The sequence below is a fragment of the Billgrantia sulfidoxydans genome (genome assembly GCF_017868775.1).
Taxonomy (GTDB): domain Bacteria; phylum Pseudomonadota; class Gammaproteobacteria; order Pseudomonadales; family Halomonadaceae; genus Halomonas; species Halomonas sulfidoxydans.
Window position 1 is genome coordinate 3,674,632 of record NZ_CP053381.1, and the last position, 53,880, is coordinate 3,728,511.

Sequence of the window (53,880 nt, forward strand, 5' to 3'; positions counted from 1 at the left end):
CGCCTGGTGGAGCTGCGGCGCTGGCCGCGCCTGCTGGGCATTCCGCTCAACGTGGAGCCGAAGTACTTTCCCGCCGACGATCGCCCCGCGGCGCGCCTGGCGCTGACCGCCAAGGCTCGGGGCCACGACATCGCCGCGCTGTCGCTGGCCGTCCTGCGGGCCTGCTGGGCCGAGGAGCGAGACATTGCCGATCTCGACACACTGGAGGCGATTGCCGACGCCTGCGGCCTGGATGGCCGGGCGCTGCTCGAGGAGTCGGAAACGGAGCCTGGCCAGCAGCGCCTCGACGAGGCCTGCGAGCAGGCCATCGCCGCCGGCTGCTTCGGTGTCCCGTGGTACGACGTCGAGGGAGAGCCGTTCTGGGGCCAGGACAGGCTCGAACTGGTGGAGAAAAAGCTCACCGGCGAACTGTGATCCCGTCCACCGAGGGGGAGGCTCAGGCGCTCAGGGCCGCGCCGCCCTCATCGCACAGCAGAAACGTGCAAAGCACCGCACGCCCGGGCAAGCCTGGCCGTGGGCGACATCCCATCATGGATACGACGAGTTGGCCCTGGCTCGTTCCCCATCAACCATGACAGGAGGTCGCCCCCATGAGGCTTCGCACTCTAGCGCTACTGTTCACCCTGTCCCTCGTCCCCGGTACGGCGCTCGCCGATCGCCCGTCCCCCGAGGATGAGCCCATGATGACGCGTAGCGGCAGCATGCAGGCTCCCTTGATCAAGCGTCACTTCGACCAGCTCGACACCGACCGCGACGGGCGGCTGAATCAAGCCGAAACCGTTGGAGTCTCGTTGTCAGACGCGTTCTGGGAGCTCGACCGCAACCGCGACGGCTTTCTCAGCCGCCAGGAGTATGACTACCATCCCAACTGATCGCGCTATCTCTGCCCTGCCGACGCGAGTGCCTGGGCACTCGCGTCTGTGCTTGGGGAGGTAATTCAGCTGAACCGTAGGCTCGAATGGGAATGGTCGACGGTAGGGCTGGCCTATACTTCTTATCGGCCCGTTCAACGGAACCAGACCCTCTGAGCGATCAAGCCCCAGCTTCGCCCAGGAAGTCCGAATTTTCGGGGGCGATGCCATGGCGCCGTTACCGGTCAGTTCGCCGCGAGTACCCAGCACCATCTATGAAATGCGGGAGAGAGTGATTCAGCTGCTCGATGAGGCCGCGGCGACCCTGGCCCGGGATCAGGAAGCGGCACGCAACAGCCTGGCCGAGGCCCGACTGTTGCTGGCACAGGCTCCCTTGGCAACCGCACCGGAGCCGGCGCTTCATGGCGGGCTCGTCGGCTGGCAGATTCGCCGCGTGATCGCCTTCGTCGACACGCACCTGGATGCGACGATCCACGTCAAGGAGATGGCCGCCGAAGCACGCCTCAGCCTCAGCCACTTCTCGCATGCCTTCAAGCTGACCTTCGGCGAACCGCCCCTGGCCTACGTGACCCGCCGACGACTGGCCCGTGCCTGCGAGATGATGCTCGCCGGCAACGCGCCGCTCTCACGGATCGCCCACGATTGCGGCTTCTACGACCAGTCACACTTCACCCGACACTTCCACCGCCGGCTAGGCATGACGCCACAGCGCTGGCGCCGCCTGCATGCAGAAGGACCAGGTGACTGACGCATCGCGCGAGTTTAGCCCGGCGTCGCGCCTGCCGCTGATCGACAACGCTCCCCGTCCCACAGCTAGGAAGCGACAAACGGGTCGACTGGCGTGCTGGCACCGAATGCCGCCTCGATGACCTCGCCAGCCTCGAGCACCAGGTCGTCGCGAAAGCGGTCGGCATACAGCTGGACGGTCATCGGTGCGTTGTCGATCGGCCGGGTCGGCAATACTACAGCGGGGAAGCCGAGCAGATTACCGGGGGTCACGAACCACTGCATGCCCAGCATCAGCTCACTGCCGGCGGGCGACGCCACATCGGCGTCGTGCACGAACGGCGCCGAAGGCCAGACAGGCCCCAGCACGATCGGATACTCCGCAAAGAACGCCGCCCAGGCCCTGCCGAGGCGCGAACGCTCCTGATGCAGCGCGGCATGAGTCACCGTCGGGTCGACCTTGGCGATCAGGGCATCCATGAGTATGGCTGCCTCCGCGCTGAGCACCGGGCGCATCGCTTCGGCCGTAAGGCTCAGGTCGGACATCTGGAATTGTGTCCACAGGTGATTGATCAGCTCGATCTCCGGCGGTACCGCCTCCTCCACCTGATAACCCGCGGCGGCAAGCGCCTCGCCGGCCGACCGCACACCGGCGACAATGGCCGGATCGACAACAGTGCCGGGCAGTGTTGTCACCATGGCAACACGTCGCGGAACTGGTGCGCCTTCCAATGCCACCGTGACCGAACGAGGGTCACGCAGATGCTGCCCGTGGACCTGCTCCAGCATCAGCCTGAGATCCTCAACGCGGCGGGCGATGGGTCCATCGGTCAGCATCACCTGGGCACTCAGGAAACCGTCACCGGCACCACCGAAGGGAACGCGCCCCTGGGTCGGCTTCAAGGCGGCAACACCGCAGCAAAACGCCGGGTTTCTCAAGGATCCGCCGATGTCGTTGCCGATACCAAGCGGCGACATGCCGGATGCCACCGCCGAGCCTTCTCCTCCGCTGCTGCCTCCCGCGGTCAACAGGGCATTCCACGGGTTGCGCGTCAGCCCCCTGAAGGGGTTGCTGGTGGAGACCCGCAGGCCCATTTCCGGCATATTGGTGCGCCCGATGGGAATGGCGCCGGCGGCGCGCAAGCGCTCGACCACCGGCGCATCCTGCTGGGGCAATGCATTGGCGTTCGCTGCCAGGCCGAAGGTCGTCGGGCTGCCGAGGCAATCGATATTCTCCTTCACCGTGATCGGCACCCCGTACAGAGGCGGCAGATCGCGTTCCCCCGTCTTCTTACGATGGGCATCCGCCGCGTCAGCCGCCTTGCGGGCCGACTGGTGCAGCGTGACGGTGACGGCATTCAGCGTGGGATTCACGGCCTCGATCCGTGCCAGATGCGCATCGACGACTTCGCGGCTCGAGACCTCGCCGGTCTTGATCAGGGTCGCCAACGCCGAGGCGGAGTGCCGCCAGAGATCCTGCCAATGGCGAGGAGGCTGGGGCGAAGAACGCTTCTTCATATTCACTTCCTCTGTGGCGTGACACCCGGAGCTGTGGCGGCACGAGATGCGATCCTGCATCGTCATGAAGGGTTGGCACCGGTGCGGGCAATCGTCCCGCAGGACAGCCGATAGATGTCCCGCTGCTCAGCAGTACCTCTTCCAGCAGGATAGCCGCTCATGGGGAATTTCCTGCCGGTGGTGAATGAACATGCCGGACCGGCTCCCCGCCGACAACGATGCCCGGATCGAGCTTCCAAACGGCGCCCTAGCGCGTCACCATCAGCAGGCCGGCCAGCAGCGCAATGCCGCCGGCGATGAAGCTCAGTGTCAGCGGTTCGCCGAGCAAAGCGGCGCCGAACAGTACGCCGAATACCGGCGACAGGAACGAGAAGATGCCCAGCTGCGAGGCGAAATAGCGCCTCAGCAGCGAGAACCACAACAGCAACGCGGCAAAGGAGATCACCAGCGTCTGGAAGGCGAGGCTGGCGATGACCGCACCGGTCGCATGGATGCGGCCGAGATCTCCCAGTAGCGTGGCAACGGGTATCAGCAGTAGACCGGCGATGACGAGCTGACAGCACAAGGTCTGGACCGGCGGCGCTTCGGACAGCGACGAGCGCCGAATCACCAGCGTGGTCGCGGCCCAGGAGAAGCCCGCCAACAGCCCCAGGGCATCGCCCAGCAGGATGGCTCCGGCGTTCTCGACAGCGGTCGTCGGCGCCAGCGCCACGGCCATACCGGCGAAGGCCAGCCCGACGCCCGCCCACTGCCGCCGCGTCAGTTGCTCGCCTGGCACCCACAGGTGCAATCCCAGCGCGGCGAACACCGGCGCGGTGTACAGAAAGACCGACATATGCGATGCCAGCGTGTGGTTCAGCCCCCACGCCACGAACACGAATTCCGAGGTAAATCCCAACCCCACCAATAGCCCCGGCCCGAGGTGAGCGCGGAAGTCGGGCAGCCGCAAGCCATGCCGGTAGGCCAAGGCCGCCACCAGCAGGCCCGCGATGGCGGAACGCAGGGCGACCTGCGCCAACGGCGAGATATCGGCGGCGACCGCCTTGATCGCGACCTGCTGAAGCCCGAGCGCCAGGCAGAATAGCACCATCAGGCCACTCGCCTGCAAATCGAGATGACGGCGTGCGGTGGTGCTCGCCACAGCCTCAGTTCGAGTCAATCGCCTGGTGTGCTCCATACCGCCTCCTTGGCCGTTAATGCCGCCAGTCAAGCAGTTGTCAGCACTTGCTCCAAACGATTACTCTGCTGCCCTAGACTCAGGAAAAATCACCCTATGAAGATTGAGCGCCTGCCCCTGAACGCGCTTCGGGCGTTTGCTGAAGCGGCACGCGAGGGAAGCTTCAAGACCGCCGCCGGCCGCCTGGGCGTCACCCCCGGTGCGGTCAGCCGACAGGTCAAACAGCTCGAGGAGCGACTGGGGATGCCCCTCTTCGAGCGGCACGCCAACGGTGTACGCCTGAACGAGGCTGGGCGCCACCTGGCCGCCGACATCGACAGCGGCCTGGAACGCATCGCAGCGGGAGTCACGGCCGCAAGGGCACGGGCACGCAGCGCCGCGACCCTGTCGCTGAGCGCCCCACCTTCCTTCCTGCAATTGTGGTTACTACCGCGTCTAGCGGATTTCGAAGCCTCGGCACAGGGGTTCAGCATCTCCCTCGACGCCAACCAATCGCTTACCATACCCGCCTGGCAAGGCGACGGCGCACGCCTGGCGATTCGCTATGGCCGTGGCCCCTGGCCGGGCGTGACGAACCATCGCCTGTTCGCCGATGAACTGTTTCCCGTCTGCGCCCCGTCGTTGCTGCAACAGGGCCGGCCTCTGCGAGAACCCGCCGACCTGGCCGACCACACCCTGCTCGACGTCGGTTGGGAATCGCGACAGGGGATCGCCTTTCCTGGCTGGAGAGAATGGCTCGAGGCCGCCGGTGTTGGGGACCGCGTCGCCCCGCCGCAACGCCGCTACTCGCTGTTCGGCCTGGCGCTGGACCAGGTCATCGCCGGGCACGGCGTCATGCTCGCCAACCACCCCATCGCGATGGATCGCTTGAAGAGCGGCATCCTCGTGCGCCCTTTCGGCGAACGCCATGCGCTCGCCTCCCCCATGACCTACGATCTGCTGGTGCCCGCCACCGGCGAGGCACCGCCCGCGGTCGGCCGCTTCATCGATTGGCTGCTGGCCGAAGCCGCCGCCTTCGACCGGGAGACGCTGAGCGGCAAAGTAGGCTAGACAAGGTGCCGTCAGGCGGGCCGCTCCAGACCGAACAGGTCGCTGGTGCGGGCGTAGTCGCTGCCCGCCATGCGGCCGATGGGCTTGAGCGCCTCGACGCTCACGTGACGGCCGTTCCAAATCGCGTCGTCGATGTGGATCGACACCACCTCCGCCAGCACCAGGCAGCCCGCCATGGGCTGATCGCCGAAGCGCACGATCTCGCGCAGCCGGCAACCGAAGGCCACCGGAGCCGCCGCCACCCGTGGCACCGTCAGCCCCGGCATGGAGACCTTCTCCAGCCCCGCCAGGGCGAACTCGTCCTCGCCCGCCGGCAGGCTGGCGCTGGTGGCGTTCATCGCCTCCACCAACGCTTCGCCGCTGATGTGCACCACGCACTCCGGCACCTGCTCCAGGTTGCGGATGGTGTCCTTGGGCTGGCTTTCGCCGTTGAGCAGCGGCGAGAAGCCCAGCACCGGCGGCGCCACGCTCACCACGTTGAAGAAGGAAAACGGCGCCAGGTTGGTATTGCCGTCGCGATCCTGGGTCGAGACCCAGGCGATGGGGCGCGGGCAGATGGTGCCGCAGAACAGGCGATAGATGGCCCCGCTGCTCAGCGATGCCTCTTCCAGCAGATAGTCGCTCATGGCCAGCCCTTGTTGCAGTCGGTGAAGGCCTTCCATCCTACACCCGCCGAGGCATCGCTCAATGCGCCATCGCCAGCCCCGCCGCCTGAGCCGGCGGCAGCAACGCCAGCGTGGCTTTCATTTCACGCACCTCCTCGCCGGGCGGCCGGCCGAAGAAGCGCTTGAACTCGCGGCTGAACTGCGAAGGGCTCTCGTAGCCCACCCTGGCGGCGGCCGCCGCGGCGGGCAGGCCATCACGGATCATCAGCAGCCGGGCCTGGTGCAGCCGCGTCGACTTGATGTACTGCAGTGGCGATGTCTGCGTTACCGCCTTGAAATGCACGTGGAACACCGCCGTACTCATGCCGACTTCACTGGCCAAGCGCCCCACCTCCAGGGGCTCGGCGTAATCCGTATGAATACGCTGCAGCGCCTTGGCGATCCTGCCGAACTGCCCTTGATGCGCCAGCGCCGCGCGCACGCTTCCGCCCTGTTCGCCGACCAGTACGCGGTAGTAGATCTCCCGCATGATTGCGGGCGCCAGTACCTGGGCTTCGAGAGGTGAAGCCAACGCCTCGAGCAACCTGAGCGTGGCATTCGCCATGGGCGCACCGAGCGGCGTGGAGAGCATGCCCCGTGGAGGTGCTGTCGAACGTGAATCCGCCTGGTCCAGCAGGAAGACCAGCTCCGCCACCACGGTCATGTCCAATCGAATCGAAATGGCCAGCAGCGGCTCCTCGGGGCTTGCCTCGGTCTCCGATGCGAAAGGCAGCGGCACCGACAGCACGAGGTAGTGCAGGGCATCGTAGAGATACACCTCGTCGCCCAGATAGCCTCGCTTGCGCCCCTGGCACACGATCACGATGCTCGGCTCGTACAGCACCGGTGTGAGCTTCAGCGGACGATTCGAACGCAGGAAGCGCACCCCATCCAGCAAGGATTGGGTGTAGCCCTCATGCGGGGCGAGCCGATACAGCTGCTCGACCATCCGCTCATGGGGAAGGCTGACAGGCGGCCTTGATGTCATCGCGCAAGCCCCTTTTCTACTTCCTGATGAATTAATTTTTAGGCAACAATATCCAACATATCACTTCTCAAGGAAAGCCCACCCAATAGGATTAGGCAATATATCGATAGGAATGGATCTGTTGGCATTCCCGCCGCCTCCGTAGGCTTGTCACAACGACGCTCTTGTTCATTGGCTCGCTCATCCGAGCCCTGCGAGAGGTCGTCACAAGCCACCCCATACGGAGCCTATCCCATGAGCAAAGTGATTCTTCTCACCGGCGCCAGCAGTGGTATTGGCGAGGCTACCGCCCGCCTGCTGGCAAGCCATGGGCATCGACTGGTCATCGGCGCACGCCGCACCGAGCGGCTGGAAGCGCTGGCCCAGGCCATTCGCAACGAAGGCGGCAGCGTGGAGTATCGCGCGCTGGACGTCACCCGGCGCGAAGACGTGCAGGCCTTCGCCGATGCCGCACTGAAGCTTCATGGCCGCATCGACGTGATCGTCAATAACGCCGGCGTCATGCCGCTTTCGCCCCTGGCCTCGCTCAAGGTCGACGAGTGGTATCGCATGATCGACGTCAACATCCGCGGCGTGCTGCACGGCATCGCTGCCGTGTTGCCCACGATGCAGGCCCAGGGCAGCGGACAGGTGATCAACATCTCCTCCATCGGCGGGCTCTACGTGGTGCCCACTGCCGCCGTCTACTGCGCGACCAAGTATGCCGTGCGCGCCATTTCCGATGGGCTGCGCCAGGAGCACGACAAGCTTCGCGTCACCTGCGTCTATCCCGGCGTGGTGGAGTCGGAGCTTGCCGACACCATCACCGATCCCGGCGCCGCCGAGGCGATGAAGAGTTACCGCCAGATCGCACTCAAGCCTGACGCCATTGCCGCGGCCATCGCGCATGTGATCGCCCAGCCCGACGAGGTGGACACCAGCGAGATCGTGGTCCGCCCCACCGCAAGCCCGGCATAAGCCCGGCCGCAGCCGAGGAAACCCGATGCCCCTACCTACCAAGCGACTCAAATCCGCCCCTGTGGCTCTAGCCACCGTCGCAGCACTCTCCCTCCTGGGGATGGCTGCCACCGCAACCGGAGACGACACCATGGCAGACCATCCCTATGTCGGCATGTGGGTCACCGACGATGGCCACACATACGCCACGAACTGCTGCCGAACAATCGCTACGACGAGGCCCGCGGCGAGCGCGAGAGCGCCTATCAGGGCCGCTACCGCGTCACCGGCAACACCATCGAGTACTGGGACGACACCGGCTTCACCGCCGACGGCGAGTTCATCGACGGCGTGCTCTATCACGCCGGCATGGTGCTACGGCGGAAGAGTAGCACTCGCTGACCGGGAAAATTCCACACCTGTTATTTGAAGGAAACGACACGATGAAAATTCGGAAATTCGCACTTTCCCTTGCGCTTACTCTTGCCTCAGGTTTCGCCCTTGCCGAAAGGGGCGCAGAGGAGCCGATTCCACCGCTCCTCGGATCCTCTAGCGCAACAGGCCAGAACAGCTTCGACCGACTGGATCTGGACGGCGATGGCCACATCTCCCGGCAGGAAGCCCAGGCAGGTTCGCTACCGGAAATCTTCCTGTTTCTGGATCGCAACCATGATGGGCTGATCTCACGGCAGGAGTTCCACTACCGTCCGCGTTGATAGCTCGTCATGGCGTAAAGCATGTGCAGGCACAGCAGATCCAGTCTGCACACGGAGAAGGGGGCCCAGCGCCCCCTTCGTCGTTGTGGCGAGAGGGGGCTAATTTCAAGGCGAATTCTCTTCAGGTAGAGAGTGGCCAGGTCGGGTCGCCTCTTTCTCACCGGAAACGAGGCCCTGGTTGAGCTGCCCGAACGGCACATGCACCGACGGCAGGATATCGCTGGTTGCCGAAAGGTGAGACGCCTGGTCGTCGAAGAAGATATGCGGCTTGATGATGCCGAGGACATGCTCCTTGGCGATGCCGCCGAGGAAGTAGGCCTCGTTGACGGTCACCCCCCAGCTACGCATGGTATGGATGACACGCTCATGGGCCGGCGCGTTGCGGGCCGTCACGATGGAGACCCTGACCTTGGGGCGATAAGCGCCTTGCGTTTCCTCCTCGCGCTGCTTCTCCAACATCTGGATATGCGCCAGCTTGCGCAGGAAGATAGCCAGCAAACCCGCCTCCGCCGGCACCTGTGCATTGGCCCGCTCGTATTCGCGAAACGCCTCGATCCCCTGCTGCTGGTAGATGGTTTCGGACTCGTCGGTGACCAGCACGCCATCGAAATCGAAGGCAATGCGCAGCTCCTCCTCGTCGGTCAGGTCGAGATCGCCCGACGACAGCACCTGCCCCGCCGGGTGCCCGGCCAGGATCGCCTGGTCGACGTCCTGGCGATTGGCCGACAGAAAGAGGCTGATGTTCAATGCCGGAATGAAGCGGTGGGGGTAGCGCCCCTGCAGGAAGATCGCCCGCGTGATGCCCAGCTCATGATGCTCGATCGACTTCATGACCCGCAGCCCGGTTTCCGGATCGTTGCGCGAGAGCAGCACCACCTCGATGGGCGGATTATTCGGGCTCAGCTCGTTCAACGAAAGAAGGCGCTTGATAAAGGGGAAGGCAACGCCGGTGCTTAACGGCTTGTTCTCATTGTCGCGCTGATAGATGCGATAGGACGCCTCGCCCTGCTCGCGAAAGACCCGATCGGATTCCTCCAGATCGAACAGGACGCTGGATGCCAGCCCGATTACCAAGCGTTCGCTGAGATCGTAGGCCATGGCCGTCCCTGATGAAGAAGTGCAACGCACGATCTCCAGACCATGCCTCAGAGCTTTCGGCCAGACAAGCGCCTATCCGTAGAGGCGTCTCGGCCTGGAAGAGCATGACGGTAAAAGCGTAAACCTGTAAAACTGCAAAACTGTATTCAAGTTCGCAGCAAGGACCCGCCATGCCGTTCGCCTCCCCCCAGGAGAATGCCCTCACCCCCGGCTTCATGGTCGTTCACGGCAATCGCCTGGAGGACCTGCGCGGCGTGGCGGTGGAGTGGATGAAGCGCCACCCGCTGGCACCGCTGGAGAACGAGACCATCCTGGTGCAGAGCAACGGCATCGGCCAGTGGATGAAGCTGGCGCTGGCCGCCGACGAGGCCGACGGCGGCAGCGGAATCGCCGCCGCGCTGGACGTCACGCTGCCGGCGCGCTTCCTGTGGCAGGCCTACCGCGCGGTGCTCAACCACGTGGAAGGCGACCCCAACGCGGTGCCGGCCACCTCGCCCTTCGACAAGTCGCGCCTGCTGTGGCGGCTGCTGCGCCTGCTGCCGGAGCTGATGCCGCGCGACGAGTTCGCTCCGCTGCGCCGCTTCCTCGAAGGCGACAGCGACCTGCGCAAGCACCACCAGCTCGCCGAGCGCCTGGCCGACCTGCTCGACCAGTACCAGGTGTACCGCGCCGACTGGCTCGAGGCCTGGTCCCGCGGCGAGGACGTGCTGATCTCCGCCCGCGGCGAGGCCCGCCCTATCGAAGACACCCAGCGCTGGCAGCCGGCCCTGTGGCGGGCCGTGGTGAAAAGCGTTGCCGAGGACGTAGGCGACGACGGCGTGGCCTCCAGCCGCGCCATGGTGCACCGGCGCTTTCTCGCCGCCGCCCGCGAGCTTCGCGGCAACGAGTGCCCCCCCGGCCTGCCGCGACGGGTGATGGTGTTCGGCATCTCCTCGCTGCCGCAGCAGGCGCTGGAGGCCCTGGCCGCCATCGCCCGTTGCTGCCAGGTGGTGTTGTGCGTGCACAACCCCTGCCAGCACTACTGGGCCGACATCATCGAACACAAGGACCTGCTCCGTGCCCAGCGCTACCGACAGCGGCGCAAGGCCGGCATGCCCGAACGGCTCGACGTGCTCGGGGATGGCAGCGATGACGGAGCGCAGAGCCTGCACCTGCACGCCCAGCCGCTGCTGGCCGCCTGGGGCAAGCAGGGCCGCGACTACCTGCGCCTGCTCGACGAGCACGACGACGCCCAGCAGTACGAGGCCTTGTTCCGGGCCGACTCGCTGCGCATCGACCTGTTCGAGCCCTTCGTGCGCGAAGGCGACGGCCGGTTGCTGCAGCAGTTGCAGGACGACATCCGCGAGCTGCGCCCGCTGCACGAGACCCGCGAGACCTGGCCGGGGGTGGACCCGAGCCGCGACGACTCCATCGTCTTCCACGCCGCCCACAGCCCCCAACGCGAAGTGGAAATTCTCCACGATCAGCTGCTCGCCGCCTTCAGCGCCGACCCGACCCTCAAGCCCCGCGACGTGATCGTGATGGTGCCGGATATCGACCACTACGCGCCGCATGTTCAGGCGGTATTCGGACAACTGGAACGCGACGACCCGCGCCATATCCCCTTCACCCTCTCCGACCAGGGCAGCCGCCACCGACTGCCGCTGCTGATCGCGCTGGAGAAACTGCTGCGCCTGCCGGAGCTGCGCCTCTCGGTGAGCGACCTGCTCGACCTGCTCGACGTGCCCGCCCTGCGCGCCCGCTTCGGCATCGACGAGCAGGACGTGCCCACCCTGCGCCGCTGGATCGAGGGCGCCGGCATCCGCTGGGGGCTCGACGCCGGCCAGCGCGGCAGCCTCGACCTGCCCGCCGGCATGGAGCAGAACACCTGGGCCTTCGGCCTGCGCCGGCTGCTGCTGGGCTACGCCGTGGGCGAGGCCGCCAGCGGCCCGTGGCAGGGCATCGAACCCTTCGACGACATCGGCGGGCTGGAAGCGGCGCTGGCCGGGCCGCTGGCCGCGCTGCTGGAGACCCTGGAGGCGCAATGGCGCCGCCTGCGCGAGCCCACCGACGTGGCCGGCTGGGTGGCGCGCCTGCGCACCCTGCTGGAGGCGAGCTTTCTGGCCGAAGCGCCGGAAGACAGCCTGATGCTGGCCCAGCTCGAACAGGCGCTGCAGAGCTGGCAGGAGAGCGCCGAAGAGGCCGGCCTGACCCGCGACCTGCCGCTCTCGGTGGTGCGCGAGCACTGGCTGGCCCAGATCGACGAACCCAGCCTGTCGCAGCGCTTCCTGGCCGGCGCGGTCAACTTCGCCACCCTGATGCCGATGCGCGCCATCCCCTTCAAGCGGGTGTGCCTGCTGGGCATGAACGACGGCGACTACCCGCGCAGTCACCCGCCGATGGACTTCGACCTGATGAACGGCGACTACCGCCCCGGCGACCGCTCCCGCCGCGAGGACGACCGCTACCTGTTCCTCGAAGCGCTGCTCTCCGCCCGGGAGCAGCTCTACGTCAGTTGGGTGGGTCGCAGCATCGTCGACAACAGCGAAAAGCCGCCCTCGGTGCTGGTCGGCCAGCTGCGCGATCATCTCCAGGCCGGTTGGCACACAAGCGATGGCAGCGACCTGCTCGAAGCCCTCACCACCGAGCACCCGCTGCAGCCGTTCAGCCGCAGCTACTTCCCCAGCGAGGCGCAGCAGGCCGAGCGCAGCGTCGCCGCCCGGCGGCTGTTCACCTACGCCCACGAGTGGCGCGAGGTGCATGGTGAAGTAGCCGCGGCAGCGGCGCCCCTCGACTTGGAGCCATATACGCAGGACACACCGCTAACGCTGTCCCAACTCGGCAACTTTCTGCGCGACCCGGCCCGCGCCTTCTTCACCACCCGGCTCAAGGTCTTCCTGGAACGCGAGGACATCGTCAGCCTCGACCACGAGCCCTTCGACCTGGACGGCCTCGCCAACTGGCAGCTACAGGACCTGCTGATCCGCGAGCAGCGCCGCGCCGTGGACGAAGGCCGCGAGCGCCTGCCCGTTCTGCTCGACACCCTCGACCGTTTGCAGGGCCAAGGCGTACTGGCCATGGGCGCCTTCGGCGAGCGCATGCGCGAGCAGCTCAGCGAACCGATGGACGCGCTGTTCGAAGCCTACGAGGAAGCGCTGGAAGCCTGGCCCCACGCCATCGAGGAGCCCGAGCCGGTGCAGCTCGACGTGCCCGGCGCCCCCCCCATCGAAGACTGGCTCGACGAACTGCGCGAGAGTGACTCGGGCGAGCGCTGCCGCCTGGTGCTCGCCAGCAGCAGCCTAGTCAAGAAGGGCAAATACCGCTGGTCGCACATCCTGCGCCACTGGGTCGCGCACCTGGTCGGGCACCTGAACGACAGGCCCATGACCAGCCTGCTGCTCTCCAAGGCCGGCCACGTCACCCTGCCGCCCCTCGATCCGGAAGCGGCCCGCGGACATCTGCGCGAGATCGTCCGCACCTGGCAGGCCGGCATGCAGGTGCCGCTGCCGCTGGCCTGCGACACCGCCTTCGTGTGGCTGAGCAAATTGGGAACGCCTGATACCGAGCGCGACAGCGACGCCTGGCGCGCCGCCGCCAGCACCTACAACGGCGACGACTTCAACGCCGGGGAGGCGGGCCGCAACGCCTACCTCGCCCACCGCTGGCCGAGCTTCACCGCGCTCTATGAAGCCCGCCAGGACCGGCTCGGCTTCGCCGAACTCACCGAGCGGCTACTCGCCCCGGTACACCTGGCGGTGAAAGGCGACAAGAAAGAAGAAGGGACGAGCAAAGAGGGAAGAGGGAAGACAGCGGGAGGCAAGGCATGAGCGACGTGACGCAGCTGAATCCGCTTGAGTTCCCGCTTCACGGCAGCCGCCTGATCGAAGCCAGCGCCGGCACCGGCAAGACCTTCACCATCGCGCTGCTCTACGTGCGCCTGGTACTCGGCGCCCGCTCGGCCGACGACAATACCGCCTTCGAGCGCCCGCTCACGCCGCCCGAGATCCTCGTCGTCACCTTCACCAACGCCGCCACCCAGGAGCTGCGCGAGCGTATCCGTGCGCGGCTGGTCGAGGCGGCCAATGTTTTTCTGCAACCGGTGGAAGGCGCCGAGGGCGACGGTCTTCTTCTTCAATTACGCGACCAGTATGACCCCGCCACTTGGCCCGCCTGCGCCCGACGCCTGCAACTCGCCGCCGAATGGATGGACGAAGCCGCCGTCTCCACCATCCACAGCTGGTGCTATCGCATGCTGCGCGAGCACGCCTTCGACAGCGGCAGCCTGTTCTCGCTCGACCTGGAAAACGACCAGACCGAGCTGGAGCTCGAGGTGGTGCGCGACTACTGGCGCAGCTTCTACTACCCGCTCAACCTCGACGAGCTGGCCATCGTGGTGCGCCACTGGAGCACGCCCGAGCAGCTGCATGCCGCCGTGCGCGGGCTGATGCCCGAAGCCGAGGCGCTGAACAAGAACGCCCCGCCCCCAGCCGAGACCATCGCCAACGCCAGCCACGAGACCGCCGAGCGCCTGGCCCAGCTCAAGGCCCCCTGGCCCCAGTGGGTGGACGAGTGTGAGGCGCTGTTCGAAGAGGCCGCCCAGCAGAAAGCCTTCAAGGGCCAAAGCTTCAACGCCAAGAGCCGCGCCAGCTGGCTCGGCAAACTGCGTGAATGGTGCCAAGGAGAGGCCACCTGGCCCGGCCTGACCGACGCCGCCTGGAAGCGCCTCACGCCCCAGGGCATGGCCGATATCTGGCTCAAGGGCGAGCCGCCGAATCATCCGGCGCTGACCGAGCTGGAAAAACTCCAGGACGAACTCAACGCCCTGCCCGATCCCTACGCCGATCTGCTCACCCACGCCGTGCACTGGTGCCGGGCGCGGCTCGACCGCGAGCAGGAGCGCCGCGCCGAGATGGGCCCCAACGAGCTGCTCACCCATCTCGACCGGGCGCTCACCGGCCCCAACTGCGAGGCGCTGGGCGCGCAGATCCGCCGCCAGTTCCCGGTCGCCCTGGTCGACGAGTTCCAGGACACCGACCCGGTGCAGTACCGCATCTTCGACTGCGTCTACCGCATCCGCGAGAACCGTAGCGAGTGTGGGGTATTCCTGATTGGCGATCCCAAGCAGGCGATCTACGCCTTCCGCGGCGCCGACATCCATACCTACCTGCGCGCCCGCCGCGATACCCAAGGCCGCCACGTCACCCTGGGCACCAACTTCCGCTCCAGCCGCGAGATGATCGAGGCGGTAAACCGCTGCTTCGCATTCGCCGAAGCCCACCCGCCCGGCGCCTTCCTGTTCAACTCGCCCGAGGGGAACCCCGTTCCCTTCCTGCCCGTGGGAGCGAAAGGCCGCAAGGACTCACTCACCCGCCAGGGCCAGCCGCTGCCGGCGATGACCCTGTGGCAGCTCGAGTGCGACGAGCCGCTCTCCAAGACCGCCTACCAGCAGGAGATGGCCGAGCGCTGCGCCTCCACCATGGTGGAGCTGCTCAACGAGGGGCAGCGCGGCAGTGCCGGCTTCCGCAACGAGCAGGGCGACTTGCAGCCGCTCAAGCCCTCCGACATGGCGGTGCTGGTCAACGGCCTGGGCGAGGCGCGCTCGATCCGCCAGGCGCTGGCCCGGCGCGGGGTGAAGAGCGTCTACCTCTCCGACAAGGACAAGGTGTTCGCCTCGCCGGTCGCGCGGGAGCTCGACGCCTGGCTGCGCGCCTGTGCCGAGCCCGGCTCTTCTTCAGGACAGGGGGACCGACTGCTGCGCACCGCCCTGTCCACCCCGGTGCTGGGGCTCGATATCGCCACGCTGGACCGGTTGAACGAAGACGAGCTGGCCTGGGAAGGCCGCGTGCTTCAGTTCCGCGGCTACCACCGGCTGTGGCAGCGCCAGGGCGTGCTGCCGCTGGTGCGCAAGATCATCCACGACTTCGACGTGGCGCAGCGGCTGCTTGCCTGGGGGCCTGCCAGCGACGGTGAGCGCTTCCTAACGGACTTGTTACACCTGGGTGAGTTGCTGCAGCACGCCAGCCAGGAGCTCGACGGCGAACACGCGCTGATCCGCTTTCTCGCCGAGGCCATCGCCAACCCCGAAGGCCATGGCGACACCCATAAGCTGCGCCTGGAGAGCGACGCCGACCTGGTGCAGGTCATCACCATTCACAAGTCCAAGGGGCTGGAGTACCCGCTGGTGTTCCTGCCCTTCATCTGCAACCACCGCCCGACGAAGAAGGACGACTCGCCGCTGCGCTGGCACGACGCCGAGGGCCGCCTGCGCATCAGCCTGGAAGCCGACGAGGAGACCCTGGCCACCGTCGACCGCGAGCGCCTGGGCGAGGACCTGCGCAAGCTCTACGTGGCGCTGACCCGCGCCCGCCACGCCACCTGGCTCGGCATGGCCCCGCTCAAGGGCGGCGAAGGCAGCGCCATCGGCCAGCTGCTGGCCAACGGCGAAGCGCTGAGCCCGGCAGGATTCGCCAGCGCGCTCACCCGGCTCAAGGGCGACTGCGCCGCCATCGAGATCGCCCCGGCGCCACCGGCTCATGCCCAGATCGTCAGTCAAACCGAGCGCGACGATGCCCTTGGCGAAGCGCGCACCCCCACGCGCCCGGCCCGCGAGCACTGGTGGATCGCCAGCTACTCGGCGCTGCGCCTCTCCGGCGAGACCGTCAGCGTCGCATCGGCCAGCGCCCCAGTAAGGGCTGACTTACCTGTTAAGCCCCATGACGAAGCGCAGCGTAGCAGCAGCCTGCCGGAACCCGCCACCGCCATGGAAGCCACCGCGTTGGAGGTGCTGGAGGAACCCCGCGACAGCAGTCAGAGCGAACCGTTGCCTTCCTTACATCGGTTCCCCCGAGGCCCCGGGCCTGGAACATTCCTGCATGGGATATTGGAGTGGGCTGGGGAACTGGGCTTCGCCCGCGTGGCACGCGACCCCGCCCTGCGCGAGGAAACCCTGGCCCGGCGCTGCCAGGTGCGCGGCTGGCAGCCGTGGCTGAACACCCTGCACGCCTGGTTCAGTACCCTGCTCGCCGCCCCGCTGCCGCTGCCCAACGGCGCGGGCAGCCTCAGGCTCGAAACGCTGACGAGCTATCAGGTGGAGATGGAGTTCTGGTTCGCCTCGCGCCAGGTCGACACCCGCCGGCTGGACGCCCTCGTAAGTGCTTACACACTGGCAAGCCCGGATAACGGCTCGGGTGCCGGCCTGCCCCGCCCGGCGCTGGATGCCGATACCCTCAACGGCATGCTCAAGGGCTTCATCGACCTGGTGTTCGAGCATGAGGGGCGCTACTACGTGGCCGACTGGAAATCGAACCACCTGGGGCCGGACGACAGCGCCTACAGCCAGGAGGCGATGCGCCAGGCAGTGGCCGCCAAGCGCTACGACCTGCAGTACGCGCTCTACCTGCTGGCCCTGCACCGGCTGCTCAAGGCGCGCCTGCCGGGCTACGACTACGACCGCCATATCGGCGGCTCGCTCACCGTCTTTCTCCGGGGCGCCAATGCGGAGAGCCGCGGCGTACACGCCGAGCGCCCCCCGCGTGAGCTGATCGAAGCGCTGGACGCGCTGTTCCAGGGTGACACCCGAGCGGCAGGCACCCGCCACACCACGGAGGCGCCGGCATGAGCAAGCGCAGCAAGCACCACGACGACGCTACCCCGGACCTGTTCGCCGATCTCGGTGAGGAATCAGCAGGCAGCCGCCAGGCAGCCGACGAGGGCGCCGAACCTGAACCGCCCCAAGCCGAGCCGGAACCGAACCAGGCCGCGCAGGGCGACGTGCAAGCCGCGCTCCACAACCCCCAGGCGCTGTTCGCCCTGCTCGACCGCTGGGTGGAGCGAGGCTGGCTGCGCGCGCTGGACCGGGCGCTGGCGAGCTTCTTCCAGCGCGAGGTGAACGACGCCCCACCCCTGCTGCTGCTCGCCGCGGCGCTGGCCAGCCATCAGCTCGGCCGTGGCCACGTGTGCCTCGATCTCGCCCAGACCCTCGCCGCCCCCGACCTGGCGCTCTCGCTGCCGCCGGAAGGCGACGACCTCAGCGACCCGCCGCCGCTGCCAAGCGACCTGCTGGCCGAGCTGGAACTCGCCACCTGGCGTGACGCTCTGCACCACCCCGCCCTGGTGGCGGACGGCAACGAACCACCGGGAAACACCCCGCTGGTGCGCAGCGAGCGCGACGGCAACGTGCGGCTCTACCTGCGCCGCTACTGGCAGTACGAGCAGGACATTCGCGGCCTGATCGGCAGCCGACTTGCTGCCACCACCGACGCAGAAGCCGACACCGTCACCCTGGCCCGGGCACTGGCCGCGCTCTTCACCCCGGGGCATGAACTCGACTGGCAGCAGGCCGCCTGTGCGCTGGCCAGCCGTTCGCGCTTCGCCGTGATCACCGGTGGCCCCGGCACCGGCAAGACCACCACCGTGGTCAAGCTGCTCGCCCTGCTGCAGGCCTTGGCCCTGGGCGAAACCACCCCAGTTGGCTCCGCCGCCCCGCGCCCGCTGCGCATTCGCCTGGCCGCCCCCACCGGCAAGGCCGCCGCACGGCTCAACGAATCCATCGCCAAGCAGGTGCAGGGGCTTTCGCTGGTGGAACTGGCCGCCGCCGTAGGCCAACAGGGTGTGGATATCCCGACCCTGCGCAACAGCATACCCACCGAAGTGACGACCTTGCACCGCCTGCTGGGCTCGCGGCCGGACACCCGCCACTTCCGCCACCACGTCGGCAACCCGCTGGCGCTGGACGCCCTGGTGATCGACGAAGCCTCGATGGTGGATATCGAGATGATGGCCGCCGTACTCACCGCCCTGCCGCCCAAGGCGCGGCTGATTCTGCTTGGCGACAAGGACCAGCTCGCCTCGGTGGAGGCCGGCGCCGTGCTCGGCGACCTGTGCCAGCACGCCGAAGGCGGCCACTACACCCCGGCCACCTGCGACTGGCTGCAACGGGTGACCGGCACGCCGATTCCTGAACGCTACCAGGACGAAGGCGGCCAGCCGCTGGACCAGGCCATCGCCATGCTGCGGGTGAGCCACCGCTTCGATGCCAAGAGCGGCATCGGCCAGCTCGCCGAAGCGGTCAATCGCCCGCTCGCACCCGAGCATGGGCAGAAAGAGAAGAAACGCGCGGTATGTGAGATCTTCGGCACTGATGGAAAGTCACACTACGCCGACATCGCCCGCCTCGCCCTGGCGGACGCCGACGACCCGGCGCTGGATCGGCTGGTGGTGAACGGCAACCCGGCCGGTTTCATCAACGGCGGCGAAGGCCGCCACGACCGTCGCGGCGAGCCCATCGCACCGCCCCGCGGCTACGCCCACTACCTGGACGTGATGCAGCAACAGCGGCCCGCCCAGCCCTTCTTCGGCGAAGGCGAAGCGCGCCCGCCCTACGACGACTGGGCGCGCCAGGTACTCGCCGCCCACGGCCACTTCCAGTTGCTGTGTGCCCTGAGGAAAGGCCCCTGGGGCATCGAAGGGCTGAACCCGCGCATCGGCCGGGCGCTGCGCCGTGCCGGCTGGCTCAAGGCCAGCGACCTGGAGCTGGAACAGGGCTGGTTCGAAGGCCGCCCGGTGCTCGTCACCCGCAACGACTACGGCCTGGGGCTGATGAACGGCGATATCGGCATCACCCTAGCCGTGCCCGAAGCGCGCAGCGCCAGTGAAATGGCCGGCCGCACCCTGCTGCGCGTCGCCTTCCCGGCCAGCGACGGCAGCGGCGACATCAAGTGGGTGCTACCCAGCCGCCTGCAAGCGGTGGAAACCGTCTTCGCCATGACGGTACACAAGTCCCAGGGCTCGGAATTCACCCACACCGCCCTGCTGCTCCCCGACGTCCCCAACCCCATCCTCACCCGGGAGCTGGTCTACACCGGCATCACCCGGGCAAGGGACTGGCTGACGCTGGTGGAGACGGGGCGCGGGATGCTGGATGAGGCGGTAACGAGGGAGGTGGTCAGGGTGAGTGGGGTGGGGAAGTTGTAATAAAGCCCAAGGGTTGTCCTGGAAATCGACATGTATAGTTATCAAAGCAAGGGAGCTGCCAATGAAGCACTACAGAAAAATCGAACATGTGAGACGCCACGGGCTATCCCTGCTGGCTCGGCTCGGCCGCTACGAGCTGGCCGTGCTGCTGTGTGTCTCGGTACTTTCCGGCGGGGTCTGGGGGTTCATCGAGCTGGCCGATGCCGTCATCGAGGGAGAAACCCAGAGCATCGATGAGACCCTGCTGCTCTCCCTGCGCAATCCTGCCGATCACACCGATCCGCTCGGCCCGGGCTGGGTCGAGGAAATGGGGCGAGACTTTACCGCGCTCGGCGGTGTCGGCGTGCTGGTCGTGATCACCCTGGGTGCCCTGGGCTACCTGTTACTCGCCCGGCACCATCGCGCGGCGCTCTTTGCCTCGGTCGCGGTGCCCGGCGGCATGCTACTCAGCACGCTGATGAAGATGGGCTTCGATCGTCCTCGACCCGACCTCGTGCCGCATGAAGCCATGGTCTACACCGCGAGCTTCCCCAGCGGCCATTCGATGATGTCTGCCGTTACCTACCTCACCCTGGCCGCCCTGCTCATTCGTGTACAGCCAGCGCTGAGGCTGAAGGCCTACCTGCTGATACTGGCGATACTGCTCACCCTGCTGGTGGGCATCAGCCGTGTCTACCTCGGCGTGCATTGGCCGACGGATGTACTCGCCGGCTGGACCGCCGGAGCGGCCTGGGCCGCGCTGTGCTGGCTGGTGATGCGCTGGTTGCAGCGGCGCGGGCAGGTAGAGACAGAGGAGAGCAGCTCGGGCACCGAGTAAGTGCTCAAGCGATGGCAGCCGCAGCATCAAGTAGGTGCTGCGACTGCCAACGCCCCCATCCCCATCCTCACGAGGGAGCTGGTCTACACCGGCACCACTGGCACGAGGGACTGGCTCACGCTGGTGGAGACGGGCCGCGGCATGCTGGATGAGACAGTGACAAAAGTAGCATTAAGATATTAAAATCAAGAAAAAATGGGAAAGGGAAAACATAGTGGAAAATTTTATCGCCTCACTAGCTTCAACCATATTAGGCGGAATAACCTTAACCATTTTGTTTTTCACATTTAAAGAAAAGATATTCCCACCTCCAAACGTCTCAGGATTTTGGACGCTAACAACAACTACAACCAAGAGCGACTACAACCCTTACAAAGGCCTTGTTATCAAATATGACTCCATACTTTGGAGAGAGGGACTATTAGTTAAAGGAAGCATAGAGAAAAAATATGAAAGATCACAAAAAGGGGAAACTGAGCACCAAGGAAAGAACAGAAGAAGAGGATATGTGGAAGGATATATTGAAAAGAATTATTTAAAAAATGACTCATTAGTACTTCACGTAACTTTGAATGATTTTGGGAGAGAGTCCACCTATTTTTTTAAATTTTATTTTAAAAACCCAAGCCTAGCACAAGGTGTATTTCATTCGATGACAGCTGCCCAAAGCGGCCATGCTGAACTAGCAAAAGACAAAACAGAATCAACAAAATGAACCAAAAAGAGATATTTGATATAATTGGTGGAAAACCCGCCTTCACACTAGACATTAAAGGATGGCTAATCTATTATAATCTTATTCTAGACAAGATATTGCTCCACTTGGATTCAGCGAAATATTCTTCTAGCCTAGCATTTCACGACAACCTCACAGAATTTGAGAAATATGTAGTACTACTTGAAGATAAGAGATATTTCAACCACAGAGGAGTAGATTTATACTTCATTCCCAGAGCATTGAAACAGCTAGTCACACGCAAAAGAATTGGAGGAATCAGCACTATAGAGCAGCAGTATATTAGAACAATACTAAACAGAAAAGAACGAACCTTATCCAGAAAGCACCGTGAAATAATACTATCATGGCTCCTGGCCCACCGAGCCTGCAAAAAAGAGGTTTTAAAGAGCTATCTCGGCTCAGCCTATTTTGGTTACAAGATAAACAGCTGCGACGAGGCATCACTCGTTCTATTTAGAAAAAATGCTAACGAAGCCAAGGCAGAAGAAGCAGCTCTTCTGGCAAGCTTACTAGTCTACCCATTGCCCAAGCAGGTAATCCACGAAATCAAAGAAAAAAACATACAGACACCGATCAACATAAACAACTTCTTCCAAGTCTCAAGCTTAGTGGCACCAAACTGGAGCTCAAAGATATCAAGAAGGCTACGCTTCGCAATATCCTTATCCCAAGCCAAATAAACGAGCAAGCAAGTAGCTACAACTCAAACGCTTCCTATTACCAAAGCATACCTGCCTTTCAATAGGGAAGGTTGAGAACCTTCCCTCCCTCACTTTAAGCATCAAATTCTCTATCACAACTACAATCCTGCTCCCAAGAACATTTAATCTTTGTTCAATTTCGACATATTTTTCTTGGCTAAAAATTTCACGCTCAAGCTTTCTCACCTCGTTATTTAAAATATAAAACCCCCTCTGAATATCATACTCAACCTCCCATGCTGCCTCGCTTCCAAATGAATACTTTATTCTTGCAAGCAAAACACCCAATTTTTCGTTCCACTCATTAACCACCTCAGAATACGCCTTCTCCACAGCTTGCTCAGAATCTTCAGCTTTGATAGACCATAGCTTTCTTCTTTGCCTGTGCAACCTTTTATAAGAAAGAAAAGAAAAATCTTCAATTAGACTCAGCGCTGCCTCCTCTTCTTTTTCGTAGTAACGAATCTTATCCCTCTTTGCCCAATAACAATGCTGAACCCATGCTGTAAGAATAACCACAAAAACAGTTAGAATCGCGCCAAAAAAATAGCTCATATATTTTTTCCGCAAATGGCCATAGTGAATTCTAATAACCATGTCTCTAAAAACCATACGCACTAGAGAAACCAAAGAGCCAGTGCTTACCATAAGGCTTCAGTACCATGCTGAGCTTAACACTAAAGCTAATCCTGTCCCACACACGGTATCAACGGTGATAAGCCAAGGGATAAAAGCGCCCCCCTCATCTTAAAGTACGGAAAGTACTCCTCCGTACCGAAGTGATTGCCTGCCTCGACCTTGGTGGGCAGGGTGAAGCCTTCGAAGTTTTTGGAAATTGTCTAGGTAACAGCCGAAAGGCTGGAGCCGCAACGCCTTCTCGGGGTTGGCGTTGCTCCAGCGTTGGTACTGCACCCAGCGCGTTTGGCCGTTTTCAGCCACGGCGATCTCTATCGCTTGCTCCAGGCTGCCGTGGGTGATGATCGCTCGTGCCAGGTTGGGCTCGCCGGTCTCTTCCCAGCGCGCGTCGTGCTGCGGCAGCAGCGCTCCGGGGCCCAGAAGGCGGCTTCCGCCACCGCTCGGCCGAACGAGGCGCGCATGTGATTGTCGTCGCCCCCGGCTCTGCGACGGGCAGCGTGTCGTTGAGCCAGAAGCGCGTCCAGGAGCGGCCTTCCGCCATGCTGTGCGTCCGTGAGGGCTCGGAGGAAGCGTTGGCAATAGCGCCATCCGTACGCCTGAGCATTATGTTAATAATGCTGCGATCCCCATTCGCTTTGGCGGTGGGTCGGAGAATCTTGATGGATAGCCGGCAACGGGATAGGGGAACGCATGCAGCCATTGGATAGCCAGAAGGCCAGCCCCTATGCGGGTTGGCGCCGTTGCCTTTACCTGATGCTCGAGCCCACCGCTCGCCAAGCTCATGGCCTGTCGATCACCAACCGCTTCATCGCCGGTCTGATAATCCTCGCAACGGCACTGACCATTCTGGAGACGGAGCCGGCAGTTCGAGCGCTCGCGCCAAGCCTCTTCGTCACCGCCGAGGCAGTGCTGGCCTTGGCTTTTCTGGTCGAGTACGTCGCGCGCGTGATCGCGGCTGGTGAAAATCCTCGCTATCGAGGGCTGGCTGGGCGCTTACGCTTCATGGTTAGCCCATGGGCGATCTTCGACCTGCTCGCTATCTTGCCTTTCTTCCTGACCATGGGGGCAGTCAACGCCTTTGCGTTACGTCTGCTCAAACTGATCCGGCTGCTCAGGCTCGCGCGCCTGGGGCACTTCTCCAACGCGATTGGCGATCTCTACCAGGCAGTGCGCGGGCGACGCTACGAACTCACGGTAAGCCTGATGGTGGCTGTGGCGTTACTGATCGTCACCAGCAGCGTGATCTATGTCTTGGAAGCCAGCCACCAACCCGAGGCCTTCGGGAGCATTCCCAGGGCGCTCTGGTGGAGCGTGGCCACACTCACTACGGTGGGCTATGGGGACGTGACACCGGTAACCGCGGCTGGACAGCTGTTTGCAGGCCTGACCGCCATCGTCGGCATCGGCATGATCGCAATGCCGACCGGCATCCTGGCTGCCGCCTTCAGCGATGCCATGCAGAAACGTCGGGAGCAGGCGGAACACGACAACAACAAGTGACAAGAGAGGGAGCGGGGGATGGCACTTCGATTTCGTCGGCGCATCCGTATTGCGCCAGGCATAAGCCTGAACCTCAGAAAAGCGGAGTCGGGAGGAAAGGGTACCGAAAAAACGAGATAGACCGACGCCATGCATGACGATCAAGCAGCGCGGTATATGGAGCAGTAGGCGCTACACTATTATTCGGCTTCTTTCGGGTTTTTGACTTCACGTAGCTGTTCCAATAATTCGGGAATATTGTCCTGGATGATGCTCCATACGGTATCGTCGTCAATCCCAAGATAGGCATGGATCAAGCGATTCCTGGTAGCGATGATCATCCGCCAGGGAATGTCCGGATACTGCTGACGAACCGTAAGTGGAATACGTGTTGCCGCTTCGCCGATCAGCTCGAGATTTCGCAGTGTGGCGTCGTAGGTGAGGTCATGCACGGTGAAGCTATCCTGATCCAAGCCATCACATCAGTATAGGACAGGACCTTCTCAGCAAAACCGATCATGTCATCGATATAGAAGCGCCATTCGCGCTTGAGACGAGAATCAGACACGCACTGCCTCACGCTCCACATGGGGTCTAAGCTCGGGACGTAGCGCCTTATCGGTCACTAGATCTACCGGATGGCCCAACAGATCCTCCAGGTAGAACTGCACACCGAAATAATGCGCCGAGGTAGCCGGGCCCTCAAAGCTCACCAGGATATCGATATCGCTGTCGTCGCGAGCCTCATTACGCGACATGGAACCAAAAAGCGACAACGAGGTGACGCCATACTCGCTGGATAGCGTCGGCAGGTGTTCTCGCAACAGCTGTAACGTCTCGGTTCTGTTCATTTTGCGCTACCTCAACAACGTTGAGCCTTAGGCAATTCGATAACTATGGCAGCCCATGGCTTAGCCTAGCATGGGTGGCAGCCTAGGGCCTGCTCGTAGGATAGGTTGCCACACCAGGGCGTTTGACATGGCCTGGTGCTGCAGCAAAAATATACGCAATCTGCGTACATCGCATGAAAGCAACGTTTCTCGAACTGCCACCCTTCGAGCGGCACCGATCCACCTACTTCGATGACGCCGCCTTTCGTGCCTGCCAGAATTTCTTGCTTCAGAACCCTGGGGCCGGTGATGTCATCCAAGGAGGGAGGCTGCGCAAGACCCTGAGACAGCTGCTGGATGCGGAAATCAACGCGAGGCCATGACCATGGGCCGTAACATTTTTGACGAACTCGTCGAGGGCTTCGATGCATTGGCAAATGAGCGCCAAGGCAAGCGCACGCTGCGCTCCCACTCCGTAGAGCTGGCGGAGGTTCCCGACGTCACAGCCAGCGAGCTCACCGAGCTGCGGGAGCGGCTGCATATGTCCCGCCCGGTATTCGCCATGTACCTCCGCACCAACCCAAGGACGCTGGAGAATTGGGAGCAAGGCCGCGCCAAGCCCAATGCCCAGGCCATGACACTCATCCGGCTCGTCCAGAAGTATCCTGAAACCCTTGAGCATCTCGCTGATCTTGCCTAGTGCCATTGAGCGCTACGACACCGAAAACCGCACCTCCCCCACCCTTACCCGAAAGAACGGAAAGTACGCCTCGGTGCCGAAGTGGTTGCCTGCCTCGACCTGGGTGGGCAGGGTGTAGCCTTCGAAGTTCTGGAAGTCGTCCAGGTAGCCGCCGAAGGGCTGGAGCCGCCACGCCTTCTCGGGGTTGGCATTGCTCCAGCGTTGGAACTGTACCCAGCGCGGTTGGCCGTTTTCGGCCACGGCGATCTCTATGGCTTGCTCCAGGCTGCCGTGGGTGATGATCGCTCGTGCCAGATTGGGCTCGCCGGTCTCTTCCCAGCGCACTCCGTGCTGGGGCAGCAGCGCTGCCGGGGCCCAGAAGGCGGCTTCCGCCACGGCTCGGCCGAACGAGGCGCGCAGGTGGTTGTCGTCGCCCCCGGCCCTGGCGACGGGCAGCGCGCCGTCGAGCCAGAAGCGCGTCCAGGAGCGGCCGTTCGCCATGCCGTCCGAACCGCTCATCTGCATCAGGCCGGCGCCGGCCCGTTCGAGGTGCCAGATGAAGCCGTGCGGCGGAGCGAGGATCTGGCGTGCCCGCATGGGGCGGTAGCCGGGTGTTTCCTTACTACCCAGGCCAATCTCGCCGCTCATGCGGATCTGGCTGACGACATGAAGCGGTGTGCCTGGTTCGATGGTGTAGAGGAAGTAGCGCCGTGCCGCATCGGGCAGGCCTTCGACCATGGCGGGGTCGAACGCTTCGACGCTGGCGGGCGCCTGGGATTGCAGCCATGCCCAAGAATTTTCCATCGCGCGGTTATCGGCCAGGCGCCACGCCTGCATCGCCAGTGCCGCTACCAGCAGTAGACCCACCGCTATTGCCAGGTACGCCATCCGGTCTCTCCTGCGCTCTGCTCTTGTTCTCTGCTCTTGTTCTCTTCTCGTTCCGCTCTTCCCTACTCCGTGCCCTTCTTGTGCGAGCCCAGCTCAATCAACGAGCGGATTCGGGAAACCTGGGCAGCTCATCGGCAAGCTCGAACCACTCGGCCTTGGACGAGACCCAGGCGTGGTAGCGCTTGCCGGGCGCTATCGGCGTATCCAGGGTGCCGAGCCGCAGCCGCTTGGCGTCGGGCAGGTCGTCACGGGCGCTGTAGAGCGGGCTGCCGCACTCGCTGCAGAACACCCGCGCCTTGTTCGGTGTGGCACGATACTCCTTGAGGTACTCCGCACCCCGGGTGATGCGAAACTCTGCCGAGCGGATGGGCGACACGGCGACGAAGGCCGAGCCTTGTGCCTTCTGGCACTGCTTGCAGTGGCACATGGAGACTTCATCGATCTCGCCGCGGTACTCGTATGTCACTTTCCCGCATAGGCAGCTTCCTTGGTGCATCGGCGTCTCTCCCCGGTGGCTTTCGCCTACGATACCCCTTTCGCTACCCGATGGTTGAAACCGGCGTCAATCACGGCCTGAAAGTGCTAGGGTTCGAGGAAATCCGATCCAATGGCTTCGCGACCATGCCCCACGTCGACATCACCGTGATCTCCGATGCCATCTGCCCATGGTGCTTCATCGGCAAGCGCCACCTCGACCTCGCCCTGGCCGAACTGCCCGGAGAGATCAGCGTCTCGGTGGCCTGGCACCCCTTCGAGCTCAACCCCGACATGCCCGCCGGGGGCCTGTCGCGGCGCGAGTACCGCACCGCCAAGTTCGGCTCGTGGGAGCGCTCCCGGGCGCTCGACGCCCAGGTGGAGGCCGCCGCCGCCCAGGCGGGCATCGAGATCCACCACGAACGCATGACGCGAACGCCCAATACCTTCGATGCCCACCGGCTGATCTGGCTCGCCAGGGAGCATGGCGTCCAGTCGGCCGTGGTCGCAGCACTCTTCCGCAGCTACTTCGTCGAGGGGGAGGACATCGGTGACAGTGCGGTGCTGGCCAAGGCCGCCCGAGACGGCGGGCTGGCGGATATTGACATACCCGCCTTTCTCGCCAGCGACCAGGGCCGGGCCGAGGTAAAGGCAGGCCTCGACGAGGCGCGGCGCCTGGGCGTGAGCGGTGTACCCACCTTCATCCTCAATAACGCAATCGGCCTGTCGGGCGCCCAACCGCCCGAGGCGCTGCGCCGGGCGATTCTCGAGTCGACCGGCAGAGGTTGAAGCCGTCCAACCCCGTGGGCAAGCGCCAGACGGAACCGTCTCTACCTGCTTGCCCCCTATCGGCGTCGGTGTCATCGTCTTGCGGTGACCAACCGCCGCCCGACCACAAGGAGCATTATCGTGTTCATCGCCATGAACCGTTTTCGGGTCAACCCCGAGCGAGTAAAGGAGTTCGAGCAGATCTGGCTGGAGCGGGAGACCCACCTGCAGGGCCTGCCTGGCTTCGTCGAATTCCATATGCTGCGCGGCCCCGAGAAGGAGGACCACGTGCTCTACGCCTCGCACACCATCTGGCGCTCGCGCGAGGACTTCGAGGCCTGGACGCACTCCGAGGCGTTCCGCAAGGCCCACGCCAACGCCGGCCAGAGCAAGCGCGAGGGGCTCTACCTGGGCCCGCCCAACTTCGAGGGGTTCGAGGTCATCCAGACGGTCGGCAACGATGGCAATGGCTGAGGCTCAGGCGAGGATCGACGCATGAGCGCGGCATCGGGCACGCCGCCGCTGGCGACACTCGGCGGCCACGACGTGCTCTTTGCCATGGCCGCCGAGGCCGAATACGGCCCGCATCTCAGGCAGCGTTTCGCGCCGTTCATGACCGGCGTCGGCCCGGTGGAGGCGGCGGTGGAGCTCACCGCGGCCCTGGCCGCGCACGCCCACCGGGGGCGCCTGCCGGACTTGGTGGTGTCGCTGGGCTCGGCGGGCAGCCGCTCGCTCGAGCAGACCGAGATCTACCAGGCGACCTCCATCGCCTACCGCGACATGGACGCCTCCCCGCTGGGCTTCGAGAAGGGGATCACGCCTTTCCTCGACCTGCCGGCGATCCTGCCCCTGCCGCTGCGCATTCCCGACATTGCCGAGGCCACGCTCTCCACCGGCGCCAATATCGTCTCGGGCGAGGCCTATGCCGCCATTGCCGCCGAAATGGTGGATATGGAGAGCTACGCCTGCCTGCGCGCCTGCATGCGCTTTAACGTGCCGCTGATCGTGCTGCGCGGCATCTCGGACGGCAAGGCGGAGCTGCATCACGTCGACGACTGGACGGAGTACCTGCACGTCATCGACGAGAAGCTCGCCGCCGCCGTGGATCGGCTCGGCGAGGCGCTGGCCGAGGGGCTGCTGGCGCGCTGAGGATGGCGAGACCCAAGCGCCCCTTTTCTCTCGCCACGTATCTTCACTCGCACCCAATGTGCTGGCGGTAGCGCTCGGGATCGTGCCCCTCGGGCACGCTGTCGCAGGGGCTTTCCTCCTCGCTGGCGTAGCCACGCAGCTGGTTGTAGCGCGCAACTTGGTCGTCATCGAGTAACGGCAGGGTGTCGAGATGAGCGGCAAGGTGCACGAAGCGTAGTTCGGCCCGCGCCTCCTCGGCCTGTGCAAGCAGCCGACGCAGCCCCTCCTTTTCCAGGCTGCGTTCGGCGAATGCCTTCTCAATGGCGCGTTCGGCTTCGATCAGCCGTTCGCCGGCTTCAATCGCCTGTATTTGCATGTTCTCGAAACGTGCTTCGATAGCCGTTTCCTGCTCATCCCGGAGGGGGATCTGATCGCTCAGCTCGAGCAGATGGGCCGGCCCCGGCATGCCGTTCAGCTCGGCCGGCAGCGCCAGCCCCCAGCCGCCGCCGCGACGTAGCTCCTCGATGTCATCGTGCGACAGACTCTTGATCTCGCGCTCCTCGAAACCCGCGTAGGGAGAGTGATGCTGGTACTGTGTCGACGCCAGCGCAGAAGCGCAAAAAGGCAGGGCAAGCAACAGCGCGGCAATCATGCGAGGCATGGTAAGGGCTCCGTTCAAGTGAAAGCGTTAGACCAGGTACGGCTCGAGCCAGCGCTTGAGCTGTGAGCCCTGCAAAACCCCAGCCTGGCGGGCGTCCTCACGCCCCTGCTTGAACACGATCAGTGTGGGAATGCTGCGAATGCCGAAGCGTCCGGCCAGTCCCGGCTCCGCCTCGGTATCGAGCTTGGCGAAGCGGATGCGCGGCTCCAGCTCGGCGGCGACCTGGGCGAAGATCGGCGCCATCATCTTGCAGGGCCCGCACCAGCCAGCCCAGAAATCCACTACTACCGGCAGCTCGCTGCGCTCGATCAGCGCCGCGTAGTTGGCGCCGGTGAGTTCCAGGGGTGCCCCGGTGAACATCGGCTGCTTGCACTTGCCGCAGCGCGAGGCGGCCAGACGCGCCGTGGCCACGCGGTTGATGGCCAGGCAGTGAGGGCAGGCCAGGTGAAGGGAATCGGACATGGCAGGGCTCCAGAATGAATAAAGACTAATAGAAATATGGAGGCCTTCGCGACGAAAGCAAAGCCAGGCGCAATCTGGTAGGCAAGTCTCGATGAGCCGAATGGAAGACGGCCCGGCTCATGCCAGCCCTATGCGCTGACCGAGGAGACAAGAACCGCTTCCACCGGCCGCCGCAGCGAGCGCGGCATCGCCTTGCCCCGGCCGAACCGCACCACCAGGTCGGGGCGCCCGCCGACGATTCCCAGGGCCTCGGCGAAGGCCGGGCGCACGCTCGCCTCCTCGACCGGCTGGTTGATGAAAGCGTTGCAGATGCCGAGTGCCGTGGCCTGCAGGGCGAAACGCTGGTAGCAGCGCCCGGCTTCGACCCAGTGCGCCCGGTCGTCGGCTTGTGAGATGAACACGGCAATGCCGGCGGAGCTGCGTACCTGTCGGGCGACCTTGGCATTCTCGGCGCCCTGCCGAAACAGCGTGCGGAACAGCCACCGCCCCAGCCAGCGAGGCGTAGCGGGGCTGCCCATCGAGCGGGCGAACAGCCCATCCCCGGCCTTGATCGCCTCGTGGTCGCCGAAGCGGATCCAGGTCTCCAGTTCCTGCCGGAACGCCCGGTTACCGACCTGCAGGCCGTTGGCCTGAAGCACGTACTCCAGTACGTTTTCTATCGCTTTCTTCTCGGTCAGCAAGCTGATGGAGACCCCATGCCCGGTGCCGGCGGCCTGCAGCAGGTGCAGCTCCTCATCGGTGATGGGCGAGCCGTCGTAGTCGGTGCGCGAGCACTGGCGGGCCGGAATGGCCTCGAACAGCGGCGTGACCTCCGGCTGGCAGGGCGCCAGCGTGACGCGCACCTCGCCGGCGCCTTCGGCATTGAAGGTCACCTCGCCCTGCATGCCCAGCGCCCGCGCCGCCAGGCTCAGGTTCTCCGCGGCGCATCCCAGCGAGACGTAGAGATGGTGGTCGTCCGGATCGACCACCGGGGTGCGCCGGGTGAGGTCCGGCAGGATGGTGATGGCATCCTCGGCGATGCGAAAGCGCCAGCATTGGGTGTTGTGGCCGGAAGGGGCCAGGGTGGCATAGCGAATGAGCTCCTTCAGCCTTGCGGCATGATCGGGCACCTGCCCGTCGCCATGGCGCCAGAGGTCCCTCACCACCTGCTCGTAGTTCATCGCCCGCCCCATCCCGTCGTCGCCCCTTGCTGACTTCAGTTTAGCGCCAGCACCGCCTCCGAGCGCATGATCCACGGCATGTTCGACGCATGATCATTGGGTGCGGGAGCGCGGATGGCTTACATTTTTTCCATTGAGACCCCCACCTTGCCTCAGGCAGGATGAGGGAAGAAAAGCAGGTGGGTAGAGACAAGCAACGGCATACCGCTGGAGGAGCCACATGCAACCGCTGAGCTATTACTACTACAACGTGCTGGAAGGTCTTGAAAAGCCGTGCGACGTGCCGTCATCCCAGCTGCAGGAGGGCTACGATATCCTGTATCGGCATGGCGGGCGTATCGAAATGGACCTGATGCGCAAGGCCGAGGATAGCAATGCCCAGGGCGCGCCCTACCACTGGTACGAGGCCCTCGATGAAGAGCAGCGAGCGAAACTGCACAAGGCCCTGGATGACGAAAACCCCGCCAAGATTCTCAAGCTCATTCAGCGCAACGGCTATGCCGGCGTGCTCTACCATCATGCCTGGCATTACTTTCGGGAGCCGGGAGCCGCCTGAAGCCGCTATCGAGAATCCCCGCACGTCGGGTAGGTGATACCGACTGCCTGCTGAGTCAGCCGTAACGTACAGGGCCGCTTTCCAGAAAGCGGCCTTTTTGCTGTCCGGATCAAGGCGTGACTGTTTGACTCTGCCGCTGCTCTGTATTTAACTGCCCTCATATTTAGATAGATCGGTCTATATAGACCAAGCGCACAGGAGCGCCACCGATGCCAGCTTCCAAGCGTGACCAGCTGCTCGCCACGGCCGAGCGGCTCTTCTACGAGCAGGGGTTCCATGCCACCGGCATCGACCGCATCGTGGCGGCGGCCGGGGTGGTACGCATGACGCTCTACAACCACTTTTCCTCCAAGGAAGCGCTGGTCGCGGCGGTGCTCAAAGCCCGCCATGAACGCTTCATCGCCAGCCTGGATGCGGCCACCGCCGCCGCCCCGCCGGGCCAGGCGACACGCGCCCTGGTCGAAGCCCATGGCCGCTGGCTGAAACGCTGCAGCCGCCAGGGCTGCATCATGGTCAAGGCGATGGGCGAGTTCGCCGAGCACAGCGCTGAGGTCCATGCCCTGGCGAAAGCCGCCAAGCGCGACCTGCTGGCACGCATCGAGGCCGCCGTGGCGCGCGACGGCCTGGACCACCACGACGACCTCGCGCGGCGCCTCTTCCTGGTACTGGAAGGCAGCAACACGGCGGTGGTACTGCTGGGCATGGATGCCGCCCTGGCCGACACCCGGGCGGTGGCCGATGCCCTGCTCGCCACGGCCCGGAGCGAGACCCCATGAGGCCCTTGTCTGCCCTCGGCATGGCGGCGCTCGGCAGCGGGGTCATCGCCATCACCTACGGGCTGGCCCGCTTCGTGTTCGGGCTCTTTTTGCCCTCGATGCGCGACGAGCTGACGATCTCGCCGACCATGGCGGGGGTGATCGGCGCCCTGCCGTTCCTCAGCTTCGTCTTCGCCATCCTCGCGGGCCCCTGGGTCACCCGCCGCCTCGGGGTGCGGCACGCCGGGAGCGCGGCCGCCGGCCTGGCCGCCATCGGGCTGATCACGATCGCCCTGGCGCCTTCCTCGCTGCTGCTGGCCGTCGGGGTGCTGGTCTGCGGCATCAGCACCGGGCTATCCTCGCCGGCGATGGCGCAGGCGGTGTCCCGGGTCGTCCCGCCCGGGCTGCGCGGACGGGTCAACGCCACCATCAATGCCGGCACCAGCGTCGGTATCGCGCTGGCCATGCCCGCGGTGCTGATCTGGGCGGAGGCCTGGCGCAGCGCCTATCTCGGATTCGCCCTCCTGGCGGCGCTCGCCGCCTCGGCCGCCCTCTGCTACCTGCCGCGGGAAGCGCCAAGCACCTCACCATCACGGTCTCGCCTGGCTGACATGCCGGTGAGCCGTGAGGAGTGGTTGGGGATCGCTCGACTGAGCGGCCTTGCGGTGGGCATGGGCTGCGTGAGCGCGGCCTATTGGGTGTTTGCCCCCGATGCGGTGATCAACGCCGGCGGGCTCGCGCCGAGCCAGACCGCCTGGATGTGGCTGGCCGTCGGCCTCGGCGGGCTGACCGGCGCCGGCGCCGGCGACCTCATCTCACGCTTCGGGCCGGCCGCGAGCCATGCCGCCGGTCTCACGGTGATGTCCGCGAGCCTCGCGATTCTGGTCATCGATCCCGGCAGCTTCGCCCTCGCCCTGGCATCGGCGGCCCTGTTCGGCGCCGGCTACATGACCCTGACCGGCTTCTATCTGGTGAGAAGCATCCAGATCATGACCGAGGTACCCGCCTTCGCCCCGGTGCTGCCGCTGCTTGCCACCTCGGTTGGCCAGGTCGCCGGCTCCCCGCTGGCCGGCTGGCTGGTCGGGGCGGAAGGCCATGCCGCCACCTTCCTGCTCTTCGCCGTCCTGGGACTCGCGGTCGCCGGGCTGGGGGCGTGGTTGCTGAAGGAGCGAGCCGCCGCCGATCCGAGCGTTCCGGGGTACTAGTCCCCGACCTTGGTCAGCGCCGAGTCCTTGTGCATGGCGACGTGGTCGGTCTTGTCGCTCTTGATCTCGTACTGCGGCTCGTCCTCGCTGGCGTGGCGCTTGCGCCCCTTGAATTCCGTCTCCCGGGTGTGGACGCGGATGATTTTTCCACTTACCCGGCCCGCCTCGGAGTTCCAGCTGACGTGATCGCCCACCTTGAAACGCTTGGCCATGCTTCACCTCTCCCTGGGGAATGTTCACGAGCTGAAGCATAGCCCAGGCCCTGGAGGCCTTCCGCCTAGCGGTCTTCCGTCACGAAGGCCTTGTCGTCATCGAACGCCAGGTATTCCGCAATCGTCTCCATGCCCTTAAGCGGTTGTTCGTAGCTCCACGCCACATCGGCCTGTTCGCCGAACGAGAAGTAGGCGGCATCGCCCTTGAAGGGACAGTGGGTCACGGTGTCGGAGCGGGTCAGCCGCTCCATGCGCACGTCTTCGCGGGGAATATAGAGCCGCGGCGGGTAGCCACGCTCGCGTAGCTCGAGGGCCCGGGTGGTGTCGGCGAGCAGGGTGTCGCCGATTGTCACCTGTACCCGGTGGCTGTGCGGATACAGGGTGATACGGGGCTCGGTAGAGGTCATCACTTCATCTCGAAACCGCGCTGGGTGAGGAAGTCGCGCATGTGGGCGCGCAGCTTGCTGTCGAACAGCGGGGTCAGGTTCTTCGACCAGTTGGCGTCCTTGTTGCCGCCGCGACGCTCACCGTAGTAGCGCTGCATGGCGTCGTCGAAGGCGGCGACCTGTTCGCTGTCGTCAGTGTAATAGTCCTCCTTGAGAATCGCTTCCACCGGCAGGCGCGGCTTGAGGTCGGGGTCGGCATCCGGATAGCCGAGGCACATGCCGAACACCGGGTAGACGTGCTCGGGTAGGCGCAGCAGGTCGCTGATGGCCTGGGGGCTGTTGCGAATGCCGCCGATGTAGCAGATGCCGAGCCCCTCGGATTCGGCGGCGATGGCCACGTTCTGCGCCATCAGCGCGGTGTCGACGCTGGCCACCAGCAGTTGCTCGGTCATGCCGCGCACGACGTTGGCGCCGGTGCGCTCCGAAGCTTCGGTGGGGCGCTTCATGTCGGCGCAGAACACCAGGAAGTCGGAAGCGTTGGCCACGTAGGCCTGGCCGCCGGCCAGCTCGGCGATCTTCTCGCGATTGGCCGGGCTCTTAACGTGGATGACGGTGTAGGCCTGGACGTGGCTGGAGGTCGCGGCGGACTGGCCGGCGCGAATCAGCTCGACCAGCAGCTCGTGCGGGATCTTGCGGTCGGTGAATTTGCGAATCGAGCGGTGGGATTTCAGCAGTTCAATGGTGGGGTTCATGTCGCCTCACGGTATGCGTGTCGTTTCGTTACCCTGCTCATTATCTTTCATTCCGGCACGCATTGCATTTCGCCGGGCGCTGGGCTGACCGCTATCCTTGGCGTTATCGTCTCGAAGGGCGCTTAGCCCCCTGAGCTCATACGTAGGAGGCGCAGCATGGACCAGTACACCGGCGGTTGTCTCTGCGGCAACGTGCGCATCGTGGCGTCGGGGCACCCCTACCGGGTCGGCATCTGCCACTGCCTGGACTGCCGCAAGCATCATGGCGCGCTCTTCTACGCCTCCGCGGTGTTCCCCCAGGAGGCGGTAACGATCGAAGGCGAGGCCCGCGACTACCGCGGGCGCTTCTTCTGCCCCCACTGCGGCTCGTCCGTGTTCGCTCGCAGCAGCGACGAAATCGAAGTGCACCTGGGCGCCCTGGATGCTCCCGACCAGTTGAGGCCCACCTACGAAAGCTGGACCGTCCGTCGCGAGTCCTGGCTACCGCCGTTTCCCCACATGAAACGCTACGACTGCGACCGTGACGACACGGGGCGAGTTGAATAGCCAGGAAGAAGCCAAAGGCCACATTGGCTGGTCGGCTCAGCGAGTCGACCTACGAGTCTGACGCCTTCAGCAGGTCGATGAAGGCGCGCAGCGCCGCAGGTACATGGCGGTGTCCGGGGTAGTAGAGCATCAGGCCGGGGTATGGCGGGCTCCACGCTTCGAGCAGCTCCACGAGCTGACCCGAGGCGAGGCGCTCGCTGGCGACGATTTCAGGCACGTAGGCAATGCCGAGGCCGTCGACCGCCGCTTCGACCATGTGCTCGTTGTCGTCGAGAGTCAGCGCACCAGGAACCGGCTGTCGGCATTGGTCAGGGATACGCTGCGGGTGGTGCGGAGTAGCAGCCTCACACCGAGCTGACCCTCGACCTCACCGATGTGCCAGTGATCCGCGAGGTGACTCGCCAAGCCTTCGAGCGTATGGGAAGGATCGATTTAGCACGGCGTGGGTGGAAGTGCCTCGAAGCAGGACTCACACCCAGGGCAATGAGGCGCCGCCGTGAGGCGGCGCCCTCTTAGGCTTACTGGCTACAACTTCCAGGTGTCGCCATGCTCAGCTTGCTCACCTCTTCCATTCCCTGCTCTTCATCGACAAGACGAAGGTTCGCACCACCGACGAATGCCCCCATCTTGATGTACTGCTCGACAAAATAGTTATTTCCAGATTCCGTCATGAGGCTCAAGGTATTGGGAGAAAATTCGGATTCGGTAGCCACTTCGTGCTCCCGGTCTCCCTCGACTTGACGGTAGAAGAACACGCCGCGCGCGCTTTCACCGACACATTCACCGTCAATCCAGATATCCTTCTTCAGCGCAGCCCCGAAGGGGGACTGCTTGCGAAAGACATACACACCTGCCATGCCCTCTGCCGGGGCTTCGAATTGCTTGGCTTGAGATGATTCCTGCTGTGGCGCCATATTGACCGAGGCACAACCTGTCATCAGCGCCAGTACAGCCAAGGCAGCTGTGGTTTTCAGTAGTTTCATTTCAGTTCCCTTAGTTTGCGTTTCCAGCAGCTTCAAGCCGCTTTTACTTGCTGGCCCAACGGGCCACGCCATTTGGCTTTTGCCAAATTCTTTATATTTACGGCAAAGTTGCCACGCGCTCTCTTCTCATTCCGAGAGCGGAGCGTGGCACACGAGGCATTTGTTCTTGAATCGACGAGGAAGATAATAAAAAGTTCTAGGGCAGGCACTTGTCATTGGGCATCCTTGCTTGCAGGCGGTCGCTCTCACGTAGTGGAGCCAAGACTATCACTCCCGGCAGCAAGAACCGGTGACCACTGTCAACGGAAACCAACGAAGCCGCAGGCAGGACAATACCTTAACCCCCTCCCCAAGCCAGCGGCAGCCATACATGCTCGTAGCCGATAGTGATCGCAACCCACACCAACAGTGCCGCCATGGCGAGGCTGAAGCCCCTCAGCAGCCAGGGATTCGCGAGGCGCTGACCCACCACGGCGCCCATCAGGGCGTAGCTGGTGGGTGCGCCGAAGGCCAGCGCGGCCAACCCGAGCGACCAGAACAGCAGGCTCACGCCGTGGATGCCGGCGGCGGGAAATTGAATGGTGGCGATCGGCAAGGTTGCGATCATGCCCTTGGGATTGCAGAGCTGCATGATCAAGCCATCTCGAAAGCTCAGCACACGCGGTACGTGTTTTGCCGCACCGAGATCGATGCTGGAGCGGGCGACCTTGAGCGCCAGGTAGAGGATATAGCCGCAACCCACCGCCCCCACCACGGCGAGCATGTCGCCGCGCACCCAGGCCGCGCCGGCCCAGCCGAACAGCAGGAAGAGCGTGAGCATGGCCAGCCCCACGCCGACGAAGAAGCCGAGGGAGGTTCTGGCCTGGCCGTTGAGGCCGGCGTTCAGGCCAAGCAGGTTCACGGGCCCAGGCGTGTACATGACGCCCAGGGCATAGGCGACGATCTCCATGGGGAGCCTCTCCGACAGGTAGTGCGTGATGATGTGGCCGAGCGGCCGGGGTTCCGCGCCGCTAGGTGACGCTGCGCTGATATTGGTACGGCGTCTTGCCGTAGATGCGCTTGAAGCGACGGTTGAAGTGGCTGAGGTCGGTGAAGCCGTAGCGGAAGGCCACTTCCGAGGGCGCCTCGCCGGCCTCCAGGGCGCTGCGCGCGGCGTTGACCCGGCAGCTCAGCACGTACTGGTGCGGCGTGATGCCGAACTGCTGCCGGAACAGGCGCAGGAAGTGGTACTTCGAGAGATGCGCGGCCTGGCTGATCTCGTCCAGCGAGAGGTCCGCTTCCAGGTTGGCGAGCACGTACTCCTTGGCCCTCAGCAGCAGCGCATCGGGGCGGCTCGCCCTGCCGCCGGGCTGGAACCTGCCGGCGCGCTGCACCAGGCGGGTCGCCATGCGGTGCAGGGCGTGCTCCTGGTCGATTCGCGTACCTTGGCGGTGAATCATGAGCCCGGCCAGGTCGAGGATGGCGTGGCGCAGCTCGGGATCGGCCAGCAGGGTCTCGCGGCCGTGGAACCGGGCGGCACGCTCGCTTCCCGCTGCGTCGGCGAACGAGGCCTCGAGCTGGGCGGCGGGCACGTAGATCATCACGTAGCCCAGCGTGGTGTCGTCGCCTGGGTGGCCGTCGTGCACCTGTTCGGGGTTGAACTGGATGACGTTGCCGGGCGGGCTGCGATGAAACTCACCGCCGCTGAAGAAGTCCTGCCGCCCGGAGAGGGTCACGCCGAAGGCGTACTCCTCGTGGGCATGACGGTCGTAGCTGAAGTCGCTCAGCGACGCCTCGAGCACCGTGAGTTCGGGTATCTGCCGGCTCTTGTAGTAGTCGAACCGGCTGGATTGCCTGGCCATGTCGCGCCTCCCTGAACGCCATACCGTGATAGCGTAAGCCGGGCCCAGGGGAAAGGCTTGGACATAATTGCGCAAACGCAGGCATCAGCCGGCCCCGCTTCGACGTTACGGCTCGCGTTTGGCTCTCACGCCCTTCCAGTCCTCGAGATCCAGATCGGGGCGCTCGGCCCGGAAGCGGGCATAGAGTTCGATGCCGCGCGAATCCTCCAGGATGTCTACCTGAACGCCCTTTTCACGCAGCAGGGGTTCCGTACCCGAGGCGTTGGTGACGTCTCCCACCACCACGCGGGAGAAGCCGCGCATGTAGAGCAGGGTCGCGCAGATCGCGCAGGGGCTGAGCGAGGTGAAGAGCGTGGTGCGGCTGAAATCCTGGCGGCCGGCATCGCGGATGGCGGAGGTCTCGCCATGGTTGTAGGGATGATTCTCCTGCACCAGGGTATTGTGCCCCTTGCCGAGAATGCGCCGCGTGGTGTTGTCGATGATCACCGCACCGATGGGGCAGCCACCTTCGTCACGGCTCTTCTGCGCCAGAAGTACCGCAATTCGCATAAGGTCGGCGTCGCTAAGACGCTGGGCGAACGCCTCGTCCATCAGCACCGCCAGGCTCGCCGTCGGCATGTGGGCGATGGCGGTCAGAGCGGCCTCCGTTATCTCCGAGCGTGAGTCCAATAGTGTTTCCATGGCGCCTCCTATGCATGGCCATACCAGGAATCGTACCAGCAAAGCCGATCATTGCCGTGCTAATCTCCTCCCTCATTAGCCGATGATGGATGCGCCCATGGAAGAGATCGGCCTGAGATGGCTGCTGGGCCAGGGCGTCAGCCTGGTGGCCCTGACCCTGTGCATCGTGGCCTTCGCCAGCAAGCGCGACGACAGGCTGTTCGTGCTGCTGCTGTTCGCCAACGTGGCCTTCGCCGCGCAGTTCGCGCTGTTCGAGAGCTGGGTGGCCGCCGGCATCTCGGCTCTGATCGTGCTGCGCATCGCCCTGGTGCGGCGCTTCCGGCGCAACCGCGCCCTCATGCTCGGCATGCTGCTCGCTACCCTGGCGGTGGCCGCGCTGACCTGGAGCGGCCCACGCGACATCCCGGCACTGGCCGCGGGCCTGCTGGGCACCTACGGCATGTTCATGCTGAGCGGCATTCCCATGCGCCTCGCCCTGGCCGGAGCAGCGCTGTGCTGGGTCGCCAGCAATGTCCTGGCGGGTTCCATTGGCGGCACCGTCGCCGAGAGCCTGATCTTCCTGACCAATGTGTTCACCATGCTGCGCTTGAGGCGCGATGCTCGAGTCCAGTATCCGGCAAGCGAAACCTGATGCGAATCGCATGCAAGACAATTACAACCAGCTGAATTTAAAGGAAAAATTGACCAGACCTGCAGTTCAGCATAGGATATCGACGTTCCCCTCGTGCTAATGGAAAGGATCCGCATGAAAGGCAAGCAGAAGATCATCGACGCCCTGAACGGGCTGCTCGCGGCGGAGCTCGCCGCCATGGATCAGTACTTCATCCACTCCGAGATGTACGCCGACTGGGGCCTCACCAAGCTCTACGAGCGCATCGCCCATGAGTTCGACGATGAGAAAGGGCATGCCAAGCAGTTGATCGAGCGGATCCTGTTCCTGGAAGGTAAACCCGACATGCACACCCGCACCCCGGTGCGCGTCGGCCAGGACGTGGAAGAGATGCTCGGCAACGACCTCCAGCTCGAGTACGAGGTAGGCGACGCCCTGAAGGAGGCCATCGCCCTATGCGAGCAGGAGCAGGACTTCCAGACCCGCAACGTGCTGGTGGGCCTGCTGGCCGACACCGAGGAGGATCACGCTTACTGGCTGGAGCAGCAGCTGCGGCTGATCAAGATGCTGGGCAAGCCGAACTACCTGCTCTCGCAGATGTAGGCCCGGGGCGCCCGACGGGCGCCTTTTCCGCTTGCTGTCGAAACCGCGCGGCCCCATCCGATACAGGAGTGTACTTACCCTCTCCCACTCAACAGGAGCCTGCCATGTCGCGCATGATCTTTGTGAACCTACCCGTTGCCGATCTCGAGAAATCGATGGCGTTCTATGCGGCGCTCGGCTTTACCAACAACCCCAACTTCACCGATGAAACGGCGGCGTGCATGGTGCTGAGCGAGACGATCCATGTGATGCTGCTCACCCATGCCAAGTGGCGCACCTTCACCGACCGCCCGATTCCGCCAGCCGATTCCAGCGAGGTGATGCTGGCCCTCTCCTCTGATGACCGCACGGCGGTGGATGCCATGTGCGAGGCAGCTGCGGCCAATGGCGGCACGGCGGACATCAACCCGCCCCAGGATCATGGTTTCATGTACGGTCGCTCGCTTGCGGACCCCGACGGCCACGTCTGGGAGTCATTCTGGATGGACCCGACGGCCATTCCCCAGGATGGAGCGACAGGCTGACAGGAAGCGCCACGAGACAAGGGAGGCAGCCGCATGCTGTCGTTGATTCCGTGGTTTTCCGCCATCGGTTGCGGATGTACGCACGGTCGCGTCGACGGTCGCTTGCGGTTGCTTCATCGCGGCGCTGCTGGCGGTCTGAGCCAGGAGTCGAGCCGTGGGTAGACGCCACTCGCCTTGCACGCTTCAGGCACACCGCGGCTGCCTCAACGGGCGATGGCGCGTTAAGCTGGTCGCCTTGCCATTTCCCGAGGAGAGAACCGATGAGCCTGGAGAGCGTGCGGACCTTTCTTGCCGAGCATGCACCCGATCTTGAAATCATCGAGCTCGAGGCCAGCACTTCCACCGTGGCGCTGGCCGCCGAGGCCCATGGTGTCGCCCCGAGGCAGATTGCCAAGACCCTCGCCTTTCGGGTCGGTGAGCGCCAGGTGCTGGTCGTGGCCGGCGGCGATGCGCGCTTCGATAATCGCAAGCTGCGCTCCACCTTCGGTGCTAAGGCCAAGATGCTCGATGCCGAGACGGTGCTGGCACTGACCGGCCATCCGGTGGGAGGGGTCTGCCCGTTCGGCCTGGCCACGCCGCTGCCGATCTATTGCGACGCTTCACTCATGTCTTACGACGAGGTGCTGCCCGCCGCCGGCTCGCTCAACAGTGCGGTACGTATCGCGCCGGAGCGCTTGGGTAGGCTGGTCGGCGCCGAATGGGTCGATGTCTGCGCGCTGCCGGAGCCGGCCGAGAGCGACTGAGCCCGTCGCATTGGCACGGGAACACGGCGGAGCTCGCGGCTAGGCCCACGGGAACCCGGGCGCCTTCACAACGCCCTGGGCCTACCAGTTCCACCTGCCCATCGCTCGGCTAACACGGGGCCGAGCCAGTCGCTCCGCCGCGCACGCCCCGCCCCCGCTCGGTCAGGGCGAGCTGGCGGTGGGGCCACGCCTGGTCGGTATCGCTGATTTCAAGAAGCGGTCCTGAGACCTTCCGAAAACCACAGAAGCGTCAATCCGGACTCCCCTCGTTCCTTGACCCTGAAATTTATCATGATAAATTTCAGGTATGCGTCGGTACTCCCCTCGCCGGCGCCCGGCGAACAAGGACAACGACATGCAGACAACCGAGCAGGCGCTGACACAGCGCAAGAAGAAGTGGTACCAGACGGTACCCGACCCCATGGTCTTGATCTTCCTGATTCTGCTGGCCACCTATGCCCTCACCTTCGTGGTGCCGGCGGGTGAGTACGAGCGGGTCGAGCAGGACGGACGCACCCGGGTGGTGCCGGAGTCCTTCGAATACCTTCCCGATGTGGATGCCATTTCGCCCTTCGACATCTTCGTGGCGGTGCCTCGTGGCCTGAACGAGGCGTCGCTCTATCTGTTCATCGTGTTCATTGCCGGTGGCCTGTTCCATATCCTCCAGCGCACCGGCGCCCTGGAGAATGCGATCGGCGTGGCGGTGAACCGGGTCGGCGTCGAACGACGCAACATCATCATCACCGCCGGCACCTTCATCTACGGCTTCTTCGGCGTGGCCGTGGGCTTCGAGAACAATATCGCCCTGGTGCCCATCGCCGTGCTGATCGCCAGCGCCATCGGCTGCTCCAGCCTGGTCGGTACCACCATGGCCGTCGGCGGCATCGGCATCGGCTTCGCGCTTTCGCCGATCAACCCCTACACCGTGGGCGTGGCCCAGGGAATCGCCGAGCTGCCCACCTTCTCCGGTGCCTGGCTGCGCGCCCTGCTGGTGGTCTCTTCCCTGGCCCTGCTGTCGCTCTACATCTGCAAGTGGGTGGTCAGAATGGACTTCGAGGAGCCGGACAACGCCAAGGCCATGACCAAGTCGCTGGATGAGTACCGCCTGACCAGGCAGAACAAGCTGACCCTGGGCGTGTTCATCCTGGGCCTGGCGGCCATGCTGGTGGGTGTTTTCACCCAGGGCTGGTACATCAACGAGATCGCCGGCATGTTCCTGCTCATTGCCATCGTGATCGGTATCGTCAACGGGCTCTCCGCCAACGAGATCGTCAAGCAGATGATGGAGGGCGCCTCCAAGGTGACCGCCGGCGCGCTGGTGATCGGCCTGGCCGCTTCCATCCAGGTGATCCTCAACCAGGCCCAGATCATCGACACCATCGTGCACGGGCTGAGCGGCCTGATCCAGGGCATACCCGGTGCCCTGTCGGCGATCATGGCCAGCGTGGTACAGGGCGCGATCAATCTCTTCGTGCCCTCCGGCTCCGGGCAGGCCCTGGTTACCATGCCGATCCTGATCCCGGTGGCCGATCTGGTGGGGATGAGCCGCCAACTGATGATCACCGCCTTCCAGGTCGGCGATGGCCTGACCAACCTGATCGTGCCTACCTCCGGCGGCACCCTGGCCATGCTGGCCCTGGGGCGGGTCTCCTACGTGGCGTGGCTGAAGGCGATCCTGCCCTTCATGGTGCTGGTCTACGCCCTGGCCTGGGTCGGCCTGGTGATCGGCCACTACGCCGGTTACTGAGCCCAAGCCGTGACGCTGTCATTGCTCCACGTGCAGCCGGCCACCGGCACGGTCGCCGTGCTGACGGCCACCGGCGGCGTCGCGGTGGGCGGCTACGTGCACCATGCCTGGCGCGGCCTGGGTGCCTGCGCCACCCAGGGGCTGGCGACGAATCCCTGGTATCCCGAGGGTGTTCGCCACGCGCTCGAGCAAGGGCATACGGCGCAGACAGCCCTCGAGCAGGTGACCCGACAGGACGACGGCGCGGCACGCCGACAATGCCTGGTGATGGATGCCGGCGGCCGGGCGGCGGTGCACTCCGGCAGCGAGAACCGGCCGCTGGTGGCCGCCGAGCTGCGCCCCACCGTCGCCGCGGCCGGCAACCTGCTGGCGGATGCAACGGTGGTGGAGATACTGCTGAGACGCTTTCTGACGCTGACCTGCAGCAACCCCGACGCGGTATGGACACAGGGAGCCGCGCCGCGCTACCGCGACGCCTACGAGACGCACTTGCCGGAGACCCTGATCGAGGCCCTGGAAGCCGCCCTGCAGGCCGGCGGTGACAGCCGCGGCACCCGCTCGGCCGCCCTGCGCGTCGAGTCCTTCGATGCCGCCCCCATCGACCTGCGGGTGGACTGGGACGACGACCCGGCCGGCGCGCTGCGGGCCCTGGCACGCCGCGTGCGCGAGCCGGCGTTCGCCGCCTTTCTCGCCTCGCTGCCCACGAAATGATGATTCAGGAGAACAGCATGATCGATTCCACGACACAGATGGCCCTGGGCCGGCAATTGATGGCGCGCCTGGACGAGGCCGCGCGCCACTCCCGGCCCGGCCCGGGCGTCACGCGGCTGTTCTGTTCCGATGAGCATCGTGCGGTACTGGAGCTGATTGCCGATTGGATGCGCCAGGCCGGGCTGACACCGGAACTCGACGCCTCCGGCAATCTGGTGGGGCGCAATGCACGTGCCATGGCGGGCGAAAAGACCCTGATCATGGGCTCCCATCAGGACACGGTGGTCGAAGGCGGCAAGTACGACGGCATGCTGGGCGTCGCCCTGCCGCTGCAGGCCCTGCAGGCCTTGAAGGAGGCCGGCACCGAGCTGCCCTATGGGATCGAGGTGGTCGCCTTCGGCGACGAGGAGGGCACCCGTTTCCAGTCGACCCTGGTCGGCAGCCGTGCCCTCGCCGGCACCTTCGACCCGGCAAGCCTCGAGGCGCGAGACACCGACGGCGTGACGCTCGGCGAGGCGCTCAAGGGGTTTGGCGGCGACCCGGCAAGGATTCCCGAGTTGGCCCGCAATCCTGAGCAGGTGCTTGGCTTCGTGGAAGTGCATATTGAACAGGGCCCGGTGCTGGAGCAGCGCGACCATGCCGTGGGCGTCGTCACCGCGCTGACCGGGATCGAGCGCCACCGCATGCGCGTGACGGGCAAGGCCGGCCACGCCGGCACCACGCCGATGGCGGGCCGCCGGGATGCGCTGGTCGGCGCGGCCGGGATGGTGGTGGAAGCGGACAGGATCCTGAACGCCACCGAGGAACTTGTCGGCGTGGTGGGCAAGCTGGAGGTCAGGCCCAATGCCGTGAACGTGATACCCGCCGAGGTGACCTTCACGCTGGAGCTGCGCTCCCCTGAGGCCGACGTGCGCGAGCGGGGGCGCCGGGAGATTCTCGAGGCCTTCGAGCGACACGCCGAGGCCCGCGGGCTCGAGCTGTCGGTCGAGACCACGTACCAGGCCGAGGCCGTCGCCTGCGCCGACTGGTTGATCGAGGCCCTGGAGAAGGCGTGCCGGGGCTGCGGCGAACCCGCCGAGCGCCTGTTCAGCGGCGCCGGTCATGACGGCCTGGCGATGCATGACCTCACCGATATCGGCATGCTCTTCGTACGCTGCCGGGACGGCCTGAGTCATCACCCGGACGAAGCCATCAGTGGGGAAGACGCCGGTCGTGCCACCCAGGTGCTGATGCGCTTCCTCACCGACCTGGGCGCTTCCGCGCAGGCCGGCCCCCCGACCTGAGGCCCGGCACGGGGCCGCCTCAGTCGGTCAGGAAGCCGCGCCGCACCTGGGCCTCGTTGTCGTTCATCACCGCCTGGGCCGAGAGCATGTGTTCGCGCATCAGCTCACGGGCCAAGTCGGCGTCCCCCGCCTCGATGGCGTCCAGCAGCCGGGCGTGGTACTGGCAGCCGGTGGGGCCGATCTGGTGGTCGCCCGGCTCGTAGAGTCGCCGGTAGACGGTGAGGTCGGAGAGCACCTGCACGGTGAAGCGAATGATGAACGACAGCAGCGGGTTGCCCCCCGCCAGCTCGGCGAGCATCTCGTGGAAGCGCAGCGAGTCGATGTGCTGCTGGCGCTCGGTCTCCATGTCGGGCGCCGGCGTGGCGTAGCTGTGCAGGCTTTCGCGCAGACGAGCCAAGTCATCGGCGCAGACCCTGCCGGCCAGCGACGCGGCGAGCTCCGGTTCCAGCGCCACACGGATCTGGTAGATGTCGCGGATCGAGATGTCCTGGAAATAGAAATAGTGGCTGAGCAGCGAGGTCGCCTTCGCCTCGCTCATCTTGCACACGAAGACACCGCCGCCGGGGCCGGTACGCGTCACCACCAGCCCCTGCGCCTCGAGGACACGGGTGCTCTCCCGAATGGTGCCCTTGGAGACGCCCAGGGTTTCCATCAGCTCGGCCTCGCTGGGCAGACGGTCCCCCGGCATCAGCTGGCGATCCACGATCCAGCCCTTGATGGTATCCGCGACGTGATAGGGAAGGCGACGCGATGCAGAACCCGCCATAGAAACTCTCATGCCGATGTCAGGAGGCCAAGGGTAAGCCATTCGTGGTGAAGCGAACAGGCCATGCCCACCGGTCACCCCTGGCATGTCAGCCGCGCTGCCTGGCCTCCTCCCGCTTCCGCCGCCTGCCCTTTCGCTCCAGCATCAGGTACCCCACGCAGGCCACCAACAGGGGCAACAGGAAGTAGAGGGCGCGATAGGCGATCAGGGCGGCGAGGATCTCGCTCTTGGCGACCTCATGTTGCAACAGCGCGAGGAACACCGCTTCCAGCACCCCGAGGCCGGCGGGAATGTGCGTGATCACACCGGCGATAGCGCTGATCAGCAGGATGCCGAGGATGCTGGGAAAGAACAGCCCCTGCGGCAGCAGCAGGTAGATCAGCATGCCCATCAGTAACCAGTTCGCTGCTCCCAGGGCCGCCTGCATCAAGGCCAACTTGAGCGGGGGCAGCACGACCTCGTGGCCCCGCACGTGCCATACGCGTCGCTTGGAGAAGCGGCAGGCGGCCAAGTAGGCGAACGAGATACCCAGCAGCCCGAAACCGATGAGCTGCAACCCCGTAGCGCCGATTTCCCAGGACGACGGCAGGCCGAGCAGCCGAAAGGAGAAAACGGTGCCGGCGAGGATCATATAGCCCAGCCAGTTGGCGATCAGGCTGACGCTGAGTATTCGCGTCACGGTGCTGACGCCGAGTCCCAGGCGGGTGTAGAGGCGATAGCGCATTGCCAGCCCCCCCACCCAGGCGCCGAGGTTCAGGTTGAAGGCGTAGCACACGGAGGCCACCAGCAGGACGCGCCAGGCCGGTAGCTCGTGGCCGGTGTAACGCTTGCCCAGCAGGTCGTAGCCGCTGAAGGCGGCGTGGCTGGCCGCGGTAATGCCTACCCCGGCCAGCAGCAGCAGGGGGCTGTAGCTGCGCAGGGTCTCGACGACTTCGGGCCAGTCGACGTTGCGCGCCAGCGAGAACAGCAGCACCGCGACCAGCACGAAGAAGGCCAGCGTGACGCCACGCTTCAGCCAGCGGCGCCAGGTTCGGGATGGCTTGAGCCTGTCGATGACGGATACCTTCATGGCGTGACCTCGCAGGCCTCAATCCAGCGCCCGCTGCCCCGGGCGCTGCTTGGGCGTCAACGGTTCGAGCCGGGGTGTGTGGCCGGGGCTCCAGCCCGCGCTGAGGGGGAAGTGGCGCAGGAAGTGGAAGCTCACGAACATCAGCGGCGCCCGCCACCAGCGCCCCTTCTCCGCGGCTTCGGGCGTGATCAGGCGGCAGCTGTTCTCGATCAGCTCGGTCAGGTGCTCGTGGATCTGCCGGTTGAGGCCGGTATCCCGGATGAACAGGTTGGCCTCGAGGTTGAGCGAGAGGCTGAGCGGGTCGAGATTGCTCGACCCCACCGTCGCCCAGTCGTCGTCGGCAATGGCGATCTTGCCGTGCAGGGGATGTTCCTTGTACTCGTAGATGCGAATGCCATCCTTGAGCAGATAGCTGTACAGCGAGCTGGAGAACATCCGTGCCCAGGGCATGTCGGGGCGGCCCTGGAGAATGAGGATCACTTCGACGCCCCGCCGCGAGGCGTTACGCAGCTCACGCCAGAGGTGGTAGCTCGGGAAGAAATAGGCATTGGCGATCATCAGCCGCGTCCTGGCCGTTCGAATCGCCTCCAGGTAGTGGTCTTCGATGTCGGTACGATGCTGGTCGTTGTCGCGGATGGCCAGGTGCATGGCGGCTTGCCCGTCGGGCGAAGTCTCGACGAGTGTCTGCGGCAGCCCTTCTACGGCCTGGTGCTCCAGCAGCAGTGCCGTGGCGGCACGACGGATATCCTCGACGATCGGCCCGCGCACGCGTACGCCGTAGTCCTGCTTGCCCATGGTGTATTTCTCGGGCAGGTGGTCCCAGCCGAAGTTGATCCCGCTGATGTAGGCCACCTCGCCGTCCACCACCACGATCTTGCGGTGCAGGCGACGGAACAGGTTGGTACGCACGCCCAGGCGACGCGGCCGCGGGTCGTAGATATGCATGTTCACACCGGCCTCGGTCAGCTCGGCAATGTACTCGTCGCCCAGGTCCGCCGTGCCGTAGCCGTCCACCGTGACCTCGATGCGTACCTCCCGGGCCGCAGCCTCGAGCAGGGCCTCCTTGAGTGCCTGGCCGACCTCATCGTCGAAGATGATGAACGTCTCGATCAGGATTTCCCGGCGCGCCGAGCGTATCGCCTCGAACACGTCGGGAAAATACTGGCTTCCATTGATCAACAGCTCGGCTTGATTGCCTTCCTTCCATTGGAATTTCACAGGCCTATCTCTGCAATGAGTGGAACATGGTCGGAGAGATGCGACCACGGCTTGCGATAGAGGGCTCTCGGGTTTCGGCACGTGGCATTGCGCACGTAGATGCGGTCCAGGCGCAGCAGGGGCCAGTGCGCCGGAAACGTCTTCGCGGGGCGCCCCCGGCAATTCGCGAACGCCTCGCGCAGGCCGCATTCGGCCAGTACGCCGTCGGCCTTCAGGCGCCAGTCGTTGAAATCGCCGGCGACGATGACCGCATCATCGCCGGGCAGCGAATCCATCAGCTCGCACAGCAGCCGCAACTGCTGCAGGCGGTGCCGTTGGCGCAGGCCGAGATGGACGCACACCGCATGCACCGTCGCCTGCCCCGGAACCGCCAGCTGGCAGTGGAGGAGCCCCCGCCGCTCGGTGCCGTGGATGGAGACATCCCGGTTCTCGTACGTGAGGATCGGGTAATGCGACAACAGCGCGTTGCCGTGGTCGCCGTCGGGGTAGACGGCGTTGCGGCCATAGGCGAAATCGGGCCACATGGTATCGGCCAGGTATTCGTACTGCGGCACACCCGGCCAATCGCGAAAGCGCAGGGGATGTTTCCTGTGCTCGCCGTGCACCTCTTGCAGGAACACCAGGTCGGCCGAGAGGGTGGTCACGGCGTCGCGCAGCTCCGGCAGGATATGACGCCGGTTGAACAGGTTGAACCCCTTGTGCACGTTGAGCGTCATGACCCGCAGCGACTTCACCGGTGCTGTTTGCTGCAGTTCCTGTTGCGGCTTCCGTTCCGTCACACTCACTGCCGATATCCTTTTCCCGTGTTCTGACGAGGCGTATCTGGCCGCCCGGTCAAGGAAAGCTTAGCAGTTGAAGGAAAGTTAAGCGTAAGGCCGGCGGGCTTTTCCCTGTGCTTGCGCCGGCTGGGAATTGCCGGTCGCGGCGCCCTGCTCGATCCGCTGCGCCGGTCATGAGCCCGGGCCGGCGCCAGGCCGCTCGGCCAGCGCGCGACGGAACTCCTCGCGATACGCCTCGGCATGACGGGCCGGGTCGGCGGGGAAACGGCCCAGTTGCACGGCCAGCTCGAAGAAGCCTGGCGCCGGCAGGCCACCGCGCCGGCTGACCACCAGGGCAGCGACGAACGGCCGGCCCCGCTCGGCATCCTCGCGCATCAACGCCTCGAGCGCCTGGGCCACACGCTGGATGGTGTGCGGCGGGGTGAGCCCCAGCGCCTCGGCGAGCCCCCGGTAGGTCAGCGGCAGCGCCGAGGCCGGGGCCGCCTCGAGCAGGCGGCGGGCCGGCGCGGCCAGCAGGAGAGCGGTCATGAGGGATGCTTCTGCCGGACGCCTCGTGGCGTGCGCCTGTCGCCCTCGTCCTCCTCGGGCTTGGCCGAGCCCTGGTGCGTCAGGCGTTCGGCCTGGTCGAGCCGCGGGTGGTTGTCGAGGAACTCGCGATGCGGGTCGGGCAGGGCGTCCAGCGCCTGGAGCGTGCGGGTGAGGACGTGGATGGCGGCAAGCACGTCCTGGGTGTTGCCGGTCTCCGAGATGGTATGCATGTTGCGGATGGGGAAACCGATGGAGGTGGCGGCGCAGTCGATGGCGGCCAGCACACCGGCCATGCCGTCGGTGCCGGTGTCGGCGCCGACGATGTCACGCTGCATGGGGATGCCGTGCTCCCGGGCCGTGGCCTCGATGATGCGATTGAGCTGCTCGCTGGCAATTGCGCCCACCGACAGGGTGAAGCCCCTGCCCATCTCCAGCGGTTGCATGCGCCGTTCGCCGATGCCGGGTGCGGCCACGTAGTCGTGGTTCACGTCGACACCGATCACCACATCGGGCCTGAGCTCGCCGGCCAGCACGCGGCTGCCGAAGCGGCCGATCTCCTCGTAGCTGGCGATGGCAAACAGCACGCGTACCTTCTCGGTGCCGCCCGCCTCGGCGATCAGCCGCGCCACTTCGGCGGTGACGAAGCAGCCGAGCCCGTTGTCCAGGTAGGCGCCGTAGAAGGTGTCGGGGCTGAAGCCGTGACGGATGGGACGGTCGAAGACGATCGCGTCGCCGGGACGCACGCCCAGGTTGAGCACCTGCTGCTTCTTGTTCTCGCCGTGGATCAGCAGGTCGAGGTAGATCTGCTCCTTCTTGATGCCCTTGCTGCCTTCACGCTGGGCGGCGTCGGAGAAGTGAATGGCCCCCAGCGCCTCCACCGTGCCGCCCTGGATGATGCGGTAGCGCCCCGGGACCTCGGGGTCCTCGCTGAACAGCTTGACCTCGTGGCCGACCAGCACGTTGGGCAGGAAGGCGTCGGTATTGATCCAGATCTTGCCGTCATCGCCGATCGAACGCACCTGCATGCGAATCTTGTCGGCATGGCCGATGAGCATCACCTTGAACAGGTCGTCGCGGTCCGGGTGGGTGTCCCATACCACCCCGGCGTGCCCCTTGTACTGGTGCATGTGCCAGCCCTGCGGCGCGAAGCGCTCGAAATGGGGCTTGAGCACGCCGTAGGTCATCGCGCCTTCCAGCCCCACGGGGCTGGGCGCATCCAGGATCCGCCGCATCAGGGTGAACTGCGTCTCCGGCATGGGCTCGGCCCAGGGCGTGTTCGTCTCGCTCATGTGGCTTCCTTTCTCGTATCGGGATGATGTCAGCGTAGTCTGCCAGACCTCGCCCCGCATGGCCCGGCGGGGCGGGCCGCGACACGGCACAGCGGCGCCCGTTCCGGCCGGGCAAAGCGAAGGCAAGACCAGACGGCCTTGCCTTCGTTAGCGTCACCCGCGCTGCTCGTGCCAGCGGAGGGCTCAGCGCTCCGTCGCTTCGGACAGAGTCATGTCGCCGTCGACTTCGCTGTAGCGGTCCTCGTCGTAATCGGAGGACAGGGCATCGAGCTCCTCCTCGCCGATGCTCTGCTGCAGCACCAGTTGCTCGCCTTCGACCTGCATGTCGGCCAGCGGCAGGGCGACATCGGAGCCGCCGAAGATCCAGAAGCCGCCCACCGTGACGACGACGTGCAGATCGCCGCTGTCGTCGTGACGCAGCACGCTTCTGGCTTCACCGATCGTCTCGCCCTCGGCATTGACGATGGTCATGCCTTCGATCTCGCTGACCTGCATGGAAGCGAGCGTCGAGTCGAGCGGGGCCTCCTGCGGGCCACTCTCCTCGAAGCCCGCCTCGTCATCGCCCTCGGCCGCCTGCTCGTCCTCCTGGGCCTGGTCGCCCTCGGTGTCTTGCTGCTGGGCATCGGGTTCGGCTGACGTCGCCTGCTCGCCCGGGTCGGTCTGCATTTCCTCGTCGTCGCCGGCCGCCTCGGGCGCTGCGTCGGCTGGCGCCTCCTCGCCGTTGGTCTCGGCCCGATCGCCCTCGTCGCTGGCCTCCTCGTAGTCCTCGGCATCGACGCCGTCGTCCGGCAACTCCTCCTCGCTTACCGAAACGTCGGGCTGCTCGCCCTCCTCGGCCGCAGCCTCCTGCGCCTCCTCGGGCCGCTCGCTCTCCTCCTGGGCCTGCTGGGTCTCGGTCGCCTGCTCTTCGCTCTCGGCGGTGTCACCGCTGGTCGCGGTCTCGTCGTCTTGGGCCAGGGCGCCACCGACGAGTCCGGCGGAGATGGCACCGATGGCGATCGCCAGTAATGTCCTTTTCATGGCGCTTACCTCCTTGGGTAGCCTCTTCCCTCAAGATTAGATGGCCCCTATCCCGAACGGCCAGAAACACAACGAATCAAAACGTAACCCAGAGCAATCCGATGTCGCCGACCACTGGCGGACCCAGGCTCATGCCCCGGGATAGACGTACCCCTGCCACCCCTGGCCGGTACCGAGATGGGTGGCCTGGCCGACCACATCCGGCCGATGCGTCGAGTGCACTCCCCGCCCCTGCTGGGTGCCCAGGTGGGTGGCGACCATGCGCTGAGGTGCCTCCTGGCGGGCCGGTAGCGTCGAGTCCGCTCCGTCCGCACCCGCACGCCCATGCGAGCCGGCGCGCAGTTGGGAGGCGACCAGCCAGCCCAGACCGATGCCGGTCACCAGCACCGGCACGGGATGTTCGCGAATCGAACGGCCCAGGCCGGCGAGAAACCCCGGCCTCGCACCGTGACGGCTGGGCAAGTGTGCGGCGACGCTCCGCCTGAGCCGAGCCGGCGAGAGGCGGCGCTCGAGTTCATGCAAGGTGTCGTCGAGGTGGGCCCGGGATTGACGAATGTCGGCCTCGAGCTCGTCTACCCGGCGTTGCTGATAACGGCTCATGTTCACGCCTCCTTGGCTTCGCCGTTGGTGATCTCCCTCGTCTCAAGCTGGCTGCCCGTGCTGGCCTCGTCAAGTCGCTGGCCGCCGCGCCCGTTCATGCCACCACGCGCGCGAGGGTCTGCTCGATGGCTTCGCCACTGGCTGGGCGCACCAGCCGTGCCACCTCTTCGCCGTCAAGGAGAAACACCAGGGTCGGCCAGAGCCTGACGCGAAATGCCCGCCCCAGACGCCGCCCCGGGCCATCCTCCACCTTGAGGTGGTGCACGTCGTGGCGCCGCGCCAGGGCCTGCTCGAGCCCGGGTTGGGCGATCTGGCAATAGCCGCACCAGGGAGTACCGAACTCGAGTACGGTGACGCCCGCGAGGGAGCACACCTCCTCGAGACTGGGCGCCGGCGCCATGTATTCGCTCTGCATGGTCATGCTTCGTCCTCCTCGGCCTCGGTTTGCCCAAGCCTGAAGTGAACGATAGCAGCCACCGGCCCCGGCGGGATGTTGCAAAATGCATCCCGGATGCGGCAGGCCGCTGCCCGCACGGATATGCTAGAGATATCGTTCTGCCGCTAGCGGAGGGATCCATGTCCGTACTGAAACGCCAACACCGCCAGCGCGGCGGGCGATGGCCGTCACGCATCGCCGGGTTCGGCGTCCTGCTGCTGCTGTTGGCCGCGCTGGGGCTGGCCGGCGCCGGCCCCGCCTATCGGCTGGAGCTGCTGACGCTGGGTGCCGCCTTCAACGTGCTGCGTTTCGGTGCCCTGCTGGGGCTGGCCGCCATTGCGGTCGCCCTGCTGGCGCTGTTGGTGGCGTTGCTGTGTCGCCGCAGGGGCGTCGTCTGGTCGGCGCTATTCACCATCGCGGCAACCATTGCCCTGCTGGCAATTCCCTGGACCTACTGGCAGCGCGCGCAGTCGGCACCGCCCATCCACGACATCACCACCGACATGGAGGACCCGCCGGCATTCGTGGCCCTGGCCCCGGAACGCGAGGCCGCGCCCAACGCCGTCGACTACCCCGGCGAATCGTTCGCGCGCCGTCAGCGCGAGGCCTATCCCGACATCCAGCCACGCCACTTCCCCCTGCCCCTGGCGACGGTACGCGCCGCCGCCGAAGCCGCGGTGCTGGACATGGGCTGGGAGATCGCCGACATCAACATCGACGCGGTGGATACCATCGAGGCCACACGGCGACCACGACCTGGTTCGGCTTCGAGGATGACGTGGTGGTACGCCTGACCCAGCAGCCCGACGGCATACGGGTCGACGTGCGCTCGGCCTCGCGCCTGGGGCGCGGCGACGCGGGGGCCAATGCGCAACGGATTCGCGACTACTTCGAGGCGCTGGAGCGACGCACCGGCTGATGCCTCGCCCCGTCGCCGAC

The 53,880-nt window shown here is 65.0% G+C and carries 62 protein-coding genes (1 of these 62 only partly in view); 31 read left to right on the forward strand and 31 right to left on the reverse strand.

Annotation, left to right across the window (positions count from 1 at the left end; all coding sequences use genetic code 11):
• The 3 genes from HNO51_RS16915 to HNO51_RS16925 form a co-directional block, all read left to right on the forward strand.
• Positions 1–414, forward strand: the 3' portion of a protein-coding gene (locus tag HNO51_RS16915; protein WP_209537941.1) for a 2-hydroxychromene-2-carboxylate isomerase. 189 nt of this gene lie to the left of the window's left edge; only the last 414 of its 603 coding nucleotides appear in the window; its start codon lies beyond the left edge, outside the window; the stop codon is at positions 412–414.
• Positions 415–590: 176 nt separating this feature from the next.
• Positions 591–872 (forward strand): EF-hand domain-containing protein, encoded by a 282-nt coding sequence (locus HNO51_RS16920; protein WP_197451090.1) that lies wholly within the window; start codon positions 591–593, stop codon positions 870–872.
• 271 nt (positions 873–1,143) lie between these two features.
• Positions 1,144–1,620, forward strand: coding sequence for a helix-turn-helix transcriptional regulator (locus HNO51_RS16925; protein ID WP_209537942.1), 477 nt, complete (start codon positions 1,144–1,146; stop codon positions 1,618–1,620).
• A 65-nt stretch (positions 1,621–1,685) separates the two neighbouring features.
• Here HNO51_RS16925 and HNO51_RS16930 read toward each other — a convergent pair whose 3' ends face one another.
• Entirely contained in the window at positions 1,686–3,116 is a 1,431-nt protein-coding gene (locus tag HNO51_RS16930; RefSeq protein WP_209537943.1) for an amidase, read from the reverse strand.
• Between the two features lie 247 nt (positions 3,117–3,363).
• Positions 3,364–4,206 carry a DMT family transporter gene (locus tag HNO51_RS16935; RefSeq protein WP_242597138.1) on the reverse strand — a complete coding sequence of 281 codons (843 nt, stop codon included), beginning with the start codon at positions 4,204–4,206 and terminating at the stop codon, positions 3,364–3,366.
• A 183-nt stretch (positions 4,207–4,389) separates the two neighbouring features.
• Between HNO51_RS16935 and HNO51_RS16940 the strand changes: the two genes are divergently transcribed.
• Entirely contained in the window at positions 4,390–5,343 is a 954-nt protein-coding gene (locus HNO51_RS16940) for a LysR substrate-binding domain-containing protein (protein ID WP_209537945.1), read from the forward strand.
• An 11-nt stretch (positions 5,344–5,354) separates the two neighbouring features.
• Here the strand turns inward: HNO51_RS16940 and HNO51_RS16945 are convergent, their stop codons facing one another.
• Together HNO51_RS16945 and HNO51_RS16950 are read right to left on the reverse strand one after the other, a co-directional pair.
• Complete coding sequence (locus HNO51_RS16945) at positions 5,355–5,969, reverse strand: flavin reductase family protein (RefSeq protein ID WP_209537946.1); 615 nt, start codon at positions 5,967–5,969, stop codon at positions 5,355–5,357.
• 58 nt (positions 5,970–6,027) lie between these two features.
• A complete protein-coding gene (locus tag HNO51_RS16950) occupies positions 6,028–6,975 on the reverse strand; it encodes an AraC family transcriptional regulator (RefSeq protein WP_242597139.1) in 948 nt (315 codons plus the stop codon).
• Positions 6,976–7,209: 234 nt separating this feature from the next.
• Here HNO51_RS16950 and HNO51_RS16955 point away from each other — a divergent pair, with 234 nt between their 5' ends.
• The 3 genes from HNO51_RS16955 to HNO51_RS16965 all read left to right on the forward strand — a co-directional run bounded on the left by HNO51_RS16955 (position 7,210) and on the right by HNO51_RS16965 (position 8,627).
• Positions 7,210–7,932: an SDR family oxidoreductase gene (locus HNO51_RS16955; RefSeq protein ID WP_209537947.1), complete on the forward strand. Its 723-nt coding sequence runs from the start codon at positions 7,210–7,212 to the stop codon at positions 7,930–7,932.
• A gap of 156 nt (positions 7,933–8,088) precedes the next feature.
• Positions 8,089–8,313, forward strand: a complete 225-nt coding sequence (locus HNO51_RS21070) for an Atu4866 domain-containing protein (RefSeq protein WP_242597140.1) — start codon at positions 8,089–8,091, stop codon at positions 8,311–8,313.
• A 41-nt stretch (positions 8,314–8,354) separates the two neighbouring features.
• On the forward strand, positions 8,355–8,627 hold the full coding sequence (locus HNO51_RS16965) for an EF-hand domain-containing protein (protein WP_197451092.1): 273 nt from the start codon (positions 8,355–8,357) through the stop codon (positions 8,625–8,627).
• 105 nt (positions 8,628–8,732) lie between these two features.
• Here the strand turns inward: HNO51_RS16965 and HNO51_RS16970 are convergent, their stop codons facing one another.
• A complete protein-coding gene (locus HNO51_RS16970) occupies positions 8,733–9,725 on the reverse strand; it encodes a 5'-nucleotidase (RefSeq protein ID WP_209537948.1) in 993 nt (330 codons plus the stop codon).
• A 170-nt stretch (positions 9,726–9,895) separates the two neighbouring features.
• Between HNO51_RS16970 and recC the strand changes: the two genes are divergently transcribed.
• The 6 genes from recC (at position 9,896) to HNO51_RS17000 (ending at position 21,912) form a co-directional block, all read left to right on the forward strand.
• Complete coding sequence (recC, locus tag HNO51_RS16975) at positions 9,896–13,531, forward strand: exodeoxyribonuclease V subunit gamma (protein ID WP_209537949.1); 3,636 nt, start codon at positions 9,896–9,898, stop codon at positions 13,529–13,531.
• Complete coding sequence (recB, locus tag HNO51_RS16980; RefSeq protein ID WP_209537950.1) at positions 13,528–17,322, forward strand: exodeoxyribonuclease V subunit beta; 3,795 nt, start codon at positions 13,528–13,530, stop codon at positions 17,320–17,322. Before recC ends, recB begins: the two co-directional genes overlap by 4 nt.
• Positions 17,319–19,676, forward strand: a complete 2,358-nt coding sequence (recD, locus tag HNO51_RS16985; RefSeq protein WP_209537951.1) for an exodeoxyribonuclease V subunit alpha — start codon at positions 17,319–17,321, stop codon at positions 19,674–19,676. The genes recB and recD overlap by 4 nt, the downstream gene beginning before the upstream one ends.
• A gap of 61 nt (positions 19,677–19,737) precedes the next feature.
• A complete protein-coding gene (locus HNO51_RS16990) occupies positions 19,738–20,493 on the forward strand; it encodes a phosphatase PAP2 family protein (RefSeq protein WP_209537952.1) in 756 nt (251 codons plus the stop codon).
• A gap of 214 nt (positions 20,494–20,707) precedes the next feature.
• Positions 20,708–21,208: a hypothetical protein gene (locus tag HNO51_RS16995; protein WP_209537953.1), complete on the forward strand. Its 501-nt coding sequence runs from the start codon at positions 20,708–20,710 to the stop codon at positions 21,206–21,208.
• Entirely contained in the window at positions 21,205–21,912 is a 708-nt protein-coding gene (locus HNO51_RS17000; RefSeq protein WP_209537954.1) for a transglycosylase domain-containing protein, read from the forward strand. The genes HNO51_RS16995 and HNO51_RS17000 overlap by 4 nt, the downstream gene beginning before the upstream one ends.
• Here the strand turns inward: HNO51_RS17000 and HNO51_RS17005 are convergent.
• Both HNO51_RS17005 and HNO51_RS21300 read right to left on the reverse strand, forming a co-directional pair.
• The gene (locus tag HNO51_RS17005) at positions 21,895–22,488 is read right to left on the reverse strand and encodes a hypothetical protein (RefSeq protein ID WP_209537955.1); all 594 of its coding nucleotides are present in this window, start codon (positions 22,486–22,488) and stop codon (positions 21,895–21,897) included. The genes HNO51_RS17000 and HNO51_RS17005 overlap by 18 nt on opposite strands.
• 192 nt (positions 22,489–22,680) lie before the next feature.
• The gene (locus HNO51_RS21300; RefSeq protein ID WP_422674242.1) at positions 22,681–23,157 is read right to left on the reverse strand and encodes a DUF6544 family protein; all 477 of its coding nucleotides are present in this window, start codon (positions 23,155–23,157) and stop codon (positions 22,681–22,683) included.
• Positions 23,158–23,259: 102 nt separating this feature from the next.
• Between HNO51_RS21300 and HNO51_RS17010 the strand changes: the two genes are divergently transcribed.
• Complete coding sequence (locus tag HNO51_RS17010) at positions 23,260–24,069, forward strand: ion transporter (protein WP_276571208.1); 810 nt, start codon at positions 23,260–23,262, stop codon at positions 24,067–24,069.
• Between the two features lie 179 nt (positions 24,070–24,248).
• Here HNO51_RS17010 and HNO51_RS21075 read toward each other — a convergent pair whose 3' ends face one another.
• Both HNO51_RS21075 and HNO51_RS17020 read right to left on the reverse strand, forming a co-directional pair.
• Positions 24,249–24,500, reverse strand: a complete 252-nt coding sequence (locus HNO51_RS21075) for a HepT-like ribonuclease domain-containing protein (RefSeq protein ID WP_242597141.1) — start codon at positions 24,498–24,500, stop codon at positions 24,249–24,251.
• A 108-nt stretch (positions 24,501–24,608) separates the two neighbouring features.
• Entirely contained in the window at positions 24,609–24,899 is a 291-nt protein-coding gene (locus HNO51_RS17020) for a nucleotidyltransferase family protein (protein WP_209537956.1), read from the reverse strand.
• Between the two features lie 358 nt (positions 24,900–25,257).
• On the opposite strand from HNO51_RS17020, the gene HNO51_RS17025 reads away from it, so the two are divergent.
• Positions 25,258–25,578 (forward strand): helix-turn-helix domain-containing protein, encoded by a 321-nt coding sequence (locus tag HNO51_RS17025; protein WP_209537957.1) that lies wholly within the window; start codon positions 25,258–25,260, stop codon positions 25,576–25,578.
• Positions 25,579–25,590: 12 nt separating this feature from the next.
• Here HNO51_RS17025 and HNO51_RS17030 read toward each other — a convergent pair whose 3' ends face one another.
• Complete coding sequence (locus HNO51_RS17030) at positions 25,591–26,445, reverse strand: DUF6544 family protein (RefSeq protein WP_209537958.1); 855 nt, start codon at positions 26,443–26,445, stop codon at positions 25,591–25,593.
• 97 nt (positions 26,446–26,542) lie between these two features.
• Positions 26,543–26,941 (reverse strand): GFA family protein, encoded by a 399-nt coding sequence (locus HNO51_RS17035; RefSeq protein WP_209537959.1) that lies wholly within the window; start codon positions 26,939–26,941, stop codon positions 26,543–26,545.
• A gap of 125 nt (positions 26,942–27,066) precedes the next feature.
• Between HNO51_RS17035 and HNO51_RS17040 the strand changes: the two genes are divergently transcribed.
• The 3 genes from HNO51_RS17040 (at position 27,067) to HNO51_RS17050 (ending at position 28,836) form a co-directional block, all read left to right on the forward strand.
• A complete protein-coding gene (locus tag HNO51_RS17040; protein ID WP_209537960.1) occupies positions 27,067–27,708 on the forward strand; it encodes a DsbA family oxidoreductase in 642 nt (213 codons plus the stop codon).
• 120 nt (positions 27,709–27,828) lie between these two features.
• Positions 27,829–28,161 (forward strand): heme-degrading protein HmuQ, encoded by a 333-nt coding sequence (gene hmuQ, locus HNO51_RS17045; RefSeq protein ID WP_197448429.1) that lies wholly within the window; start codon positions 27,829–27,831, stop codon positions 28,159–28,161.
• 21 nt (positions 28,162–28,182) lie between these two features.
• Positions 28,183–28,836, forward strand: a complete 654-nt coding sequence (locus HNO51_RS17050; RefSeq protein ID WP_209537961.1) for a 5'-methylthioadenosine/S-adenosylhomocysteine nucleosidase — start codon at positions 28,183–28,185, stop codon at positions 28,834–28,836.
• Positions 28,837–28,879: 43 nt separating this feature from the next.
• On the opposite strand, the gene HNO51_RS17055 is transcribed toward HNO51_RS17050, so the two are convergent.
• The 3 genes from HNO51_RS17055 to HNO51_RS17065 form a co-directional block, all read right to left on the reverse strand.
• Positions 28,880–29,476, reverse strand: a complete 597-nt coding sequence (locus HNO51_RS17055; RefSeq protein WP_209537962.1) for a hypothetical protein — start codon at positions 29,474–29,476, stop codon at positions 28,880–28,882.
• 27 nt (positions 29,477–29,503) lie between these two features.
• Positions 29,504–29,938, reverse strand: a complete 435-nt coding sequence (gene trxC / locus HNO51_RS17060) for a thioredoxin TrxC (protein WP_197448432.1) — start codon at positions 29,936–29,938, stop codon at positions 29,504–29,506.
• A gap of 128 nt (positions 29,939–30,066) precedes the next feature.
• Entirely contained in the window at positions 30,067–31,098 is a 1,032-nt protein-coding gene (locus tag HNO51_RS17065; RefSeq protein ID WP_209537963.1) for an Acg family FMN-binding oxidoreductase, read from the reverse strand.
• A gap of 220 nt (positions 31,099–31,318) precedes the next feature.
• Here HNO51_RS17065 and HNO51_RS17070 point away from each other — a divergent pair, with 220 nt between their 5' ends.
• The 3 genes from HNO51_RS17070 (at position 31,319) to HNO51_RS17080 (ending at position 33,614) form a co-directional block, all read left to right on the forward strand.
• A complete protein-coding gene (locus HNO51_RS17070; protein ID WP_197448434.1) occupies positions 31,319–31,654 on the forward strand; it encodes a hypothetical protein in 336 nt (111 codons plus the stop codon).
• Between the two features lie 209 nt (positions 31,655–31,863).
• A complete protein-coding gene (locus HNO51_RS17075) occupies positions 31,864–32,430 on the forward strand; it encodes a TetR/AcrR family transcriptional regulator (RefSeq protein ID WP_209537964.1) in 567 nt (188 codons plus the stop codon).
• A complete protein-coding gene (locus tag HNO51_RS17080; RefSeq protein WP_209537965.1) occupies positions 32,427–33,614 on the forward strand; it encodes an MFS transporter in 1,188 nt (395 codons plus the stop codon). Before HNO51_RS17075 ends, HNO51_RS17080 begins: the two co-directional genes overlap by 4 nt.
• Here the strand turns inward: HNO51_RS17080 and HNO51_RS17085 are convergent.
• From HNO51_RS17085 to nfsA, 3 genes are all read right to left on the reverse strand, one after another.
• Positions 33,611–33,826: a hypervirulence associated TUDOR domain-containing protein gene (locus tag HNO51_RS17085; protein ID WP_209537966.1), complete on the reverse strand. Its 216-nt coding sequence runs from the start codon at positions 33,824–33,826 to the stop codon at positions 33,611–33,613. The genes HNO51_RS17080 and HNO51_RS17085 overlap by 4 nt on opposite strands.
• Before the next feature lie 65 nt (positions 33,827–33,891).
• Entirely contained in the window at positions 33,892–34,233 is a 342-nt protein-coding gene (locus tag HNO51_RS17090) for a DUF427 domain-containing protein (RefSeq protein WP_209537967.1), read from the reverse strand.
• Positions 34,233–34,964, reverse strand: coding sequence for an oxygen-insensitive NADPH nitroreductase (gene nfsA, locus HNO51_RS17095; RefSeq protein WP_209537968.1), 732 nt, complete (start codon positions 34,962–34,964; stop codon positions 34,233–34,235). Before nfsA ends, HNO51_RS17090 begins: the two co-directional genes overlap by 1 nt.
• Positions 34,965–35,120: 156 nt before the next feature.
• Here nfsA and HNO51_RS17100 point away from each other — a divergent pair, with 156 nt between their 5' ends.
• On the forward strand, positions 35,121–35,510 hold the full coding sequence (locus HNO51_RS17100) for a GFA family protein (protein ID WP_209537969.1): 390 nt from the start codon (positions 35,121–35,123) through the stop codon (positions 35,508–35,510).
• A 49-nt stretch (positions 35,511–35,559) separates the two neighbouring features.
• On the opposite strand, the gene HNO51_RS17105 is transcribed toward HNO51_RS17100, so the two are convergent.
• From HNO51_RS17105 to HNO51_RS17125, 5 genes are all read right to left on the reverse strand, one after another.
• A complete protein-coding gene (locus HNO51_RS17105) occupies positions 35,560–35,826 on the reverse strand; it encodes a LysR substrate-binding domain-containing protein (protein WP_276571234.1) in 267 nt (88 codons plus the stop codon).
• A 202-nt stretch (positions 35,827–36,028) separates the two neighbouring features.
• A complete protein-coding gene (locus tag HNO51_RS17110; protein ID WP_197448453.1) occupies positions 36,029–36,529 on the reverse strand; it encodes a DUF2846 domain-containing protein in 501 nt (166 codons plus the stop codon).
• Between the two features lie 301 nt (positions 36,530–36,830).
• On the reverse strand, positions 36,831–37,442 hold the full coding sequence (locus HNO51_RS17115; RefSeq protein WP_234283710.1) for a LysE family translocator: 612 nt from the start codon (positions 37,440–37,442) through the stop codon (positions 36,831–36,833).
• Between the two features lie 61 nt (positions 37,443–37,503).
• Positions 37,504–38,334, reverse strand: coding sequence for an AraC family transcriptional regulator (locus HNO51_RS17120; protein WP_197448454.1), 831 nt, complete (start codon positions 38,332–38,334; stop codon positions 37,504–37,506).
• Between the two features lie 105 nt (positions 38,335–38,439).
• The gene (locus tag HNO51_RS17125; RefSeq protein ID WP_209537970.1) at positions 38,440–39,015 is read right to left on the reverse strand and encodes a nucleoside deaminase; all 576 of its coding nucleotides are present in this window, start codon (positions 39,013–39,015) and stop codon (positions 38,440–38,442) included.
• A 97-nt stretch (positions 39,016–39,112) separates the two neighbouring features.
• Between HNO51_RS17125 and HNO51_RS17130 the strand changes: the two genes are divergently transcribed.
• The 7 genes from HNO51_RS17130 to HNO51_RS17160 all read left to right on the forward strand — a co-directional run bounded on the left by HNO51_RS17130 (position 39,113) and on the right by HNO51_RS17160 (position 45,236).
• Positions 39,113–39,646 (forward strand): YgjV family protein, encoded by a 534-nt coding sequence (locus HNO51_RS17130; protein WP_197448456.1) that lies wholly within the window; start codon positions 39,113–39,115, stop codon positions 39,644–39,646.
• Between the two features lie 114 nt (positions 39,647–39,760).
• Positions 39,761–40,228, forward strand: a complete 468-nt coding sequence (gene bfr / locus HNO51_RS17135) for a bacterioferritin (RefSeq protein ID WP_209537971.1) — start codon at positions 39,761–39,763, stop codon at positions 40,226–40,228.
• 104 nt (positions 40,229–40,332) lie between these two features.
• Entirely contained in the window at positions 40,333–40,752 is a 420-nt protein-coding gene (locus tag HNO51_RS17140; protein WP_197448458.1) for a VOC family protein, read from the forward strand.
• A gap of 260 nt (positions 40,753–41,012) precedes the next feature.
• Positions 41,013–41,495, forward strand: coding sequence for a YbaK/EbsC family protein (locus tag HNO51_RS17145; protein WP_197448459.1), 483 nt, complete (start codon positions 41,013–41,015; stop codon positions 41,493–41,495).
• 355 nt (positions 41,496–41,850) lie between these two features.
• Positions 41,851–43,242, forward strand: coding sequence for a YfcC family protein (locus HNO51_RS17150; protein ID WP_197448460.1), 1,392 nt, complete (start codon positions 41,851–41,853; stop codon positions 43,240–43,242).
• A gap of 9 nt (positions 43,243–43,251) precedes the next feature.
• Positions 43,252–43,953 (forward strand): DUF1028 domain-containing protein, encoded by a 702-nt coding sequence (locus HNO51_RS17155; RefSeq protein WP_209537972.1) that lies wholly within the window; start codon positions 43,252–43,254, stop codon positions 43,951–43,953.
• Positions 43,954–43,970: 17 nt separating this feature from the next.
• On the forward strand, positions 43,971–45,236 hold the full coding sequence (locus tag HNO51_RS17160; protein WP_209537973.1) for an allantoate amidohydrolase: 1,266 nt from the start codon (positions 43,971–43,973) through the stop codon (positions 45,234–45,236).
• A 19-nt stretch (positions 45,237–45,255) separates the two neighbouring features.
• On the opposite strand, the gene HNO51_RS17165 is transcribed toward HNO51_RS17160, so the two are convergent.
• From HNO51_RS17165 to HNO51_RS17205, 9 genes are all read right to left on the reverse strand, one after another.
• Complete coding sequence (locus tag HNO51_RS17165) at positions 45,256–46,002, reverse strand: FadR/GntR family transcriptional regulator (protein ID WP_197448463.1); 747 nt, start codon at positions 46,000–46,002, stop codon at positions 45,256–45,258.
• A gap of 88 nt (positions 46,003–46,090) precedes the next feature.
• Positions 46,091–47,071 (reverse strand): lysylphosphatidylglycerol synthase domain-containing protein, encoded by a 981-nt coding sequence (locus tag HNO51_RS17170; RefSeq protein WP_209537974.1) that lies wholly within the window; start codon positions 47,069–47,071, stop codon positions 46,091–46,093.
• A gap of 18 nt (positions 47,072–47,089) precedes the next feature.
• Positions 47,090–48,289 carry a cardiolipin synthase ClsB gene (gene clsB, locus HNO51_RS17175; protein ID WP_197448465.1) on the reverse strand — a complete coding sequence of 400 codons (1,200 nt, stop codon included), beginning with the start codon at positions 48,287–48,289 and terminating at the stop codon, positions 47,090–47,092.
• On the reverse strand, positions 48,286–49,074 hold the full coding sequence (locus HNO51_RS17180; protein ID WP_234283711.1) for an endonuclease/exonuclease/phosphatase family protein: 789 nt from the start codon (positions 49,072–49,074) through the stop codon (positions 48,286–48,288). The genes clsB and HNO51_RS17180 overlap by 4 nt, the downstream gene beginning before the upstream one ends.
• A 165-nt stretch (positions 49,075–49,239) precedes the next feature.
• Positions 49,240–49,596 (reverse strand): hypothetical protein, encoded by a 357-nt coding sequence (locus HNO51_RS17185; RefSeq protein WP_197448466.1) that lies wholly within the window; start codon positions 49,594–49,596, stop codon positions 49,240–49,242.
• Positions 49,593–50,885 carry a M20/M25/M40 family metallo-hydrolase gene (locus HNO51_RS17190; protein WP_209537975.1) on the reverse strand — a complete coding sequence of 431 codons (1,293 nt, stop codon included), beginning with the start codon at positions 50,883–50,885 and terminating at the stop codon, positions 49,593–49,595. The genes HNO51_RS17185 and HNO51_RS17190 overlap by 4 nt, the downstream gene beginning before the upstream one ends.
• A gap of 183 nt (positions 50,886–51,068) precedes the next feature.
• The gene (locus HNO51_RS17195) at positions 51,069–51,905 is read right to left on the reverse strand and encodes a PRC-barrel domain-containing protein (RefSeq protein ID WP_209537976.1); all 837 of its coding nucleotides are present in this window, start codon (positions 51,903–51,905) and stop codon (positions 51,069–51,071) included.
• A 129-nt stretch (positions 51,906–52,034) separates the two neighbouring features.
• Complete coding sequence (locus HNO51_RS17200) at positions 52,035–52,505, reverse strand: DUF3618 domain-containing protein (protein WP_197448469.1); 471 nt, start codon at positions 52,503–52,505, stop codon at positions 52,035–52,037.
• 94 nt (positions 52,506–52,599) lie between these two features.
• Complete coding sequence (locus tag HNO51_RS17205; protein WP_197448470.1) at positions 52,600–52,926, reverse strand: thioredoxin family protein; 327 nt, start codon at positions 52,924–52,926, stop codon at positions 52,600–52,602.
• A 155-nt stretch (positions 52,927–53,081) separates the two neighbouring features.
• Between HNO51_RS17205 and HNO51_RS17210 the strand changes: the two genes are divergently transcribed.
• Positions 53,082–53,735, forward strand: coding sequence for a DUF1499 domain-containing protein (locus HNO51_RS17210; protein ID WP_242597143.1), 654 nt, complete (start codon positions 53,082–53,084; stop codon positions 53,733–53,735).
• Positions 53,720–53,860, forward strand: coding sequence for a DUF1499 domain-containing protein (locus HNO51_RS21080; RefSeq protein ID WP_242597144.1), 141 nt, complete (start codon positions 53,720–53,722; stop codon positions 53,858–53,860). The genes HNO51_RS17210 and HNO51_RS21080 overlap by 16 nt, the downstream gene beginning before the upstream one ends.
• The last annotated feature ends 20 nt before the right edge of the window (positions 53,861–53,880 follow it).

Excerpts from the sequence above, each read along its gene's own strand:
- HNO51_RS17010 (WP_276571208.1), top strand. The coding sequence starts at position 23,260 with ATGCAGCCATTGGATAGCCAGAAGGCCAGCCCCTATGCGGGTTGGCGC.
- HNO51_RS17005 (WP_209537955.1), bottom strand. The coding sequence starts at position 22,488 with ATGAGCTATTTTTTTGGCGCGATTCTAACTGTTTTTGTGGTTATTCTT.
- HNO51_RS17160 (WP_209537973.1), top strand. The coding sequence starts at position 43,971 with ATGATCGATTCCACGACACAGATGGCCCTGGGCCGGCAATTGATGGCG.
- HNO51_RS16950 (WP_242597139.1), bottom strand. The coding sequence starts at position 6,975 with ATGACATCAAGGCCGCCTGTCAGCCTTCCCCATGAGCGGATGGTCGAG.
- HNO51_RS17120 (WP_197448454.1), bottom strand. The coding sequence starts at position 38,334 with ATGGCCAGGCAATCCAGCCGGTTCGACTACTACAAGAGCCGGCAGATA.
- recB (WP_209537950.1), top strand. The coding sequence starts at position 13,528 with ATGAGCGACGTGACGCAGCTGAATCCGCTTGAGTTCCCGCTTCACGGC.
- HNO51_RS16965 (WP_197451092.1), top strand. The coding sequence starts at position 8,355 with ATGAAAATTCGGAAATTCGCACTTTCCCTTGCGCTTACTCTTGCCTCA.
- HNO51_RS17170 (WP_209537974.1), bottom strand. The coding sequence starts at position 47,071 with ATGAAGGTATCCGTCATCGACAGGCTCAAGCCATCCCGAACCTGGCGC.
- HNO51_RS16940 (WP_209537945.1), top strand. The coding sequence starts at position 4,390 with ATGAAGATTGAGCGCCTGCCCCTGAACGCGCTTCGGGCGTTTGCTGAA.
- HNO51_RS21300 (WP_422674242.1), bottom strand. The coding sequence starts at position 23,157 with ATGGCGCTATTGCCAACGCTTCCTCCGAGCCCTCACGGACGCACAGCA.
- trxC (WP_197448432.1), bottom strand. The coding sequence starts at position 29,938 with ATGTCCGATTCCCTTCACCTGGCCTGCCCTCACTGCCTGGCCATCAAC.
- HNO51_RS17070 (WP_197448434.1), top strand. The coding sequence starts at position 31,319 with ATGCAACCGCTGAGCTATTACTACTACAACGTGCTGGAAGGTCTTGAA.
- HNO51_RS16970 (WP_209537948.1), bottom strand. The coding sequence starts at position 9,725 with ATGGCCTACGATCTCAGCGAACGCTTGGTAATCGGGCTGGCATCCAGC.
- HNO51_RS17195 (WP_209537976.1), bottom strand. The coding sequence starts at position 51,905 with ATGAAAAGGACATTACTGGCGATCGCCATCGGTGCCATCTCCGCCGGA.
- HNO51_RS17140 (WP_197448458.1), top strand. The coding sequence starts at position 40,333 with ATGTCGCGCATGATCTTTGTGAACCTACCCGTTGCCGATCTCGAGAAA.
- HNO51_RS17075 (WP_209537964.1), top strand. The coding sequence starts at position 31,864 with ATGCCAGCTTCCAAGCGTGACCAGCTGCTCGCCACGGCCGAGCGGCTC.
- HNO51_RS17065 (WP_209537963.1), bottom strand. The coding sequence starts at position 31,098 with ATGAACTACGAGCAGGTGGTGAGGGACCTCTGGCGCCATGGCGACGGG.
- HNO51_RS17190 (WP_209537975.1), bottom strand. The coding sequence starts at position 50,885 with ATGAGCGAGACGAACACGCCCTGGGCCGAGCCCATGCCGGAGACGCAG.
- HNO51_RS16945 (WP_209537946.1), bottom strand. The coding sequence starts at position 5,969 with ATGAGCGACTATCTGCTGGAAGAGGCATCGCTGAGCAGCGGGGCCATC.
- HNO51_RS17150 (WP_197448460.1), top strand. The coding sequence starts at position 41,851 with ATGCAGACAACCGAGCAGGCGCTGACACAGCGCAAGAAGAAGTGGTAC.
- HNO51_RS17020 (WP_209537956.1), bottom strand. The coding sequence starts at position 24,899 with ATGAACAGAACCGAGACGTTACAGCTGTTGCGAGAACACCTGCCGACG.
- HNO51_RS17185 (WP_197448466.1), bottom strand. The coding sequence starts at position 49,596 with ATGACCGCTCTCCTGCTGGCCGCGCCGGCCCGCCGCCTGCTCGAGGCG.
- bfr (WP_209537971.1), top strand. The coding sequence starts at position 39,761 with ATGAAAGGCAAGCAGAAGATCATCGACGCCCTGAACGGGCTGCTCGCG.
- HNO51_RS17200 (WP_197448469.1), bottom strand. The coding sequence starts at position 52,505 with ATGAGCCGTTATCAGCAACGCCGGGTAGACGAGCTCGAGGCCGACATT.
- HNO51_RS16920 (WP_197451090.1), top strand. The coding sequence starts at position 591 with ATGAGGCTTCGCACTCTAGCGCTACTGTTCACCCTGTCCCTCGTCCCC.
- HNO51_RS16955 (WP_209537947.1), top strand. The coding sequence starts at position 7,210 with ATGAGCAAAGTGATTCTTCTCACCGGCGCCAGCAGTGGTATTGGCGAG.
- HNO51_RS17115 (WP_234283710.1), bottom strand. The coding sequence starts at position 37,442 with ATGGAGATCGTCGCCTATGCCCTGGGCGTCATGTACACGCCTGGGCCC.
- HNO51_RS17000 (WP_209537954.1), top strand. The coding sequence starts at position 21,205 with ATGAACCAAAAAGAGATATTTGATATAATTGGTGGAAAACCCGCCTTC.
- HNO51_RS17090 (WP_209537967.1), bottom strand. The coding sequence starts at position 34,233 with ATGACCTCTACCGAGCCCCGTATCACCCTGTATCCGCACAGCCACCGG.
- recC (WP_209537949.1), top strand. The coding sequence starts at position 9,896 with ATGCCGTTCGCCTCCCCCCAGGAGAATGCCCTCACCCCCGGCTTCATG.
- HNO51_RS17125 (WP_209537970.1), bottom strand. The coding sequence starts at position 39,015 with ATGGAAACACTATTGGACTCACGCTCGGAGATAACGGAGGCCGCTCTG.
- HNO51_RS16990 (WP_209537952.1), top strand. The coding sequence starts at position 19,738 with ATGAAGCACTACAGAAAAATCGAACATGTGAGACGCCACGGGCTATCC.
- HNO51_RS17080 (WP_209537965.1), top strand. The coding sequence starts at position 32,427 with ATGAGGCCCTTGTCTGCCCTCGGCATGGCGGCGCTCGGCAGCGGGGTC.
- HNO51_RS17085 (WP_209537966.1), bottom strand. The coding sequence starts at position 33,826 with ATGGCCAAGCGTTTCAAGGTGGGCGATCACGTCAGCTGGAACTCCGAG.
- HNO51_RS17210 (WP_242597143.1), top strand. The coding sequence starts at position 53,082 with ATGTCCGTACTGAAACGCCAACACCGCCAGCGCGGCGGGCGATGGCCG.
- HNO51_RS17025 (WP_209537957.1), top strand. The coding sequence starts at position 25,258 with ATGACCATGGGCCGTAACATTTTTGACGAACTCGTCGAGGGCTTCGAT.
- HNO51_RS17030 (WP_209537958.1), bottom strand. The coding sequence starts at position 26,445 with ATGGCGTACCTGGCAATAGCGGTGGGTCTACTGCTGGTAGCGGCACTG.
- recD (WP_209537951.1), top strand. The coding sequence starts at position 17,319 with ATGAGCAAGCGCAGCAAGCACCACGACGACGCTACCCCGGACCTGTTC.
- HNO51_RS17055 (WP_209537962.1), bottom strand. The coding sequence starts at position 29,476 with ATGCCTCGCATGATTGCCGCGCTGTTGCTTGCCCTGCCTTTTTGCGCT.
- HNO51_RS17040 (WP_209537960.1), top strand. The coding sequence starts at position 27,067 with ATGCCCCACGTCGACATCACCGTGATCTCCGATGCCATCTGCCCATGG.
- HNO51_RS17130 (WP_197448456.1), top strand. The coding sequence starts at position 39,113 with ATGGAAGAGATCGGCCTGAGATGGCTGCTGGGCCAGGGCGTCAGCCTG.
- HNO51_RS17100 (WP_209537969.1), top strand. The coding sequence starts at position 35,121 with ATGGACCAGTACACCGGCGGTTGTCTCTGCGGCAACGTGCGCATCGTG.
- HNO51_RS17205 (WP_197448470.1), bottom strand. The coding sequence starts at position 52,926 with ATGACCATGCAGAGCGAATACATGGCGCCGGCGCCCAGTCTCGAGGAG.
- HNO51_RS17165 (WP_197448463.1), bottom strand. The coding sequence starts at position 46,002 with ATGGCGGGTTCTGCATCGCGTCGCCTTCCCTATCACGTCGCGGATACC.
- HNO51_RS17145 (WP_197448459.1), top strand. The coding sequence starts at position 41,013 with ATGAGCCTGGAGAGCGTGCGGACCTTTCTTGCCGAGCATGCACCCGAT.
- HNO51_RS16930 (WP_209537943.1), bottom strand. The coding sequence starts at position 3,116 with ATGAAGAAGCGTTCTTCGCCCCAGCCTCCTCGCCATTGGCAGGATCTC.
- HNO51_RS17050 (WP_209537961.1), top strand. The coding sequence starts at position 28,183 with ATGAGCGCGGCATCGGGCACGCCGCCGCTGGCGACACTCGGCGGCCAC.
- HNO51_RS16935 (WP_242597138.1), bottom strand. The coding sequence starts at position 4,206 with ATGGTGCTATTCTGCCTGGCGCTCGGGCTTCAGCAGGTCGCGATCAAG.
- HNO51_RS17035 (WP_209537959.1), bottom strand. The coding sequence starts at position 26,941 with ATGCACCAAGGAAGCTGCCTATGCGGGAAAGTGACATACGAGTACCGC.
- nfsA (WP_209537968.1), bottom strand. The coding sequence starts at position 34,964 with ATGAACCCCACCATTGAACTGCTGAAATCCCACCGCTCGATTCGCAAA.